Annotated in this window: 60 protein-coding genes (1 of these 60 only partly in view); 25 read left to right on the top strand and 35 right to left on the bottom strand. The window is 58.4% G+C overall.

Annotated features, from left to right (window positions below):
* Window positions 1-48, bottom strand: the start of a protein-coding gene (locus L9059_RS06895) for a c-type cytochrome (protein ID WP_247289557.1). The gene continues 564 nt to the left of window position 1, outside the view; only the first 48 of its 612 coding nucleotides appear in the window; it begins with the start codon at window positions 46-48; its stop codon lies beyond the left edge, outside the window.
* Window positions 49-94: 46 nt separating this feature from the next.
* Complete coding sequence (locus L9059_RS06890; RefSeq protein WP_247289556.1) at window positions 95-385, bottom strand: c-type cytochrome; 291 nt, start codon at window positions 383-385, stop codon at window positions 95-97.
* A 191-nt stretch (window positions 386-576) separates the two neighbouring features.
* Here L9059_RS06890 and yihA point away from each other — a divergent pair, with 191 nt between their 5' ends.
* Complete coding sequence (yihA, locus tag L9059_RS06885; protein WP_247289555.1) at window positions 577-1,221, top strand: ribosome biogenesis GTP-binding protein YihA/YsxC; 645 nt, start codon at window positions 577-579, stop codon at window positions 1,219-1,221.
* A gap of 305 nt (window positions 1,222-1,526) precedes the next feature.
* Here yihA and polA read toward each other — a convergent pair whose 3' ends face one another.
* A complete protein-coding gene (polA, locus tag L9059_RS06880) occupies window positions 1,527-4,295 on the bottom strand; it encodes a DNA polymerase I (RefSeq protein ID WP_247289554.1) in 2,769 nt (922 codons plus the stop codon).
* Window positions 4,296-4,369: 74 nt separating this feature from the next.
* On the opposite strand from polA, the gene L9059_RS06875 reads away from it, so the two are divergent.
* Together L9059_RS06875 and L9059_RS06870 are read left to right on the top strand one after the other, a co-directional pair.
* Window positions 4,370-4,660, top strand: coding sequence for a DUF2782 domain-containing protein (locus tag L9059_RS06875; RefSeq protein ID WP_247289552.1), 291 nt, complete (start codon window positions 4,370-4,372; stop codon window positions 4,658-4,660).
* Window positions 4,661-4,718: 58 nt separating this feature from the next.
* Window positions 4,719-5,669, top strand: coding sequence for a homoserine kinase (locus L9059_RS06870; RefSeq protein ID WP_247289551.1), 951 nt, complete (start codon window positions 4,719-4,721; stop codon window positions 5,667-5,669).
* Window positions 5,670-5,794: 125 nt separating this feature from the next.
* Here L9059_RS06870 and znuA read toward each other — a convergent pair whose 3' ends face one another.
* Window positions 5,795-6,715 (bottom strand): zinc ABC transporter substrate-binding protein ZnuA, encoded by a 921-nt coding sequence (gene znuA / locus L9059_RS06865; RefSeq protein ID WP_247289550.1) that lies wholly within the window; start codon window positions 6,713-6,715, stop codon window positions 5,795-5,797.
* Window positions 6,716-6,781: 66 nt separating this feature from the next.
* Here znuA and zur point away from each other — a divergent pair, with 66 nt between their 5' ends.
* Genes zur through L9059_RS06845 form a run of 4 tightly spaced genes read left to right on the top strand, consistent with a single transcriptional unit; the run spans window position 6,782 to window position 9,584 of the window.
* Window positions 6,782-7,264, top strand: a complete 483-nt coding sequence (zur, locus tag L9059_RS06860; protein ID WP_247289549.1) for a zinc uptake transcriptional repressor Zur — start codon at window positions 6,782-6,784, stop codon at window positions 7,262-7,264.
* A complete protein-coding gene (znuC, locus tag L9059_RS06855; protein WP_247289548.1) occupies window positions 7,264-8,049 on the top strand; it encodes a zinc ABC transporter ATP-binding protein ZnuC in 786 nt (261 codons plus the stop codon). The genes zur and znuC overlap by 1 nt, the downstream gene beginning before the upstream one ends.
* Window positions 8,042-8,830, top strand: a complete 789-nt coding sequence (gene znuB, locus L9059_RS06850) for a zinc ABC transporter permease subunit ZnuB (RefSeq protein ID WP_247289547.1) — start codon at window positions 8,042-8,044, stop codon at window positions 8,828-8,830. The genes znuC and znuB overlap by 8 nt, the downstream gene beginning before the upstream one ends.
* A 37-nt stretch (window positions 8,831-8,867) precedes the next feature.
* Complete coding sequence (locus L9059_RS06845) at window positions 8,868-9,584, top strand: PA5502 family lipoprotein (protein ID WP_247289546.1); 717 nt, start codon at window positions 8,868-8,870, stop codon at window positions 9,582-9,584.
* Between the two features lie 120 nt (window positions 9,585-9,704).
* Here the strand turns inward: L9059_RS06845 and katE are convergent, their stop codons facing one another.
* The gene (katE, locus tag L9059_RS06840; RefSeq protein ID WP_247289545.1) at window positions 9,705-11,843 is read right to left on the bottom strand and encodes a catalase HPII; all 2,139 of its coding nucleotides are present in this window, start codon (window positions 11,841-11,843) and stop codon (window positions 9,705-9,707) included.
* A 262-nt stretch (window positions 11,844-12,105) separates the two neighbouring features.
* On the opposite strand from katE, the gene L9059_RS06835 reads away from it, so the two are divergent.
* The 3 genes from L9059_RS06835 (at window position 12,106) to L9059_RS06825 (ending at window position 14,640) form a co-directional block, all read left to right on the top strand.
* On the top strand, window positions 12,106-13,113 hold the full coding sequence (locus L9059_RS06835; RefSeq protein ID WP_247289544.1) for a methionine ABC transporter ATP-binding protein: 1,008 nt from the start codon (window positions 12,106-12,108) through the stop codon (window positions 13,111-13,113).
* Window positions 13,113-13,787, top strand: a complete 675-nt coding sequence (locus L9059_RS06830; protein WP_247289543.1) for a methionine ABC transporter permease — start codon at window positions 13,113-13,115, stop codon at window positions 13,785-13,787. The genes L9059_RS06835 and L9059_RS06830 overlap by 1 nt, the downstream gene beginning before the upstream one ends.
* Before the next feature lie 79 nt (window positions 13,788-13,866).
* The gene (locus L9059_RS06825; protein ID WP_247289542.1) at window positions 13,867-14,640 is read left to right on the top strand and encodes a MetQ/NlpA family ABC transporter substrate-binding protein; all 774 of its coding nucleotides are present in this window, start codon (window positions 13,867-13,869) and stop codon (window positions 14,638-14,640) included.
* Window positions 14,641-14,816: 176 nt separating this feature from the next.
* Here the strand turns inward: L9059_RS06825 and L9059_RS06820 are convergent, their stop codons facing one another.
* From L9059_RS06820 to L9059_RS06800, 5 genes are read right to left on the bottom strand one after another with little or no spacing between them, the layout of a single operon-like run.
* A complete protein-coding gene (locus L9059_RS06820) occupies window positions 14,817-15,452 on the bottom strand; it encodes an SCO family protein (protein ID WP_247289541.1) in 636 nt (211 codons plus the stop codon).
* Window positions 15,449-16,348 (bottom strand): heme o synthase, encoded by a 900-nt coding sequence (cyoE, locus tag L9059_RS06815; protein WP_247289540.1) that lies wholly within the window; start codon window positions 16,346-16,348, stop codon window positions 15,449-15,451. Before cyoE ends, L9059_RS06820 begins: the two co-directional genes overlap by 4 nt.
* Window positions 16,336-17,415 (bottom strand): COX15/CtaA family protein, encoded by a 1,080-nt coding sequence (locus L9059_RS06810; protein WP_247289539.1) that lies wholly within the window; start codon window positions 17,413-17,415, stop codon window positions 16,336-16,338. Before L9059_RS06810 ends, cyoE begins: the two co-directional genes overlap by 13 nt.
* Before the next feature lie 10 nt (window positions 17,416-17,425).
* On the bottom strand, window positions 17,426-18,019 hold the full coding sequence (locus L9059_RS06805; RefSeq protein ID WP_247289538.1) for a hypothetical protein: 594 nt from the start codon (window positions 18,017-18,019) through the stop codon (window positions 17,426-17,428).
* A complete protein-coding gene (locus L9059_RS06800) occupies window positions 17,985-18,725 on the bottom strand; it encodes an SURF1 family protein (protein ID WP_247289537.1) in 741 nt (246 codons plus the stop codon). The genes L9059_RS06805 and L9059_RS06800 overlap by 35 nt, the downstream gene beginning before the upstream one ends.
* 70 nt (window positions 18,726-18,795) lie before the next feature.
* On the opposite strand from L9059_RS06800, the gene L9059_RS06795 reads away from it, so the two are divergent.
* Window positions 18,796-18,999: a twin transmembrane helix small protein gene (locus tag L9059_RS06795; RefSeq protein WP_247289536.1), complete on the top strand. Its 204-nt coding sequence runs from the start codon at window positions 18,796-18,798 to the stop codon at window positions 18,997-18,999.
* 4 nt (window positions 19,000-19,003) lie between these two features.
* On the opposite strand, the gene L9059_RS06790 is transcribed toward L9059_RS06795, so the two are convergent.
* The 4 genes from L9059_RS06790 to coxB form a co-directional block, all read right to left on the bottom strand.
* The gene (locus L9059_RS06790; RefSeq protein ID WP_247289535.1) at window positions 19,004-19,891 is read right to left on the bottom strand and encodes a cytochrome c oxidase subunit 3; all 888 of its coding nucleotides are present in this window, start codon (window positions 19,889-19,891) and stop codon (window positions 19,004-19,006) included.
* 25 nt (window positions 19,892-19,916) lie between these two features.
* Window positions 19,917-20,468 (bottom strand): cytochrome c oxidase assembly protein, encoded by a 552-nt coding sequence (locus L9059_RS06785; RefSeq protein WP_247289534.1) that lies wholly within the window; start codon window positions 20,466-20,468, stop codon window positions 19,917-19,919.
* Window positions 20,469-20,597: 129 nt separating this feature from the next.
* Window positions 20,598-22,184, bottom strand: coding sequence for a cytochrome c oxidase subunit I (ctaD, locus tag L9059_RS06780; protein ID WP_034149470.1), 1,587 nt, complete (start codon window positions 22,182-22,184; stop codon window positions 20,598-20,600).
* Between the two features lie 82 nt (window positions 22,185-22,266).
* A complete protein-coding gene (coxB, locus tag L9059_RS06775; RefSeq protein WP_247289533.1) occupies window positions 22,267-23,394 on the bottom strand; it encodes a cytochrome c oxidase subunit II in 1,128 nt (375 codons plus the stop codon).
* Between the two features lie 368 nt (window positions 23,395-23,762).
* On the opposite strand from coxB, the gene L9059_RS06770 reads away from it, so the two are divergent.
* Window positions 23,763-24,413 carry a hypothetical protein gene (locus L9059_RS06770; protein ID WP_247289532.1) on the top strand — a complete coding sequence of 217 codons (651 nt, stop codon included), beginning with the start codon at window positions 23,763-23,765 and terminating at the stop codon, window positions 24,411-24,413.
* Between the two features lie 61 nt (window positions 24,414-24,474).
* Here the strand turns inward: L9059_RS06770 and L9059_RS06765 are convergent, their stop codons facing one another.
* The 3 genes from L9059_RS06765 to L9059_RS06755 form a co-directional block, all read right to left on the bottom strand.
* Window positions 24,475-26,001: a SulP family inorganic anion transporter gene (locus L9059_RS06765; protein WP_247289531.1), complete on the bottom strand. Its 1,527-nt coding sequence runs from the start codon at window positions 25,999-26,001 to the stop codon at window positions 24,475-24,477.
* A gap of 90 nt (window positions 26,002-26,091) precedes the next feature.
* Window positions 26,092-26,823: a carbonic anhydrase gene (locus L9059_RS06760; protein ID WP_247289530.1), complete on the bottom strand. Its 732-nt coding sequence runs from the start codon at window positions 26,821-26,823 to the stop codon at window positions 26,092-26,094.
* A gap of 242 nt (window positions 26,824-27,065) precedes the next feature.
* Window positions 27,066-28,124: a PA0069 family radical SAM protein gene (locus L9059_RS06755; protein WP_247289529.1), complete on the bottom strand. Its 1,059-nt coding sequence runs from the start codon at window positions 28,122-28,124 to the stop codon at window positions 27,066-27,068.
* 202 nt (window positions 28,125-28,326) lie between these two features.
* Between L9059_RS06755 and L9059_RS06750 the strand changes: the two genes are divergently transcribed.
* Together L9059_RS06750 and L9059_RS06745 are read left to right on the top strand one after the other, a co-directional pair.
* Window positions 28,327-28,632 carry a hypothetical protein gene (locus L9059_RS06750; RefSeq protein WP_247289527.1) on the top strand — a complete coding sequence of 102 codons (306 nt, stop codon included), beginning with the start codon at window positions 28,327-28,329 and terminating at the stop codon, window positions 28,630-28,632.
* 186 nt (window positions 28,633-28,818) lie between these two features.
* On the top strand, window positions 28,819-29,466 hold the full coding sequence (locus L9059_RS06745) for a phosphatase domain-containing protein (protein WP_247289526.1): 648 nt from the start codon (window positions 28,819-28,821) through the stop codon (window positions 29,464-29,466).
* A 60-nt stretch (window positions 29,467-29,526) separates the two neighbouring features.
* Here the strand turns inward: L9059_RS06745 and L9059_RS06740 are convergent, their stop codons facing one another.
* Together L9059_RS06740 and prlC are read right to left on the bottom strand one after the other, a co-directional pair.
* The gene (locus L9059_RS06740) at window positions 29,527-29,814 is read right to left on the bottom strand and encodes a YheV family putative zinc ribbon protein (protein ID WP_247289524.1); all 288 of its coding nucleotides are present in this window, start codon (window positions 29,812-29,814) and stop codon (window positions 29,527-29,529) included.
* Window positions 29,811-31,889 carry an oligopeptidase A gene (gene prlC / locus L9059_RS06735; protein WP_247289523.1) on the bottom strand — a complete coding sequence of 693 codons (2,079 nt, stop codon included), beginning with the start codon at window positions 31,887-31,889 and terminating at the stop codon, window positions 29,811-29,813. The genes L9059_RS06740 and prlC overlap by 4 nt, the downstream gene beginning before the upstream one ends.
* A gap of 62 nt (window positions 31,890-31,951) precedes the next feature.
* Here prlC and L9059_RS06730 point away from each other — a divergent pair, with 62 nt between their 5' ends.
* Both L9059_RS06730 and L9059_RS06725 read left to right on the top strand, forming a co-directional pair.
* Entirely contained in the window at window positions 31,952-32,497 is a 546-nt protein-coding gene (locus L9059_RS06730) for a gamma carbonic anhydrase family protein (protein ID WP_247289521.1), read from the top strand.
* A 27-nt stretch (window positions 32,498-32,524) separates the two neighbouring features.
* The gene (locus L9059_RS06725; RefSeq protein WP_247289519.1) at window positions 32,525-33,175 is read left to right on the top strand and encodes an HAD family hydrolase; all 651 of its coding nucleotides are present in this window, start codon (window positions 32,525-32,527) and stop codon (window positions 33,173-33,175) included.
* 117 nt (window positions 33,176-33,292) lie between these two features.
* On the opposite strand, the gene L9059_RS06720 is transcribed toward L9059_RS06725, so the two are convergent.
* Window positions 33,293-34,369: an aminopeptidase gene (locus L9059_RS06720; protein ID WP_247289517.1), complete on the bottom strand. Its 1,077-nt coding sequence runs from the start codon at window positions 34,367-34,369 to the stop codon at window positions 33,293-33,295.
* Window positions 34,370-34,429: 60 nt separating this feature from the next.
* Between L9059_RS06720 and L9059_RS06715 the strand changes: the two genes are divergently transcribed.
* A complete protein-coding gene (locus tag L9059_RS06715) occupies window positions 34,430-34,852 on the top strand; it encodes a PA0061/PA0062 family lipoprotein (protein ID WP_247289515.1) in 423 nt (140 codons plus the stop codon).
* A 40-nt stretch (window positions 34,853-34,892) separates the two neighbouring features.
* Window positions 34,893-35,312 (top strand): PA0061/PA0062 family lipoprotein, encoded by a 420-nt coding sequence (locus L9059_RS06710; RefSeq protein ID WP_247289513.1) that lies wholly within the window; start codon window positions 34,893-34,895, stop codon window positions 35,310-35,312.
* Between the two features lie 6 nt (window positions 35,313-35,318).
* On the opposite strand, the gene L9059_RS06705 is transcribed toward L9059_RS06710, so the two are convergent.
* Entirely contained in the window at window positions 35,319-35,558 is a 240-nt protein-coding gene (locus L9059_RS06705; RefSeq protein ID WP_247289512.1) for a DUF1161 domain-containing protein, read from the bottom strand.
* Between the two features lie 175 nt (window positions 35,559-35,733).
* A complete protein-coding gene (locus tag L9059_RS06700; protein WP_247289509.1) occupies window positions 35,734-36,165 on the bottom strand; it encodes an OsmC family protein in 432 nt (143 codons plus the stop codon).
* 244 nt (window positions 36,166-36,409) lie between these two features.
* On the opposite strand from L9059_RS06700, the gene L9059_RS06695 reads away from it, so the two are divergent.
* Complete coding sequence (locus tag L9059_RS06695; RefSeq protein ID WP_247289507.1) at window positions 36,410-37,411, top strand: LLM class flavin-dependent oxidoreductase; 1,002 nt, start codon at window positions 36,410-36,412, stop codon at window positions 37,409-37,411.
* 65 nt (window positions 37,412-37,476) lie between these two features.
* Here L9059_RS06695 and L9059_RS06690 read toward each other — a convergent pair whose 3' ends face one another.
* Together L9059_RS06690 and L9059_RS06685 are read right to left on the bottom strand one after the other, a co-directional pair.
* The gene (locus L9059_RS06690) at window positions 37,477-37,698 is read right to left on the bottom strand and encodes a DUF1161 domain-containing protein (protein ID WP_247289505.1); all 222 of its coding nucleotides are present in this window, start codon (window positions 37,696-37,698) and stop codon (window positions 37,477-37,479) included.
* A 123-nt stretch (window positions 37,699-37,821) separates the two neighbouring features.
* Window positions 37,822-38,037: a dodecin gene (locus L9059_RS06685; RefSeq protein ID WP_247289503.1), complete on the bottom strand. Its 216-nt coding sequence runs from the start codon at window positions 38,035-38,037 to the stop codon at window positions 37,822-37,824.
* A gap of 157 nt (window positions 38,038-38,194) precedes the next feature.
* On the opposite strand from L9059_RS06685, the gene L9059_RS06680 reads away from it, so the two are divergent.
* A complete protein-coding gene (locus L9059_RS06680; RefSeq protein ID WP_247289501.1) occupies window positions 38,195-38,521 on the top strand; it encodes an ElaB/YgaM/YqjD family protein in 327 nt (108 codons plus the stop codon).
* Here L9059_RS06680 and L9059_RS06675 read toward each other — a convergent pair.
* A complete protein-coding gene (locus L9059_RS06675) occupies window positions 38,518-39,411 on the bottom strand; it encodes a LysR family transcriptional regulator (RefSeq protein ID WP_247289499.1) in 894 nt (297 codons plus the stop codon). The two genes, L9059_RS06680 and L9059_RS06675, sit on opposite strands and share 4 nt — an antisense overlap.
* A 112-nt stretch (window positions 39,412-39,523) precedes the next feature.
* On the opposite strand from L9059_RS06675, the gene trpB reads away from it, so the two are divergent.
* The 3 genes from trpB to L9059_RS06660 all read left to right on the top strand — a co-directional run bounded on the left by trpB (window position 39,524) and on the right by L9059_RS06660 (window position 42,148).
* Window positions 39,524-40,759 carry a tryptophan synthase subunit beta gene (gene trpB / locus L9059_RS06670; RefSeq protein ID WP_247289497.1) on the top strand — a complete coding sequence of 412 codons (1,236 nt, stop codon included), beginning with the start codon at window positions 39,524-39,526 and terminating at the stop codon, window positions 40,757-40,759.
* Window positions 40,759-41,571: a tryptophan synthase subunit alpha gene (trpA, locus tag L9059_RS06665; RefSeq protein ID WP_247289495.1), complete on the top strand. Its 813-nt coding sequence runs from the start codon at window positions 40,759-40,761 to the stop codon at window positions 41,569-41,571. Before trpB ends, trpA begins: the two co-directional genes overlap by 1 nt.
* 121 nt (window positions 41,572-41,692) lie before the next feature.
* A complete protein-coding gene (locus tag L9059_RS06660) occupies window positions 41,693-42,148 on the top strand; it encodes an anti-virulence regulator CigR family protein (RefSeq protein WP_247289493.1) in 456 nt (151 codons plus the stop codon).
* A 15-nt stretch (window positions 42,149-42,163) separates the two neighbouring features.
* Here L9059_RS06660 and L9059_RS06655 read toward each other — a convergent pair whose 3' ends face one another.
* From L9059_RS06655 to L9059_RS06610, 10 genes are all read right to left on the bottom strand, one after another.
* Complete coding sequence (locus L9059_RS06655) at window positions 42,164-44,125, bottom strand: DUF7844 domain-containing protein (RefSeq protein WP_247289490.1); 1,962 nt, start codon at window positions 44,123-44,125, stop codon at window positions 42,164-42,166.
* Complete coding sequence (locus L9059_RS06650) at window positions 44,122-44,442, bottom strand: DUF2388 domain-containing protein (RefSeq protein WP_247289488.1); 321 nt, start codon at window positions 44,440-44,442, stop codon at window positions 44,122-44,124. The genes L9059_RS06655 and L9059_RS06650 overlap by 4 nt, the downstream gene beginning before the upstream one ends.
* Before the next feature lie 27 nt (window positions 44,443-44,469).
* Window positions 44,470-44,787 carry a DUF2388 domain-containing protein gene (locus L9059_RS06645; RefSeq protein WP_247289486.1) on the bottom strand — a complete coding sequence of 106 codons (318 nt, stop codon included), beginning with the start codon at window positions 44,785-44,787 and terminating at the stop codon, window positions 44,470-44,472.
* Between the two features lie 108 nt (window positions 44,788-44,895).
* Window positions 44,896-45,213 carry a DUF2388 domain-containing protein gene (locus L9059_RS06640; RefSeq protein ID WP_045059072.1) on the bottom strand — a complete coding sequence of 106 codons (318 nt, stop codon included), beginning with the start codon at window positions 45,211-45,213 and terminating at the stop codon, window positions 44,896-44,898.
* A gap of 292 nt (window positions 45,214-45,505) precedes the next feature.
* Window positions 45,506-45,721: a DUF1127 domain-containing protein gene (locus L9059_RS06635; RefSeq protein ID WP_007902752.1), complete on the bottom strand. Its 216-nt coding sequence runs from the start codon at window positions 45,719-45,721 to the stop codon at window positions 45,506-45,508.
* A gap of 319 nt (window positions 45,722-46,040) precedes the next feature.
* Window positions 46,041-47,534, bottom strand: a complete 1,494-nt coding sequence (gene scpC, locus L9059_RS06630) for a succinyl-CoA:acetate CoA-transferase ScpC (RefSeq protein ID WP_247289483.1) — start codon at window positions 47,532-47,534, stop codon at window positions 46,041-46,043.
* A gap of 189 nt (window positions 47,535-47,723) precedes the next feature.
* Window positions 47,724-49,157, bottom strand: coding sequence for an NAD(P)(+) transhydrogenase (Re/Si-specific) subunit beta (locus L9059_RS06625; protein WP_247289481.1), 1,434 nt, complete (start codon window positions 49,155-49,157; stop codon window positions 47,724-47,726).
* On the bottom strand, window positions 49,157-49,480 hold the full coding sequence (locus L9059_RS06620; protein ID WP_007947884.1) for an NAD(P) transhydrogenase subunit alpha part 2: 324 nt from the start codon (window positions 49,478-49,480) through the stop codon (window positions 49,157-49,159). The genes L9059_RS06625 and L9059_RS06620 overlap by 1 nt, the downstream gene beginning before the upstream one ends.
* 15 nt (window positions 49,481-49,495) lie before the next feature.
* Window positions 49,496-50,617, bottom strand: coding sequence for a Re/Si-specific NAD(P)(+) transhydrogenase subunit alpha (locus L9059_RS06615; protein WP_247289479.1), 1,122 nt, complete (start codon window positions 50,615-50,617; stop codon window positions 49,496-49,498).
* A gap of 436 nt (window positions 50,618-51,053) precedes the next feature.
* The gene (locus tag L9059_RS06610) at window positions 51,054-51,953 is read right to left on the bottom strand and encodes a LysR family transcriptional regulator (protein WP_247289477.1); all 900 of its coding nucleotides are present in this window, start codon (window positions 51,951-51,953) and stop codon (window positions 51,054-51,056) included.
* Between the two features lie 157 nt (window positions 51,954-52,110).
* Here L9059_RS06610 and L9059_RS06605 point away from each other — a divergent pair, with 157 nt between their 5' ends.
* Together L9059_RS06605 and L9059_RS06600 are read left to right on the top strand one after the other, a co-directional pair.
* Window positions 52,111-53,292: an acyl-CoA dehydrogenase gene (locus L9059_RS06605; RefSeq protein WP_247289475.1), complete on the top strand. Its 1,182-nt coding sequence runs from the start codon at window positions 52,111-52,113 to the stop codon at window positions 53,290-53,292.
* Window positions 53,293-53,305: 13 nt separating this feature from the next.
* Entirely contained in the window at window positions 53,306-54,526 is a 1,221-nt protein-coding gene (locus L9059_RS06600; protein WP_247289474.1) for a CaiB/BaiF CoA transferase family protein, read from the top strand.
* Window positions 54,527-54,966: the final 440 nt, after the last annotated feature.

Here is a 54,966-nt window from a genome sequence, read left to right as displayed (position 1 = left end):
GCCGGAGATCCCCACGGTCAACAGCAGACTCACGATCAATTTGTTCATCAGCTAATCCAACTACGGCTAAGGGTTAAAGAGTTATGGACCGGGATCACTCGCTCATCCAGTGGATGATGGCTTGGTAATCCTCGGCACTGCAGTCCATGCACAAACCACGCGGCGGCATCGCCTTGAAACCCTGGGTTACGTGTTGCACCAGCGTCTCCATACCTTTCGCCAACCTCGGCGTCCAAGCTACCTGATCGCCCTTTCTGGGCGCCATGGGCAGTTGGCCGGAATGACAGGCACCACAAACACGGTTGTACACAGCTTCCGGATCCTGTGTAGCCTGAGCGCTGTAAAGCGGCATCAAGACACCGGCAGCTAGCAGCCATTTCGTCATAAAACGACCTTTTCAGGGTTGAGAGCGTGCTGCGTTCTAGTGCGCAATCAAGGTCTATCGCTCTCGTGTACTTCATCCTACGCTGGGACAAAGCGCACACAAAATCTGCGGCATTATATACTGGCGTCACTGAAACGGAAACGACACTGCTCGCCGCGTCCATTCCCGGCGCCGCCCACATCGGAAATCCCATGCAACTCAAGAACCCCATCCTCGGCCTGTGCCAACAGTCCACCTTTATGCTCAGCGCTGCCAAAGTCGATCAATGTCCCGACGACGAAGGCTTTGAAGTGGCTTTTGCCGGCCGTTCCAACGCCGGTAAATCAAGCGCGTTGAACACCCTGACGCATGCCAGCCTGGCGCGGACCTCGAAAACTCCGGGTCGCACGCAACTCTTGAACTTCTTCAAGCTAGACGATGATCGCCGTCTGGTCGACCTGCCGGGCTACGGTTACGCAAAAGTGCCCATCCCGCTGAAGTTGCACTGGCAGCGTCACCTGGAAGCTTATCTGGGCGGTCGCGAGAGTTTGAAAGGTCTGATCCTGATGATGGATATCCGTCATCCAATGACTGATTTCGATCTGTTGATGCTCGACTGGGCTGTCGCCAGCGGCATGCCAATGCATATTCTGCTGACCAAAGCGGACAAACTGACCTACGGTGCGGCGAAAAACGTGCTGCTCAAAGTGCAGTCGGACATCCGTAAAGGTTGGGGCGACGCGATCTCGATCCAATTGTTCTCGGCTCCGAAGCGCCTGGGTCTGGAAGACGCCTACACTGTACTCGCGGGCTGGATGGAACTGGCAGACAAGGGCGCGGAAACGGTCGAGCAATAAATTGCGGGCAAAAAAAACCCCGGACTTCTTATGGGGAGGGGGAAGTTCCGGGGTTCAAGTTCCGGACCGCTAGGGCGGGGTCCAGATATCTGCCAACACTTAACACAACATAGGAGCATCGAAGGGCTTCACCAGCCATTCAGTGTATCTGAGTAGCGATTTGGCAGATTAGTTCAGAATTTTTTCGAATACGTTTGGAATAACCCCAAGAACGTTCCGGCCTAAGCACCTTGCAGCCGCGGCATTATGCCGCGGCGTAATTCTTGTAGGAGCGAGTTCGCTACAGGGTGGCACTGATCTGCGCGTCAGTGAGCCTCATCCCAATTGTTCCCCACACCCACTTCGACCAGCAGCGGCACGTCCAGTTTCGCGGCATCGCTCATGTGCGTGCGAATTTCTTCAAGCACCTGGTCCACCAGGTCCTCACGAACCTCCAGCACCAATTCATCGTGTACTTGCAGGATGACTTTGGCATCCAGGCCGGACGCGGTCAGCCAGTTATCCACCGCCACCATGGCCTTCTTGATGATGTCCGCCGCAGTGCCCTGCATGGGAGCATTGATCGCGGTGCGCTCAGCGCCTTTGCGCAGGGCCGGGTTCTTCGCATTGATGTCTGGCAGGTATAGGCGACGCCCGAAGATGGTCTCGACAAAACCTTGCTCGGCGGCCTGGGCGCGAGTGCGCTCCATGTACTCCAGTACGCCCGGGTAGCGTGCGAAATAACGGTCAATGTACGCCTGGGACTGCTTGCGATCGACACCGATCTGTTTGGCCAGGCCAAACGCGCTCATCCCGTAGATCAGGCCGAAGTTGATCGCCTTGGCGCTGCGGCGCTGATCGGTGGTGACATCGGCCAACTCGACGCCAAACACCTCGGCGGCGGTGGCTCTGTGCACATCCAGATCATTGCGGAAGGCGTGCAGCAGGCCTTCATCCTTGGCCAGGTGCGCCATGATTCGCAGTTCGATTTGCGAATAATCCGCCGCCAGTAGCTTGTAGCCCTTCGGCGCAACGAACGCCTGGCGAATCCGCCGGCCCTCGGCGGTGCGGATCGGGATGTTTTGCAGGTTTGGGTCGATCGACGACAGGCGTCCGGTGGCTGCGACGGCTTGCTGGTAGGACGTGTGGATGCGGCCGGTACGCGCGTTGATCTGCTCTGGCAGTCGGTCGGTGTAGGTACTTTTCAGTTTGCTCAATGAGCGGTACTGCATCAGCACCTTGGGCAGTGGATAGTCCTGTTCGGCCAGCTCGGCAAGTACAGCTTCGGCCGTGGAGGCCTGGCCCTTGGCGGTTTTGCTGAGGACTGGCAGACCCAGTTTTTCATAAAGAATCACCCCCAGTTGTTTGGGCGAACCCAGGTTGAATTCTTCGCCGGCAATGGCAAATGCTTCGCGCTCAAGGGCGACGAGTTTTTCGCCCAGCTCCACGCTCTGGATACCCAACAGATTCGCATCGACCAAAGCACCCTGGCGTTCAATGCGCGCCAGCACCGGCATCAACGGCATCTCGATTTCGTCCAGGACCTTGCCCAAGCTGGGCGTCGCTGCAAGTTTTTCCTGCAATGCCAGGTGGAGGCGGAAGACCACGTCGGCATCTTCGGCTGCGTACGGCCCTGCCAGTTCCAGGGAGATCTGGTCAAAAGTCAGCTGTTTAACGCCTTTGCCCGCAATCTCCTGAATGTCGGTCTTGCTCTGGCCCAGATATTTCAACGCGAGGCTGTCCATGTCATGACGCGTAGCTGTCGAGTCGAGTACGTAGGACTCCAGCATGGTGTCGTAGGCAATGCCCCGCACCTTGATCCCGTTGCTCTGATCGCCACCAATGGCGCAGTTGGCCAGGATGTTGGTTTCGAACTTGGCGTGCTGGCCGACCTTGAGTTTGTGCGGGTTTTCCAGCAGCGGTTTCAACGCCAGCAAAACGTTGTCGCGATCCAGTTGTTCGGGTACGCCCATGTAGGAATGGGTCAGCGGAATGTAGGCTGCTTCGTTGGCGGCCACGGAAAACGACAGGCCGACCAGTTGCGAGTGCTGGGCATCGCCGCCATTGGTTTCAGTGACAAATGCAATCAATGGAGCCTTGTCGAGCTTGTCCAGCCAGGCCTCGAAGCGCGACTGGTCAAGAATGGTTTCGTATTTGGCTTGGACGGCACCCGGTTGTTCCTGGGTAACTTCCACAACCTCCTGGCCGGCGCGCTTGGCCCCACGCTGGTTGTCTTCGAACCAACTCCTGAACTCCAGCAGGGTGTACAGCTCGGCGAGTTTGTCGTGGTCCGGCTGGCCCATTTTCAGGTCATCGAGTTCGACGTCCAGTGGGACGTCGATCTTGATGGTTGCCAGGCGGTAGGAGAGGAATGCCATCTCCTTGTGCTCTTCAAGCTTGGCCGGCAGCGTCTTGGCTCCGCGAATCGGCAAGGTCGGAACGATGTCGAGGTGCGCGTACAGCTCGGTCAGCCCGCCGTTAACGCCGACCAGCAGTCCGGACGCGGTTTTCGGGCCAATACCCGGAACGCCTGGAATGTTGTCGGAAGAGTCGCCCATCAATGCCAGGTAGTCGATGATCTGCTCGGGAGCGACACCGAATTTCTCCTTCACGCCCTCTACGTCCAGCGCGCTACCGGTCATGGTATTGACCAGGGTAATGTGGCCGTCGACCAGTTGCGCCATGTCCTTGTCGCCGGTAGAAATCACCACCGGACGGTCGGCCGCCGCGCTGCTACGGGCCAGGGTGCCAATCACGTCATCGGCCTCGACGCCGTCCACGCACAGCAACGGGAAGCCTAATGCCTTCACGCTCTGGTGCAGTGGCTCGATTTGCACGCGCATGTCGTCGGGCATACTTGGGCGGTTCGCCTTGTATTCAGCGTACATTTCATCGCGGAATGTCCCGCCCTTGGCGTCGAACACCACGGCGAACGGGCTGTCCGGGTACTGCTTGCGCAGACTCTTGAGCATGTTCAACACGCCTTTGACCGCGCCGGTGGGCAGGCCTTTGGAGGTAGTCAGCGGTGGCAGGGCGTGAAAGGCGCGGTACAGGTAAGAAGAACCGTCCACCAGGACGAGGGGGGCTTGGCTCATGAGCAGGATCAACCTTTTCGGCGGGTCCGGCGCTAGAATAGCGGGACCGTTGACGACAAAGGGACAAGGTTATCATGCGCACACTAAATCGCCTGTTGCTGGCTGGCTTGTTTGCAATTACACCGTTGGCCGTCATGGCAGCGGACGATGCGCCATCCTCGGGCCCGGATGTCACCATTCGTACTGAAGGGGACAAGGTCATTCAGGAATACCGTCAAAACGGCTTCCTGTATGCGATCAAGGTCACGCCAAAGGGAGCGCCGCCGTATTTCCTGGTGCGCGCGGACGGGACCGATGCAAACTTCATCCGCTCGGATCAGCCGGATATGCTGATTCCGTCGTGGAAGATCTTCGAGTGGAAGTAGTTTCTTAATTTCAATCGGCGCTGGCTTACCCGGCGGCGCCCGTACTGGCAGTTAAAACATGTCTGTGTTCACCCCCCTGGCTCGGCCCGAGCTGGAAACTTTTCTCGCCCCATACGGGCTCGGCCGCCTGCTTGATTTCCAGGGGATCGCCGCCGGTAGCGAAAATACCAATTTTTTCATCAGCCTGGAGCAGGGCGAGTTCGTCCTGACCCTGGTTGAGCGTGGCCCGGTGCAGGAAATGCCGTTCTTCATCCAGTTGCTGGATGTGCTGCACGATGCCGACCTGCCGGTGCCCTACGCCCTGCGTACCCGCGATGGCGTAGCCTTGCGTGAACTGGCCGGCAAGCCTGCATTGTTGCAGCCGCGCCTGGCGGGCAAGCACATCAAGGAAGCCAACGCGCAGCATTGCGCTCAAGTCGGCGAGCTGCTCGGCCACCTGCACCTGGCCACCCAGGCCAATATGATCAAGCGCAAGACCGATCGCGGCCTGGACTGGATGCTGGAGGAGGGCGCGCGATTTCTTTCGCACCTGGATGCCGAGCAGAACGAGCTGCTGCAGCGCGCGATGGACGAAATCACCCAGCAGAAGACGAAAATCCTGGCGCTGCCAAGGGCCAATATCCACGCTGACCTGTTTCGCGATAACGCGATGTTCGAAGGTACCCACCTGACCGGTTTGATCGACTTCTACAACGCCTGTTCGGGGCCGATGCTGTATGACGTCGCTATTGCCTTGAATGACTGGTGTTCGGACGAAGACGGAATCATTGATGGGCCGCGGGCGAGGGCGCTACTGGGGGCTTATGCGGGGTTGCGTCCATTCACCGCCGCGGAGGCCGAGTTATGGCCGACCATGCTGCGGGTGGCGTGCGTAAGGTTCTGGTTGTCGCGACTGATCGCTGCTGAGTCTTTTGCCGGGCAGAATGTGTTGATTCACGATCCGATGGAGTTTCAGCGTCGGCTGGCGCAGCGGCAGAAGGTCAGTACACCGCTGCCGTTTGCCCTGTAACCCCATTACTTGTAGGAGCGAGCTTGCTCGCGATGGTCGTCAACGATAACGCGAGGTGCCTGGCACCCCGCATTGCTGCAGATTTCTTCGCGAGCAAGCTCGCTCCTACAGGGGCGTAGTGTTGGTTACAACGACTCCAGGCACCCCGCCAGATCATTGCCCAGCTTCTCCAGCACCTGCTCATACCCCTGGGCGGTCGCTGGCGTGTATCCGCCCAGCGCGTCGAGCTCCGCCAGTTTCACCGGCAGGCCAGCCACCAGGGTTTCCGCCAGGCGCGGGCGCAATGGGGGTTCGCTGAATACGCAGGTCTTGCCGACTTCCTGCAGTCGCGTGCGCATCGCTGCGACGTGCTGGGCGCCCGGTTGTACTTCCGCAGCAACGCTGAACACACCCGCGTGCTTGAGGCCGTAGGCGTCTTCGAAATAATCGAACGCCTCGTGGAACACAAAATAAGGCTTGTCGGCGATGCCCGCCAGACGTTCTTTCAAGCGCAGGTCCAGTGCATCCAGGCGCTCATCGAAGGCCTTTAGGTTGCTCTGGTAACGCGCAGCGTTGGCGGGATCCGCAGCACTGAGGTCGACTGCCATTTTCGTGGCGATCACCCGGGCGTTGACCGGAGACAACCATAGGTGCGCATCCAGGCTGCCTGGACGGTGATCATGATCATGCTCGTCGGCTTCTTCATCATGGGAATGACTGTCTTCGGCAAAATGGCGTAGTTTCAGACCCGGCAGATCCTGCACGGCGACGCTGGGCAGCGTACGCCCCTTCAGAACGCGAGGCAGGAAGCTTTCCATGTCGGGACCTATCCAGTAGACGAGATCGACTGCCTGCACCTTCCGTACGTCGGATGGGCGCAGGGCATAATTATGCGGTGAAGTGCCAGGGGGCAGCAGTACTTCCGGAATTGACACTCCGTCCTGAACCGCCGCGGCGATCAGTTGCAGAGGCTTGATGCTGGTCAGCACCCGCACCTCGGCATGGGCAGTAGCCATCATCATGAAACTGGCGATAAATGTAACAAAGAAAGAAAAAAGTCGGGACACAATGACCACTCGAAGAGGCGAGAACGGGTAACATAATAACGTCTCTCACAAAACTCGTCGCCGCTCATGCCCAAAACACCGATAGCCAGCCGTCCTCACGACCACTCCCATTGCGTCCACAGCGCTCTGTCTGAGGCCGACGCCCTGTGCGCACGGCAGGGCCTGCGCCTGACAGCCTTGCGTCGACGGGTGCTGGAACTGGTGTGGCAAAGCCACAAGCCATTGGGGGCATATGACATTCTGGCGGTGCTCAGCGAGCAGGATGGTCGACGAGCCGCGCCGCCTACCGTTTACCGGGCCCTGGATTTCCTCCTGGAAAACGGGCTGGTGCACCGGATCTCGTCACTCAACGCATTTATCGGCTGTAATCACCCCGAGCATGCCCATCAGGGCCAGTTCCTGATCTGCCGTGAGTGCCACGCAGCCATTGAGCTTGAACAGAAATCCATCAGCAACGCGATCATCGACAGCGCCAGGGATGTCGGGTTTGTGGTTGAAGGCCAGACTGTTGAAGTCGTCGGGCTATGTTCGGGTTGCCAGGGGGCTTGATGAGCAACGCGCTGATCCGTCTTAAGCAGGTTACCGTGACGTTTGCCGGGCAAAACGTCCTTGATAACATCGAACTTGGCGTCGAACCGGGGCAGATCGTTACCCTGATCGGTCCCAACGGTGCGGGTAAGACGACCCTGGTGCGTGCCGTGCTCGGCCTGTTGAAACCGAACAGTGGCAGCGTATGGCGCAAGCCGAGGCTGCGGGTTGGCTACATGCCGCAAAAACTTCACGTTGACCCAACGCTCCCGCTCTCTGTCCTGCGTTTTTTGCGTCTGGTACCGGGGGTAGACCGTGCCCGGGCATTGGCCGCTTTGAAAGAAGTCGGTGCCGAACAGGTCATCGACAGCCCGGTGCAAAGTGTTTCCGGCGGTGAGATGCAGCGGGTTCTGCTGGCCCGCGCGCTGTTGCGCGAGCCTGAACTGCTGGTGCTCGATGAACCGGTACAAGGCGTTGACGTGGCCGGTCAGGCCGAGCTCTACAGTCTCATTACCCGCTTGCGCGACCGCCACGGCTGCGGCGTCCTGATGGTGTCCCACGACTTGCACCTGGTGATGAGCACTACCGATCAGGTCGTGTGCCTGAATCGTCATGTGTGCTGTTCCGGGCATCCAGAGCAGGTCAGCGGCGATCCTGCGTTTGTCGAATTGTTTGGCAAGAACGCGCAAAGCCTGGCGATCTACCACCACCACCATGATCATGCCCATGACCTGCATGGTTCGGTGGTCACTACGGCCTCACCGGCCTCTACCCATGTTCATGGAGATAGCTGCAAGCATGGCTGATTTTCTGCTCTACGCCCTGCTTGCGGGCCTGGCCCTGGCGCTGGTGGCGGGCCCGCTGGGTTCGTTTGTGGTCTGGCGGCGAATGGCCTACTTCGGCGATACCCTGTCCCACGCCGCGCTGCTCGGGGTGGCCTTGGGTTTCCTGCTGGATGTCAGTCCTGCCGTCGCGGTGACCGTGGGCTGTCTGTTGCTGGCGGTACTGCTGGTGACTTTACAGCAACGCCAACCTCTGGCGTCCGACACGCTATTGGGAATTCTCGCGCCGAGCACCCTCTCGCTCGGCCTGGTGGTACTAAGCTTCATGCATGAAGTGCGGATAGACCTGATGGCCTATCTGTTTGGCGACCTGCTGGCCATCAGCCCTGGCGATCTGGCCTGGATTCTCGGCGGAAGTGCGGCGGTTCTGGCTGTGTTGGTGGCGATGTGGCGACCTTTGCTTGCCATCACTGTGCACGAGGAACTGGCTAAGGTTGAGGGCTTGCCGGTTGCATCACTGCGACTGACCTTGATGCTGCTGATTGCCGTGGTCATCGCGGTAGCGATGAAAATTGTCGGGGTATTGCTGATCACTTCACTGCTGATCATTCCGGCAGCGGCGGCGCAGCGTCATGCCCGCTCGCCGGAGCAGATGGCACTGGGCGCGAGCCTGCTGGGCATGCTTGCGGTGTGTGGCGGCCTGGCGTTGTCCTGGTTCAAGGACACTCCGGCGGGCCCGTCGATTGTGGTTACGGCGGCCGCGCTGTTTCTGCTGAGTTTTGTCCTGCCCCGTAGAGGGGTGTAGACTTGCTCGCTTTTTGCGCAAATAGAGAGTCGCAGGAATGAAGCTGTTCACCTCCCGTTATCTGCTCCTTGTCGCATTTTCCATGCTGCTGGGCGCTTGCCAGAGTACGCCACCGGCGACCCCCGAGGTCACTGATGCACGGGCTGCGGCTGTCGCGCAGCTGGAACAAAGCCTCGCCAGCAGTGAGCTTGCGACTGCCGAAGGGCAGTTGGCTGCCTTGCAGGCCGAGGCGCCGAATGATCAATCGCTCGAGCAGTACCAGCGTCAGTTGGCCGAAGCTTATCTGCTGCGCAGCCGCATCGTGCTGCAAAAAGGCGATGTGAATGCTGCGGCCACGGCCCTTAGCCGCGCTCGGGCGTTGATGCCCAAGGCTCCTGCGCTGACGGGCGGGGTCAACAACGCCATCGTCAATGCACGCAAGGCCGAACTGGATAAAGCGGAAGCGGCGCTCATGGCGGCCGAAGTCAAGCCTCCGGCCAAAGTCATCGACCCTACGGCCGAAAGCACGACAGTGGCGCTGAACCTGACGGACATGGCAAAGCTGCGCCGCCAATTGGACGCCATCGCTGCCGATGTGGTGAATTATCAGTGCGATGTCAGCATTCAAGCGCCGCGCACCCAGGATTATCCGTGGTTGGCGACTTTGCTGACCAAGCGGGTGAAGAAGCTTGATTCTGAGTTTGATTTGAAGCTGAAGAAGCAGATTTTGCGCAATATTCCAGCGCAGATGGTACTGATGCCGCGTAAACCCTAAGAGCATCGCGAGCAAGCTCGCTCCTGCGAGGCGGCGGGTTGAGCACAAGATTTGTGTTCAATCCTTAACCCGGTAGGAGCGAGCTCGCTTGCGATAGCGTCCAACCTATCAATACAAATATTAAGCCGGTACCGCCTTGGCTTTCGGCTCACGATCCCAAACCCGATGCTGCCCGATGGCTGCAATAAACGGTTTGAACAGTTTCGTATCCTCCCCTACGATCAATCCTGCATCCGCCTCCAGCTTCAGCACATTCAACAACTGCTTGGCTTCGCCGTGCAGCGCGATCGCCTTCAGGTGCTTGTAGGCCTCCAGCACGTAATGCAGCGCCACCCCATCGGAGCTCAAGGCCTTGATCGACGCGGCTCCACCGGGCACGAACACTGCATCGAAGGCTACTGACGGCAAGCCTTCCATTGAGGCATCCACCGGCAGAGCTTTGCCGTCGGCGGTCTTCACAGGTGCCGAAGTCGGCCCCAGCAGCTTGGCGTGCGCACCTTCGGTCGCCAGCGCTTTTTTCAGCGCATCAATAGCCATGCCATCGACACCGTTGGCCGCCAGAATCGCCACCTTGCGAGTTTTAATGTTCCCCGGCAGCAGGTTCGCCTGGCTGAGCGCGGGAGAGCGATCCAGCGAAGTTTTCGGCACCTCGACTGTGCCGGCCTTGGGAGCCTGCAAACCGAGGTTTGTGGCCACGCGTGCGGCCAGCTCAAGATCGATATTGGCCAGGATTTCGTTCACCTGACGGGCACGAATGAATTCGCGCTCGACCTTTCCCAGCTCGAAGCTATAGGCCGCAATGATGTGTTCTTGTTCGTGCTTGCTCATGCTGTGGAAGAACAGGCGCGCCTGGGAGAAGTGGTCGCTGAACGACTCACTGCGTTGGCGGATCTTGTTGGCATCGATGCGCTCAGGGTAGGACTCGAAGCCCCCGTCCTGTGCCGCTGGCGGCGTCTCTTTCGGCCAGCCGCCGTCGATGGAGTTGGGCTCGTAGGCGGCGCGTCCCTTGTCAATGGTGGTGCGGTGCAGCGCATCGCGCTGGCCATTGTGGAACGGCGCCACCGGACGGTTGATCGGGATTTCGTGGAAGTTCGGGCCTCCCAGGCGGCTGATCTGCGTGTCGGTGTAGGAAAACAGCCGGCCTTGCAGCAGTGGGTCATTGGAGAAGTCGATTCCCGGCACGATGTGTCCTGGGCAGAACGCGACCTGTTCGGTTTCGGCGAAGAAGTTGTCCGGGTTGCGGTTCAGCACCATCTTGCCCAGCGGCGTGATGGGTACGATTTCCTCGGGGATGATCTTGGTCGGGTCAAGAATGTCGAAGTCGAAGGAGTGTTCGTTCTCCTCCTCGACAATCTGTACCCCCAGTTCCCATTCCGGGTAGTCGCCCATCTCGATCGCTTCCCACAGATCTCGACGATGGAAGTCGGTGTCCTTGCCTGCGAGCTTCTGTGCTTCATCCCAGACCAGGGAGCAGGTGCCGTTGGAAGGGCGCCAATGAAATTTGACGAAGCGCGATTTGCCTTCGGCGTTGATCAACCGGAAGGTGTGCACACCGAAGCCCTGCATGCTGCGCAGGCTCTTGGGAATCGCGCGATCGGACATGGCCCAGATCACCATGTGTGCCGATTCCGGAACCAGTGAAACGAAGTCCCAGAAGGTGTCGTGAGCAGAGCCGCCGGTAGGAATCTCGTTGTGGGGCTCAGGTTTCACGGCGTGCACGAAGTCGGGGAACTTGATCGCGTCCTGAATGAAAAACACCGGCATGTTGTTGCCCACCAGGTCGAAGTTGCCTTCGTCGGTGAAGAACTTCACGGCAAACCCGCGCACGTCACGCACGGTATCGCCTGAGCCGCGAGGGCCCTGCACCGTGGAGAAGCGGGTGAATACCGGGGTCTTCTTGCCCGGGTCCTGGAGGAAGCCGGCCTTGGTCAATGCCGCGTGGTTTTCGTAGGTCTGGAAGTAACCATGAGCGCCAGTGCCGCGGGCATGGACGATGCGCTCGGGAATGCGTTCATGGTCAAAGTGCGTGATTTTTTCACGCATGATGAAGTCTTCAAGCAGCGAAGGCCCGCGCGCGCCGACCTTCAACGTATTCTGATTGTCCGCTAGCTTCACGCCCTGATTGGTGCGCAGGGCCTGGCCTGTGGCGTCGGAGCGGAATTGTTCCAGGCTGTCGAGCTTGGTACTGGTATTGCCACGGTCCAGGGTATCGGTCCCGGCCAGTTCGCTTTTAGGTGGGGCAGATTTCTTGGTACTCATCAGTCGTAAACTCCTCGTTGCGATCTCGTCCTAGCCGGACTTGTGAGCAATGTTCCAGGCACGGCACCTGGCGATTTTCGAACTGCTTAAGTAGTGACTGGCGGCTGTTTCAGCCGTTCCTTTTTTCTGACCTTTGATCGCGTTATTGCCAAATCGCTGGTCGAATGCGAAATAAATGCTAAGAACCTCTATACGGACAGGCTAAAATGCGCCCCCGGCTAACCGCTGACCCTTTTCTAACGCGCCCCACAAGGTTCGCTACGTGATCGAGTTTCAAAACGTCCACAAAACCTACCGCGTCGCCGGTAAGGAAATTCCCGCCCTGCACCCGACCAGTCTGACGATTGAGAACGGCCAGGTGTTTGGCCTGATCGGCCATTCCGGCGCGGGTAAAAGTACTCTGCTGCGTCTGATCAATCGGCTGGAGAACTCCACGGGTGGCAAGATCTTCGTCGACGGCGAAGAAGTCACTGCGCTCGACGCCAACAGCCTGCGACGCTTCCGCCAACAGGTCGGGATGATCTTCCAGCACTTCAATTTGCTGGCGTCCAAGACTGTGGCCGATAACGTGGCGCTGCCCCTGACGCTGGCCGGCGAACTGTCGCGCAGTGAGATTGACCAGCGCGTGGCCGAATTACTGGCGCGGGTCGGGCTGTCCGACCACGCCAAAAAATACCCGGCGCAATTGTCCGGTGGGCAGAAGCAGCGCGTCGGCATCGCCCGCGCCTTGGCCACCAAGCCGAAAATCCTGCTGTGTGATGAAGCCACCAGCGCCCTGGACCCGCAGACCACCGCGTCGGTCCTGCAGTTGCTGGCCGAGATCAACCGCGAGCTGAAGCTGACCATTGTGCTGATCACTCACGAGATGGACGTGATTCGTCGGGTCTGCGACCAGGTGGCGGTCATGGACGCTGGCGTGATCGTCGAGCAGGGCTCGGTGGCCGAGGTGTTCCTGCATCCCAAACACCAGACCACCAAGCGCTTCGTGCAGGAAGACGAGCAGATTGATGAGAGTGGACAGCGCGACGACTTCGCCCATGTCCCGGGCCGCATCGTGCGCCTGACGTTTCAGGGCGAAGCGACCTACGCACCTTTATTGGGTACCGTCGCTCGCGAAACGGGCGTGGACTACAGCATCCTTGCCGGCCGCATCGACCGCATCAAAGACGTCCCTTATGGGCAACTCACTCTGGCCGTCACCGGTGGCGACATGGAGGCGGCTTTTGCTCGCTTCACCGCGGCCGACGTTCACATGGAGGTGCTGCGCTGATGGAAGCCCTGACAAGTTTCTTCTCCAACATCGACTGGTTCGAAATCTGGTTGGCCACCGGCGACACACTGCTGATGCTCGGTGGTTCGCTGTTGTTCACCGTGCTGTTGGGCCTGCCCCTGGGCGTGCTGCTGTTCCTGTGCAGCCCGCGCCAGCTGCTCGAAGCCAAAGGTCTGTACGCCCTGCTGTCGCTGGTGGTGAACATCCTGCGTTCGCTGCCCTTCATCATTCTGCTGATCGTGATGATTCCGTTCACTGTGCTGATCACCGGCACGTCCCTGGGTGTAGCCGGTGCGATCCCGCCGCTGGTAGTCGGGGCCACGCCGTTCTTCGCGCGCCTGGTGGAAACAGCCTTGCGTGAAGTGGACCGCGGCATCATCGAGGCGACCCAGGCCATGGGTGCCACCACTCGGCAGATCATCACCAATGCCCTGCTGCCGGAAGCCCGTCCGGGCATCTTCGCGGCGATTACGGTGACAGCGATTACACTGGTGTCCTACACGGCGATGGCCGGTGTCGTTGGCGCCGGCGGCCTGGGTGACCTGGCCATCCGTTTTGGCTACCAGCGTTTCCAGACCGATGTGATGGTGGTGACGGTGGTGTTGCTACTGGTACTGGTCCAGGTGCTGCAAACCGTTGGCGACAAATTGGTTGTGCATTTTTCCCGGAAATAATCACTTCTCGTCTTTTACAAATGAGCCGGCCATTCGCTGGCAGGCGCCGCGAACTGGCGCCTCACATGGAGTTAGCTGAATGAAAAAATTACTCGTCGCGTTCGCCGCCGTTGCTGCGTTCTCTGCCCAGGCTGCTGAAACCCTGACCGTCGCCGCCACTCCGGTTCCGCACGCCGAAATCCTCGAATTCATCAAGCCAGCCCTGGCCAAGGACGGCGTGGACCTGAAGGTCAAGGTCTTCACCGACTACGTCCAGCCCAACGTGCAAGTGGCCGAGAAGCGCCTGGACGCCAACTTCTTTCAGCACCAGCCGTACCTGGATGAGTTCAACAAGGCCAAGGGCACCAACCTGGTCGCCGTTGCCGGCGTGCACCTGGAACCACTGGGCGCCTACTCCAGCAAGTACAAAACCCTGGCCGACCTGCCAGGCGGCGCCAACGTGGTGATCCCGAATGACGCCACCAACGGCGGTCGCGCGCTGTTGCTGCTGCAGAAGGCTGGCCTGATCAAGTTGAAGGAGTCGAACAACATCCTGTCGACCGTCAAGGACATCACCGAGAACTCCAAGGACCTGAAATTCCGCGAACTGGAAGCGGCGACCATCCCGCGCGTGCTGACCCAGGTCGACCTGGCGCTGATCAACACCAACTACGCGCTGGAAGCCAAGCTCGATCCGTCCAAGGACGCGCTGGTCATCGAAGGCAACGACTCGCCATACGTCAACATCCTGGTCGCCCGTCCGGACGACAAGGACAGCGAATCGATGAAGAAACTGGTCGCTGCCCTGCACAGCCCGGAAGTGAAAGCGTTCATCCTCGAGAAGTACAAAGGCGCGGTATTGCCGGCGTTCTGATCGGCTGATACAACGAAAAAGGGGCGCATTCAATGCGCCCCTTTTTTTATGCCAATTGAAACACCTACCTGTGGGAGCGAGCCTGCTCGCCATAGCGGCGTGTCAGGCACCGCGTTCGGTAGCTGTGACGGCCAAATTGCGAGCAGGCTCGCTCCCACAGGGCTGGTTTACGGTGGTTATTTGCGTTTGAGCATCACCGGCAACTGGGCCACCAGTTTTACGTTGTTCAACGGCGCCCGGATAAACCCGCGCTGCGTGCCGTCCGGGCCGATCACTGCCAGGTTGCCGCTGTGATCTACCGTGTAGTTCGGCTTGCTGGTGTCCGCCGGGATGAACGGGATGCTGACTGCATTGGCGAATTTTTGCAGGTCTGCGATCGAGGTCGGGGTCAGGCCGATGAACTGTGGGTCGAAGTAGCCCAGGTACTGCTTGAGCTGCTTGGGCGTATCGCGATTGGGATCGACGCTGACCAGGATGACCTGCAACTTGTCCCGGACGTCAGCCGGCAACTCACTCTTGATCTGCCGCAGTTGGGCAAGGGTGGTCGGACAGATATCCGGGCAGAAGGTGTAGCCGAAGAACAGCAGTGACCACTTGTCCTTCAATTCGTCCACCGCCACCGGCTTGCCATCCTGGTCGGTCATGGTCAGATCCGGGAGGTTGCGGCTCTGCGGCAGCAGGATGATTCCGGCGTCGATCAGCGCAGTCGGGTCGCCCTGGCCTTTGCCCGACAGCACTTTATTGATGGTCAGGCCCAGGACCAGCGCGATCAGGGCGACGAGGATGAAGACGGTTTTCTGAGTTCGAGTCATAGGTTCAACAGTAAGTAGTGGTCTACGAGCAGCGCGATAAACAGCAGGAACAAGTAGTAGATAGAGTACTTGAAGGTGTTGATCGCCGCGTGCGGCCTAGTGCCACGGTACAGCACCACGGCCCATTGCAGGAACCTCGCGCCCAGGACCAGGGCGCAGACCAGGTAGAGCAGGCCGCTCATGTGGATCACGTAGGGCATCAGGCTCACGGCCAGCAACGCGAAGGTATAAAGCAGGATGTGGACCTTGGTGTAGTGCTCGCCGTGGGTGACGGGCAGCATGGGGATGTCGGCCTTGGCGTATTCCTCTTTGCGATGGATCGCCAGCGCCCAGAAGTGCGGTGGGGTCCAGGCGAAGATGATCAGCACCAGCAGCAGCGGCTCGGCACTGACATGGCCGGTCGCAGCGGTCCAGCCGAGCAGCGGCGGCGCGGCACCGGCCAGCCCGCCGATAACGATATTTTGTGGAGTCGCGCGCTTGAGGAAGCCGGTGTAGACCACCGCGTAACCCAGCAGGGAGGCCAGGGTCAGCCAGGCGGTCAATGGGTTGGTGAACGTCAGCAGCAGGGCCTGGCCGAGCACTGCCAGCACCAGGGCAAAGGTCAGCGCTGCGGCCGGTGAAACCCGTCCTTCGGCCAGGGGCCGTTTGTGCGTGCGCGCCATGACTGCATCGATGCGCCGGTCCACCACATGGTTGACCGCCGCCGCGCCGCCGGCACACAGCGCAATTCCCAGATTGCCAAAGATCAGCACCGTCCAGGGCACTCCCGCACGGGTAGCGAGGAACATGCCGACCAGCGAGGTGATCAGCATCAGCACCACCACTTTCGGCTTGGTCAGCTCCAGATAGTCACGCCAGATCGCCCGGTGGTGACGTTCGCCGATCAGAGTCGCCATGGCATCTCTCCTTTTATTGTTATGGGCCCGGCTGAATGTTTACGCGGGCTGAACCGCCAGCGTGCAGGGGATTGTTGCTTGACCCGAACCAGGCTGGTTCGCGCGTGATAATTGACCAGCACCATCGTCAGCAAGAGCGCAGCACCACCGGCGTTGTGCGCGACAGCCACCGGCAATGGCAGGTGGAACAACACGTTGCTGATGCCCAGGGTGATCTGTGCGGCGAGCGCCACCAGCACCAGCCCCGCAAGCCGGGTCATGCCGACGACCTTGAGTTGCCAGGCCAGGCCGAGCAGTACAAAGGTCACCAGCAACGCGCCGATTCGGTGGGTCAGGTGAATCGCGGTACGGGCATCGCTGTCCAGTTGGCCGCCAAGGTAGTTTGGGCCGATGTGCTGGGTCAGGTGAAAGCCGTTGGCGAAATCAGCCGGCGGTAGCCATTGTCCATGGCAGGTCGGGAAGTCGATACAGGCCACTGCGGCATAGTTCGAACTGACCCAGCCTCCGAGGGCAATTTGCCCTATCACCAGCAGCAAACCGGCGGTCGCCCAGTGCTGCAGGCGTCGTGGCACGGTCAGTGCCGGCAATACCCCGGACAGGCGCAAGGTCAGGAGAAACAACAGGCTCAGGGTGGCAAAGCCGCCGAGTAGGTGCCCGGTGACCACTTGTGGCCAGAGCTTGAGCGTTACGGTCCACATGCCGAACGCAGCCTGCGCGATGACCACAGCCAATAAAAACAACGGCAACTTTACCGGTTGCCCCGGATGCCGACGATGCACCCATGCCCGGCCGGCCAGTACCGAAATCAACAGACCGAGGGTGCCGGCGAAATAACGATGGATCATTTCGTTCCAGCCTTTATGGGCTTCGACGGGAGTGTCCGGGAAATGCAATTCGGCATGGGCCAATTGGGCTTCGCTTTTGGGCACGCTGATGAAGCCGTAGCACCCCGGCCAGTCCGGACAGCCAAGGCCGGCGTGGGTCAGGCGAGTATAGGCGCCGAGCAACACCACTATCAGTGCCAGCAGGGTGGCAAACAGCGCGAGGCGAAATCCAGGTTTGGCCATGACGATGCCCTTATCCGATGTTCGACAGTTTCAGCAGATGGCGCAGGTCGTTGAGCAGATCCTTGCCCTTGACGGTCGGGTCGTAGCGCAGCACCAGGTTGCCATGGGGGTCGATGATCCACAGTTGCGGTACGGTCTGGTCACCCGTGGTCTTGCTGAACGTGGTCAAGTCCATGGGATAACGTTGCAGCTGCGGGTATTCGCGGTTGAGTTTGGCTTCGTACTCGCTGTTAAGCGGTTGCGCTGCGGCCAATGCGTGGCTGGCCCGTGAGGCATCGCGGGCAAGGCCTATCTGCACCTGGCGCGCCAGGTACACCAGCTGCTGGCAGTCAACCGAGCAGTCTTTGGGCGCAGTTACCAGTATCTGCCAGCGTTGCTCTTGCGCCTGCACGCCAAGGTCGGCGCGGGTCTGGCCATTGCCGATGAGTTGGCCGTGATAGCTGCGACCTTCCGGCACCCAGAACTGCAGTTTGTACATGCCGGTGGCGAGGATCATCGGACCGATCACCCCAAGCAGAATCAGCAGCAGCTGCAAACGACCTTTGCGCCGACTTGCCGGCGACTTCGCTTCAGACATGCTGGGTGGATTCATGGCCGCTCCCATGGTGTTTCTCCTTTGCGTTGTGCCAGCCGAAGTAGACGAACAGGCCGAACAGGGCGATCGACATGGCGAACCACTGCACGGCATAAGCGATATGTTTTTCCGGACCCATGGCGACCACCGGCCAATCGGCCTGGTAGATTCCGGGGCCGGGTTCTGCGCGTAATTCGTAAGGGAAGCCATCACGCTCAAGTGCTGCCCAAAGCTTCGCCGGTTCAACCGCTGTCACCAGCTGCGGCCAGGTGGTGGAGGCCGGGTCGGCGTGGAGCTGGAAAGTAGCGCCCGGAGAAACGTAGACCCAGGCGGTGAGGTTCAAGACTTCGCCAGGCGTGGTGAATTGCGCGGGGATGCGTCGGTCCGGCCAGGGCAGCCAACCGCGATTGACCAGCAGCCACAGGCCGCTGGCTTGATCCTGAAACGGCTGCAGCAGCTCGATTCCGACCTTGCCGTCCCGTTGGCGGTTATCCAGTAGCAGGCTGTGCGCGGCATCGAACTGGCCACGCAGCACTACGCGGCGAAAGGCCGGATCCGCAGTGTGCTGCACCGCAGTGCTGGCCATCGGCTCCGCGACCCGACGCTGGGCATAACTGTCCAGCAGCGCGCTTTTTTCCGCGCCGCGGTCCAGTTGCCAGAAACCGAGCGAGACCAGCAATGGCAGCAACAAGGCCACCACCAAAGTCGGCACGATGCCTGGCCGGAAGCGCTTCATGACGTCGCCAGAATGTCGGTAGTCGCGATAGCTATACTCAAGTGCATCGCATTTCCCCTGGAGTCTCACCATGCTCAAAGCAGCCATCGTCCTGATGCTGATTGCCACGGTTGTCAGCCTGTTCAGCGGCCTGTTTTTTCTGGTCAAGGACGACAGCAGCTCGAACCGCCTCGCCATTGCCTTGAGTGTTCGTGTCGCCCTGGCCACCATTACCGTCGGTTTGATCGCCTGGGGATTCTTCAGCGGCCAGTTGGTGTCTCACGCGCCATGGTGATGCCTCAAAGTACGTAGACGAAGACGAACAGACCGATCCACACCACGTCCACGAAGTGCCAATACCAGCTCGCCGCTTCAAAGCCGAACTGATGCTCGTTGTCGAAGTGCCCGCGCATGATCCGCATCAGCATCACGAACAGGATGATGGTGCCGATGGTCACGTGGGCGCCGTGGAAACCGGTGAGCATGAAGAACGTCGCACCGTAGATGCCTGAACCCAGGGTCAGGCCCAGTTCCTTGTAAGCATGGATGTACTCTTCGGCCTGGAAACCGAGGAATGCGCAACCCAGCAGTACCGTGATCGCGAGCCAGATTTTCAGCGCACCGCGATGGCCCTTCTTCAAGGCGTGGTGGGCAATGGTCACGGTGACACTGGAGCTCACCAGCAATACGGTGTTGAGCAGTGGCAGGCCCCAGGGGCTGATGACATCTTTGGGTGGAGGGAACAGTTTCGAGTCGGGGTTGTTGAGCAGTGGCCAGACGAATTCGAAGTTGGGCCAGAGCATGTGGGCCATGCCTTTGGCGCCTTCACCGCCGAGCGCCGGGCCAGAGACATGGCGGACGTAAAACAGCGCACCGAAGAACGCGATGAAAAACATCACTTCAGAGAAGATGAACCAGCTCATGCCCCAGCGGAACGAGCGATCCATTTGCGCACTGTATAACCCCGCACGGCCTTCCTTGACTACCGTACCGAACCACCCGAACAGCATGTAGGCCAGCAGCAGGCCGCCGACGAAAAAGATCAGCGGGCCGTGGGATTCCGGGCGCGCCGCTTTCAGGTCGTTGAACCAGGTGGCCAGGCCGAACACCGTGACAAACATGCCGACCGTGGCGATGATCGGCCACTTGCTCTGGGCTGGTACGTAATAGTGTTCATGAGTTGCCATTTATTGTTCTCCTTATCGGGCACGCTCAGCCGCCAGTGTTTACAGCTACCGGTGGATGTCGGGCGGTGATATCGAACAGCGTGTAGGACAGCGTCAGGTGCTTCACATCCTTGGGCATGTCACGGTCAACGATGAAACGTACCGGCATCTCGATCCGTTGACCGGGCTGCAGCACTTGCTGGGTAAAGCAGAAACATTCGGTTTTGTGGAAGTACGCTGCTGCTGCGCTGGGCGCGATGCTGGGCACGGCCTGGGCGCTCATCGGGCGATCGGTTGGGTTGTGCGCGATGAAGATCATCTCGTTCACCGCGCCGGGGTTGGCGGTCAGTTCATCGTGCTTGGGATAAAAGTCCCATGACATGTCGGCGGAGTTGGTGGAAAGGAATTGCACCCGTACCTGGCGCGACAGGTCGATTGTCTGTTCCCCTTCATACTGTCCGGACGTCTTGCCATTGATACCGAACGCCTTGCACATCACGTCGTAGATCGGCACCAGGGCAAACCCGAAGACAAACATTGCCACCACCACCATCAGCAGGCGGGTGACCAGTTTTTTCATCGAAATCGAGTCAGCCATGGTTCCAGCTCCATACCGAGACCCCTGTGGGAGCTGGCTTGCCAGCGATGCGGCCGACGCGGTGTGTCAGGCAGGCAGCCATCGCTGGCAAGCAAGCTCCCACAGTAATTCCTGCAAGGCCGAGGGTGTTCATTTCACTTCCGGCGGCGTGGTGAAGGTGTGGTACGGCGCCGGAGACGGGATGCTCCACTCCAGGCCTTCGGCGCCATCCCACGGTTTGGCCGGTGCTGGTGGGCCGCCGCGAATCGTTTTGATCACGATGAACAGGAAGAAGAGCTGCGTGGTGCCGAACATGAACGCGCCGATTGACGACACCATGTTGAAGTCGGCGAACTGCAGGTTGTAGTCCGGAATCCGTCGCGGCATACCCGCCAGCCCCACAAAGTGCATCGGGAAGAACGCCATGTTCATGCCGATGAACGACAGCCAGAAGTGCAGCTTGCCGAGGGTTTCGTCGTACATGTGGCCGGTCCATTTCGGCAGCCAGTAATATGCTGAAGCGAAGATCCCGAAGATCGCCCCTGGCACCAGTACATAGTGGAAGTGCGCGACCACGAAGTAGGTGTCCTGGTACTGGAAGTCCGCTGGAGCGATGGCTAGCATCAAACCGGAGAAGCCGCCAATGGAGAACAGGATCACGAACGCCACGGCGAACAGCATCGGCGTTTCGAAGGTCAGTGAGCCTTGCCACATGGTGCTGGCCCAGTTGAACACCTTGACCCCGGTCGGCACGGCGATCAGCAGCGTGGCGTACATAAAGAACAACTCGCCCACCAGCGGAATGCCGACCACAAACATGTGGTGCGCCCAGACGATGAACGACAGGAACGCGATGCTCGCCGTGGCGTAGACCATTGAGGTATAGCCGAACAGGGGCTTGCGCGAAAAGGTCGGGATGATCGAGCTGACGGCACCGAAGGCCGGCAGAATCATGATGTACACCTCGGGGTGTCCGAAGAACCAGAACACGTGCTGGAACAACACTGGATCACCGCCGCCGGCAGCACTGAAGAAGCTGGTGCCGAAGTGGATGTCCATCAGCATCATCGTCACGCAGCCGGCCAGTACCGGCATCACCGCAATCAGCAGGAAGGCGGTAATCAGCCAGGTCCAGACGAACAGCGGCATCTTCATCAACGTCATGCCAGGGGCGCGAAGGTTGAGGATGGTGGCGATCACGTTGATCGCGCCCATGATCGAACTGATCCCCATCAAGTGGATGGCGAAGATGAAGAAGGTTACGCTTTCCGGTGCATAGGTTGTCGACAGCGGGGCGTAGAACGTCCAGCCGAAGTTAGGTCCGCCACCGGGGGTGAACAGGGTCGATACCAGCAGAATGAACGCCGCCGGCAACAGCCAGAAGCTGAAGTTGTTCATCCGGGGCAGGGCCATATCCGGAGCGCCGATCATCAACGGGATCATCCAGTTGGCCAGCCCGACGAATGCCGGCATCACCGCACCGAAGACCATCACAAGACCGTGCATGGTGGTCATCTGATTGAAGAATTCCGGCTGTACGATCTGCAGGCCCGGTTGGAACAGTTCGGCGCGAATCACCATCGCGAACGAACCACCGAGCAGGAACATGGAAAACGCGAACCACAGGTACAGCGTGCCGATGTCCTTGTGGTTGGTGGTCAACACCCAACGCATCAGGCCTTTCGCGGGGCCGTGGGCGTGGTCGGCATGACCATGGTCATCGATGACGGCGCTCATGGCGTGTCTCCTGCAAACAGATGGGCTAGGCAGGCCGGGGCGCGTTGCCCCGACCGGTTCCTTGGGTACGCAATAGACCGGGTCATTTGCTTTGCGCCTGTTTCAGCTCCAGCACTTCTTTTGGCGTGACCATGTCGCCTTTGTTGTTGCCCCAAGCGTTACGTTCGTAAGTCACGACCGCTGCGATGTCGACTTCCGAGAGCTGCTTGCCGAACGCCGCCATGGCGGTACCGGGTTTGCCGTGGAAGACAATGCCCAAGTGCGCTTCTTTCGGTCCGGTAGCGATTTTTGAGCCCTTGAGTGCCGGGAACATCGGCGGCAGGCCCTGGCCTTCGGCTTGGTGACAGGCGACGCAAGTGGTGTGATAGACCTTGTCGCCGCGCTCCTTGAGTTCGTCGAGAGTCCATTCCTTGCTGGTCAGTTCTTTGAGCTGCGCCGCTTCAGCCTTGCGTTCGCCCAACCATTTTTCGTAGTCGGCCTTTTCCTTGACCTCGACCACGATCGGCATGAAACCGTGATCCTTGCCGCACAACTCTGCGCACTGGCCACGGTAGATACCGGGCTTGTCGATGCGGGTCCAGGCTTCGTTGATGAACCCGGGAATGGCATCGCGCTTGACCGCAAAGGCGGGCACCCACCAGGAGTGGATAACGTCGGCTGAGGTCACCAGGAAACGCACCTTGGCGCCGATCGGCAGCACCAGCGGCTTGTCGACTTCGAGCAAGTAGTGCTCGCCCTTGGTTTCCTTGTTGTGGATCTGCTCGGCAGGTGTGGCCAGGTTGCTGAAGAACTCGACGTCCTGGCCCAGGTATTTGTAGTGCCACTTCCACTGATAGCCGGTGACCTGGATATCGATATCCGGCTCACTGGCGTCGTACATCTTGATCAGGGTCGCAGTCGCGGGAACCGCCATGGCGACCAGAATGAGGAAGGGCACGATGGTCCAGAGGATTTCTACGGTAGTACTTTCATGAAATTTTGCGGCCACCTGCCCGGTCGAGCGGCGGTGGAGAATCATCGACCAGAACATGGCGCCGAAGACGATGATGCCGATTACTACACAGATCCAGAAAATGGTCATGTGCAGGTCAAATACTGCGTGACTGATTTCAGTCGCTCCAGGCGCCATATTCACAGTCCAGGCAGCTTGCGCCTGACTGAAAATCGACCACAACAGGAGGCCCATCCAGACGTGTGGATGTCGCATCATTGCGGGTTCCCCTTATCGTTCTTGTTATCCCGCCGGCTTTCACCTGCGGCAAGGGAGCGGCTTGTCAGACTACGAACTTGATTGCCGGGCCTTGCTGCGTGTGCAGTCGGGCGTCATCAGCTAACTCCATTCCAACCCGAGTATAGACAGCGACTCAGACCTCGCAATGTGAAGGCGTAAAACAACCGAGACAGAGCGCACTTGCGCTCAAGGGCACGAATGGAGAAGGATGCAGACGAGTGGTGGCAAATGGATATAACTTTGATGTCTTAAGGGTGAAATAATTATGACAAATGCGTCTGAGGAATTTTCCTACGCCAGCTAAGTTATGTCTTCCCTATTTCTTTGCCTTGTTTCCTGGAGTTTTCATGAACACCGCCGCATTGCGCGAGCAGATCCAAAAAGCCCAACAGCACGAAGCAGGGACTGGCTTGCTGACTCGTCAGCTGGAAAGCCAACTGCCACATCTGCACCCGTCCATCCAATTGCCGGAGACGGACCCCAAGGGTGTGCTGACACGTTTTGTCGCCGCTTACATCGACGAGGTTCCTGACCTGCTGGATGCAGCCAACGAAGTGGCAAAGGAAGCCGGTATCGAATCGCAGATCACACCTGTGTTGAAAATCGCCGAGCAGTATTTCCTCCAGCCGCCTGCCATCATGGACGGTCACATAGGGCTCGACAGCCTGCTGGATGAAGCCTACCTGGCTCATCGCTTTGTCGAAGAGGTCAACGACCTGTACATCAAGCATCTCGGCCAGCCCTTGATCCCATTGGACATGACTGTTGCCAACCTGATCGCCCACCAGTTGATCGGAGAGGCATTTGCCAACCAGCTGGACGAGGCCGTGCACCACGCGCTCGATGAAATGCTCGACGACCAGAGTTTTGCGCTGGAGTCGGTTGAAGCCTATCGCGAGAAACTGAGCAGCCCAGACACTGGCGCCGCTTGGAAGCGTTGGCCGTGCATGTCGCGCCGGTTAGGCGTGGGCCTGGACCTGGATCAGCCTGCGGCTTGATTCTGTGCCCGATACAATCCAATGTGGGAGTGAGCAGGCTCGCTCCCACATTGTTGATGTTTTACCCCGAAGACCCTACGCCGGTGGTGGTGCGCAAACGCCCTTCCAGCCTGCGCTTTAACCCACGCGCTTCGATCAGCAACTTTGAACCCTTCGCCGCATTGGCCCGACCCCACTCTTCAAGCAACTCCAGGCACGAGTGGTCGATGTAGCTCAGGTTATTGAGCGGCACGTGCACGGTCGCACCCGGGGGAATAGTGCCCAGCACCTGCGTCAGCGCCGGTACCTTGAGAAAGGTCGCTGCACCGGTCAAGCGCAACTCCATCTCTCCATCGGCAGGCAGGTCGATCAGACTGATCTTCAGGCGCGAAGCTTTCCACGCCAGCTTCGCCAGTGTGAGGCCAAAACCGATCAACACCCCAGTCAGCAGGTCAGTGAAGACAATCGCCACTGCGGTCGCCGCATACGTGAACATCGGCATCCTGCCGTAACGCCCCAGACCGCGAAACGCCTTGAGGTCGACCAGTTTGAACCCGGTGTAAACCAGAACACCCGCCAGGCTTGCCACCGGAATGCTCTGCAACACACTTGAGAGCAACAATACGAAAGCCAGCAACCACAGCCCGTGGAAAACCGCCGACAGCCGAGTGGTCGCGCCGGCTTGCACGTTGGCCGAGCTACGCACGATCACCCCGGTCATAGGCAGCGCACCTAGCAGGCCGCAGAGCATGTTGCCCACACCCTGCGCAGACAGCTCCCGATCGAAGTCAGAGCGCTGACCACTGTGCATGCGGTCTACTGCTGCGGCGGAGAGCAAGGTTTCGGCGCTGGCGATAAATGCCACGGCAAACGCAGCGATCAGCAGGTTTGGATCGGCCAGGTTCAGCAAGTCCACCGGCTTCAGCCAGTCGATCGCTTGCGCGAGGTTGGCCGGGACTTCCACCCGTTTGACCTGCAAAGCCAGCATGAGGCTGGCCACAGTTGCCAGCCCCACTCCAAGCAAGGCACCTGGTATGAAGCGCAGGGCGTATGGACGAAACTTTTCCCACAACCACATCACTGCAATCGTCCCCAGACCGAGCAACCCAGCCTGCCAGCCAACCGATGGCAAGGCTTGTGCAACGGCTGTGGGGAGGGCGGCCAGATTGTCCAAGCCGGAGGGTTTGGGCACACCGTCGAGCATCACATGCACCTGGGACAACACGATCAAGACACCGATGCCGGCGAGCATACCGTAAACCACTGCTGGCGCCGTTACCCGAAACCAGCACCCCAGTTTCAACCGACCGGCCACCAGCTGTAGAAACCCCGCCAGCAGCAGGATCGGCCCCAGCATGGCGACGCCGTGCTGGCGCACGAGTTCGAAGACGAGTACCGCGAGCCCGGCGGCAGGACCGCTGACTTGCAAGGGGGAGCCGGCGAGCCAGCCTACTACCAGGCCGCCGATGATCCCGGTGATCAGGCCTTTGGCGGGTGGCAGGCCGGAAGCGATGGCGATGCCCATGCACAAGGGCAGGGCCACCAGAAATACGACCACCGAAGCCAGCAGCTCCCGTGGCAGTGCAGCTTTGAGTTGCGCAGCACGCATGTTGATTCTCCCGACATTTCTTCAGGCATGGCAAAGCCAGGCTGCTTGTTCAGCGGCCTCGACCTTGCCACACAGGGGGTTTAGGAGGAGTTAGAAGCGCGCTTTGGGTGTCGCCACCGGGATCGGATGGCTGCCATCCAATGGCAGGAAACAACCTTTGTCCGCGTCGTAAGCTTTTATTTCGCTGGTTTCGATGTTGTAGACCCAGCCATGAATAAACAGATGGCCGTTGGCCATGCGTGAGGCCACCGAAGGGTGCGTGCGTAGGTGCTGGAGCTGTGCGATCACGTTTTCTTCGGTGAGGACATGCATGCTTTCGTTTTCATTGGCGCAATTGCAGTTCTCATGAACCATGGTCTTCGCCACTTCTGCATGCCGCAACCAGGCTTTGACCGTTGGCATTTTTTCCAGGCTATCGGGGTTCAACACTGCGCGCATGGCGCCGCAATCGGAATGTCCGCAGATGATGATGTGCTGCACGCCGAGCGCCAGCACCGCATATTCGATGGCGGTGGAAACGCCACCGTTCATTTGTCCATAAGGCGGCACGACGTTGCCTACGTTACGGGTCACGAACAGATCGCCTGGTGCGCTTTGGGTGATCAATTCAGGAACAATGCGCGAGTCGGCGCAGGCGATGAACATCGCCCGGGGACTTTGTGCCGTCGCGAGTTTTTTAAAGAGTTCTTCCTGTTGAGGGAAGACGTCGTGATGAAAATGCAAGAAGCCGTCAACGATATGCCGCAGCGCTGCATCGGCGGACTCCGCCTCGGATTGGGTGGAGGCCGACGCAGCCAACGGCTGTTTATCCTTGTCACTCATGAATTCATCCTCTTAAGCGGAGTCAGGGAATTTTCCCGTTTTGTCCGATGTGAAGCCAGTGGCTGTTAAAACCATCCAGGCCAAAAAATCTCGACCCGTCAGTCACTCGATGAACAAGGTAGCCCGCGAAACTTAACTCAAACTGAATCAACCGCTCTAGAACAAGTGTTCCAGGTCACAAAAAACGTGACCGGTGTCATGGCCAGATGCTTTGCCATAGCTCAAACATAGGCCAATTGTCCTCAAATCAGCGACATTTGGCGACCCGGGGGACAGAAGGCACTGCAGTCCAGATCAAAACCTTCCCGACGATTCAGCCCCAGGCGTTTGATGGTTTTGGCGAAGCGTTGCGCAAGCAAGTCGGCAAAAGGGCCTTCGCCGCGCATACGAGCGCCGAATCGACTGTCGTACAGTTCACCCCCACGGCTTTGGCGGATCAGGCTCAATACATGCGCAGCTCGCTGAGGATAATGCGTGGCCAGCCATTCCTCAAATAGTGGTGCCACTTCCAGAGGCAGGCGCAACATCATATAGGCGGCACTCTGGGCGCCGGCTGCCTGCGCTTCGGTGAGCAGACTTTCGAGTTCGCTTTCGTTGATCATGGGAATCATCGGCGAACACAGCACCCCTACCGGAATTCCGGCGTCACGCATCACGCGGATGGCTCTTAACCTGGCCTTCGGTGCTGCGGCGCGTGGTTCGAGTATGCGCTTGAGCTCATCGTCCAGAGTGGTCAGGCTGATCATTACCGCCACCAGCCGCTGCCGGGCGAGTTCGGTCAACAGGTCCAGGTCCCGAAGAATCAGCGAACCCTTGGTGATGATGGTCACCGGATGCCGGTAGCGCAGCAGCACTTCCAGGGTTTTACGGGTGATTCTGTGTTCGCGTTCGATCGGTTGATAGGGGTCCGTGTTGGAACCCAGATTGATCGGCGCGCATTGGTAGCCGCGCCTGGATAGTTGTTCTTCCAGCACGTCGGCGGCATTGGTTTTGGCGATCAGCCGGGTTTCGAAATCGAGTCCGGGCGACATGTCCCAATAGGCATGGCTGGGCCGGGCATAACAGTAGATGCACCCGTGTTCACAGCCGCGATAAGGGTTGATTGAACGATCGAAGGGCAGGTCTGGTGAGTTGTTACGAGTGATGATGGTTTTCGCCGTTTCGAAGCGTACTTCCGTGCCTTGTGTGAGCGGTACTTCCTGATACCAACCGTCGTCCTCGGCTACCGAACGATTCGGCGCGAAACGATTGTGCGGGTTGGTGGCGGTGCCGCGGCCACGCGGCGGAAGTGGAGTAGCCATCGAAAGGGTCTCTTGAACTGTATTTTTATACACTACAGGGCGCCAGGGTGTTCGAACAGTGCCATTCGGCGCCCGCCTGATGGTTGAGTGTTGTTCAGGTCATGTTGAGAAATATATCGAGCCTGGCGTAATCATCACGACTGTCAGTATTCTCTTGGTCCACGGAAGTGTTCATACCTCAATTATTAAAAGGATTTAATAAATGTCTTTCTACAATCAGCGCGGCATCTTTCTTCAATTGCTAAGGCCTTCTGTCGTTAGTCCGAAGGAAGTTCGAGTGTCCATGCAGTTTGCGACGAAAGAGGAGGGGTATCATCCAGTTAACGGCGATAAAATCGACTATCTGGTGAAATCCCTTCACCGCGAAGCCGTATCAAGTGATGGCGGTACTACCTTCACCATGGGCCCCGCCCATCGTGATCTGGATGGCAACGGCGATTTTGATGCACAAGACAAAGCCATTCTTCTGGCGTTGGCTAAAGCCTATTCAAAAATTGTTAATCCCTGATATGCGCACTACTATTTTATAAATATTGAGAGCCAATACATATCGAGCGGTTTCCCTGACTTCGGCGCGAGTCTTTGCGCCGTTTTTTTTGAATTCACGGTTCTTTGACAACCGCCTCACAAAGCGTTGACTCTTCAACAGTGAAACTGGGGTCAATTCTCCACATCTACCCCTGGTCGTTCGAGCATGTTCCCACGAAGTTTTTCAACTGCTGCATTCTTATGCTTGCTGGCCGCAACTTTCAGTTTCTCATACGCTCACGCCGAGGACACTTGGTCGACCCGCCCGGGAGAATGGGCGCAACCGGTCGAAATCCGGTACAACCTCTTTCAGATGTCCCCAACGCTTTACCGCAGCGCATTGCCAGATCGAGCTGCAGTGCCTCTACTGACGGAGCTCAAGGTAGCCACGGTCATTAACTTCCTGCCCGAGCCTGACTCAGGCTGGTTGTCGTCGCCTGGGATCACTCAGATACAACTGCCGTATCGGACTAATCACGTCGATGATGCGGACGTGCTTAAGGTGCTTCGAGCCATTCGCGATGCAGAAAGCAACGGGCCGGTGCTGATGCACTGCAAGCACGGCTCCGATCGCACCGGTTTGATGGCGGCGATGTATCGAGTCGTTATCCAGGGGTGGAGCAAGGAAGAGGCCCTTGATGAAATGACTCAAGGCGGCTTCGGAGACAATACCCATTTCCGGGATGGTGTGCGTTACATCATGCAGGTCGATACCGGAAAACTGCGTACCGCATTGGCCAACGGCGACTGCAGCACCAGTCCTTTTGCTGCTTGCTCGATGAAGAGTTGGTTAAAGTCGGCCAATGTAGAGTGAGTGTGCGCTGGGAGAACAGTGCCACCCCATTCCCATTTACAGGTAAAGGGTGGCGGTAACTCACTGTGGTTCGTCGGGCTTTTTCTTCAATTTTGGGTTCGGAAAAAATTGTACCGCCTGTACTTTCGCGTCCACGGCTTTCAGCGCTGAAGTATTGACCCGAGTGCCCAGCTCCTTGGGCACTGACAAGCCTTGTTCATTGAGGGTGTCGGCATAACCGCAGGCCACACATTCACGATGGGGGACGTCGTTTTCGCTCCACATCATCAACTTGTCCGGCTCGCTGCATGCTGGACAAACGGCCCCGGCAATAAAGCGTCTCTTGGTAATCACAGGCTCCTCGCTCATGCTGCTGCGTCCTCACTCAAGCCGCTGTGGCGCAAGAGTGCGTCAATCGATGGGGCACGGCCGCGGAAGTCGACAAAGAGCACCATGGGCTCCTGTGAGCCGCCTCGTGCCAGGATCGCTTCGCGGAAGGCTCGACCTGTTTGTTCATTGAGTACACCGTCTTCTTCAAATTTCGAGAAGGCGTCGGCTGACAACACTTCAGCCCACTTATAGCTGTAGTAACCCGCCGCGTATCCGCCAGCGAAGATGTGCGCGAAGCTGTTGGGGAAGCGGTTGTAGGCCGGTGGACGCATCACCGAGACCTCGTCGCGTACGCCTTCGAGTACTTGCAGTACGCTGCGGCCATCGCCGTGGGTGGCATGTAGCTCGAAGTCGAACAGCGAAAACTCAAGTTGGCGGACCATCATCAGCCCGGACTGGAAGTTCTTCGCCGCAAGCATTTTTTCCAGCAAATCCTGAGGCAGCGGTTCGCCGGTTTCGTAGTGCCCCGAGATTAATGCCAGCCCTTGCGGTTCCCAGCACCAGTTCTCCATGAACTGGCTCGGCAGTTCGACCGCATCCCAGGCCACGCCATTGATGCCGGATACGCCGGCGTGTTCGACGCGGGTCAGCAGGTGGTGCAGGCCGTGACCGAACTCGTGGAACAGCGTGGTCACTTCATCGTGGGTCAGCAGGGCTGGTTTGCCACTGTCGGCTGGCGTGAAATTGCACACAAGGTTGGCCACGGGGTTTTGTAGCGCACCTTCAGCGGTGCGGCGACGGTCGCGGGCGCCGTCCATCCAGGCTCCGCCGCGCTTGTTGGCGCGAGCATACAGGTCGAAGAAGAATCGGCCCACGTGTTGACCATTTTCCTTGATCTCGAACAGGCGGACATCCGGGTGCCAGGTGTCGAACCCTTTATGCTCGGCGATCTCGATGCCGTATAGACGCTGAACGATGGCGAACAAGCCGCTGAGTACTTTGTCGATCGGGAAATAGGCGCGAAGTGTTTCCTGAGCAACGCTGTAACGTTGTTCGCGCAGTTTTTCCCCGTAGAAGCCGCTGTCCCAGCTTTGCAGGTCCGGGCAGCCTTGTTCGGCGGCGTAGGCCTTGAGCTGTTCCAGGTCCTGGGCAGCGAACGGCTTGCTGCGCTTGGCCAGGTCGCGCAGGAAGCTTATGACCTGGTCGCTGGACTCGGCCATTTTGGTAGCCAGGCTCAGTTCTGAAAAACTGGCGAAGCCCAGCAGTTTGGCGAGCTCCTGGCGCAGGTCGAGAATTTCTTCCATGACCGGGCCGTTATCGTTCTGTCCGGCATTTGGACCCTGGTCCGAAGCACGGGTGCAGTAGGCGGCGTAGACTTCTTCACGCAGGGCGCGGTCATGGGCGTAGGTCATCACCGCGTAGTAACTCGGGAATTCCAAAGTGATCAGCCAGCCATCGAGCTCCTTGGCCTGCGCGGCTGCAGCCATTTGCGCCTTGGCGGAATCGGTCAAGCCGGCAAGGTTGGCTTCATCCGTGACGTGCTTGGTCCACGCCTGGGTGGCGTCGAGCAACTGGTTGGAGAAGCGGCTGCCTAGCTCCGACAGCTTGCTCTGTACGTCGGCGTAACGTTTCTGCTCGGCTTCTGGCAGGTCGATACCCGACAGACGGAAGTCGCGCAGTGAGTGTTCCAGGATAGTTTTCTGCGCGACGTCGAATCCTTCAGCTTCCGGGCTGTTGGCCAAGGCTTCGAAGGCCTGGAACAGCTCGCGGTTCTGGCCCATCTCGGTGGAGTAGGCGCTCAAGGCTGGCAGGCAGGACTCGTAGGCTTCGCGCAATTCAGCGCTGTTGCACACGGCATTCAGGTGGCTGACGGGACTCCAGGCAGCGCCCAGGCGATCGTTCAATTCGTCCATCGCCAATATCAGGCCGGACCAGGTCGGTTGTTTGCCCTGGGTCTTGAGGATCTCGATAATGGCGGCGCGGTTATCGGCCAGTATCTGTTCAATGGCCGGTTGCACGTGCTCGGCACGGATCGCGGAGAACGGCGGCAGGTCGTAGGACTGCAAAAGAGGGTTGTTCACGCTCACGGTTGGCACCTTGGCTGGAAGAAACATTGCCCCATCTTAATTACAATCGACGCCGACCGCAGCTATCAGCAACAGAGAGAGAACCTATCGTGACGCTTCGCAAGTATCAGAACCATACGCCATTGCTGGGCAACGGCGCTTTTGTTGACCGTTCGGCGGTGGTGATCGGTGACGTCGAAATCGGCGAAGACAGTTCCGTCTGGCCGCTGACGGTGATTCGGGGCGACATGCACCGCATCCGGATTGGTGAACGTACCAGCGTCCAGGATGGCTGCGTGCTGCATATCACCCATGCCGGCCCTTTCAATCCGGATGGCTTCCCGTTGCTGATCGGCGACGACGTGACCATCGCGCATAAGGTCATGCTTCACGGGTGCAGGGTGGGCAGCCGGGTATTGATTGGCATGGGCAGTATCGTCATGGACGGCGCGGTCGTCGCCGACGATGTGATCATCGGCGCAGGCAGCCTGGTACCGCCGGGGAAACGCCTGGAAAGCGGCTTTCTCTATGTGGGCAGCCCGGTGAAACAGGTTCGTGAGTTGACTGACAAGGAGCGCGCTTTTTTCACTTACAGCGCGGCCAACTACGTGAAGCTCAAGGATTTGCACCTGGCTGAAGGCTACAACCCGCTCTGACCCGGCAAACTCAACTCAGGATTCCACATGCATTACCAGAACGTCTTGTTTGACCTCGATGGCACTTTGACCGACCCGCGGGAGGGCATTACCCGTTCGATTCAGTTTGCGTTGGGCAAGTTGGGGATCGACGAGCCCGACCTGAGCAAGCTCGAACACTTCATCGGTCCGCCGCTGCTCCAAGCGTTCATGCAGTTCTACGACTTTGATGAGCCCAAAGCCTGGAAGGCGGTCAACTTTTACCGCGAACGTTTCAAGGTCACCGGGTTGTACGAGAACCGGGTCTTTGACGGGGTCGCGCCGATGCTGGAAACCCTCGTAGGGCAGGGCCGCCAACTGTACATTGCGACCTCCAAGCCCTGGGTTTTTGCCCGGGAAATCGCCCGCCACTTCGATTTCGCCAAACACTTCAAGGTGATCTACGGCAGCGAACTGGACGGCACCCGTACCAATAAGGTCGAGCTGATTGCTCACCTGATGGCCGAAGAAGGCCTGGACCCGACCACCACTCTGATGATCGGCGACCGCAAGCACGACCTGATCGGCGCTCGCAGCAACGGGCTGGATGCGGCTGCAGTGGGGTATGGTTTCGGCAGTCGTGAAGAGCTGAGCGCTGAAACCCCGGCTTATCACTTTGAAACGCTGGATGAGTTGCATCAGGTGTTTTTGCTGCGTTAATCGGTAAGCCATCGCGGGCAAGCCTTGCTCACACAGTGGTTTCTCAGATATTTTTTGAAGTACAGCGGATCCTGTGGCAGGGCTTGCCCGCGATGGCGTACTCCCTGCAGAGATGTTTCAGGACCCTGCCAGCGCCTTCAGCGCCGCCTTACGCTCTTCCACCGGCAGTGCTCCAAGCTTCTCGGCGGCCGCGTAAAAAGACGCCCAATGCCCACCGGCCTGCCGAAACAACGCCTCGAACGCCGGCACCCATTGATCATACAAACCGAATGGCAGCAGCCGAGCGTTGTTCATCGGGGCGTTGATCCAGGGGTCATAGCGTTTGTCTCCCGCCCATTGACTGTCGCGGGTCCTGCGGTATTCACCGCGTAACCGTTCGAATTCGGCCGCCTTGCGCTGGCGCATCTGTTCGGGCGGGAGGGGCAAGGTGTACAGCTGTTCGAGTCGCGAGCGGGTAGCCAGGACCAGTTCGATGAATTGGTCACGTTGCTGGGCTTGTGTGTCGTTATCTGCCGGCAGGTGACGGAAGGCGCGCCATTGTTTGGTGCCTTCATGCTCTACGAATGTTGCAAACGACTCGTTGAACTCGGTGTCGTCTTTTACATAAAGACGTTGATGGGCGAGCTCGTGGAAGATTAACGTTGCCAGCCGCTCGTCGCCCCAATTCATCATGGAGCTGATGATCGGGTCGTTGAACCAGCCGAGCGTCGAATACGCCTCGACGCCGCCAATTGAAACGTCCATACCTTGCAGTCGCTGCAAAGCTGCCTCGCCGCGGGCGGCACCCTGGCTGTAGTAACCGCGATAGGCCACGCAGCCGGCAATCGGAAAGCAGTGATTTTGCGGTGCCAGGGAAAATTCCGGGGTGGCGAACACGTTCCAGACCACAAACGGGCGATCGATGTCGGCATACAGCCGGTAACTCTGGTTGTCCGGCAGGTACAGTTGATCGCTGGCAAACGACCGAGCCTTTTGCGATTGGGTCAGATGTGCACGCAGCTGTTGGTCGCGCCGTGGATCGGCGATTACCTCCGACACTGGCTCCCGAGAGCGCAGCAGCTGCAACTGTCCGCTGGCCAATTGGCTGTAATAGCTGACGCTGGCGCAGCCGTTGAGCAACAAAAGCAACCCGCCCGGAAACAAAATGCGGAATACGCGATCAAGTAACCCATGGCTTGGAAAAGGCCTGATCAAAATAAAATATTTCCTGGAAAGTCTGCCCGCAAGACTATCCCGCCGCACTGGAGCTCCGCTATGCGCAAATTGATGCTGACGGGCGGCCTGTTGATGCTGACAGGCTGTGCTGGTTTCGGATTGCCCCATCACGACCCATCACAGGCCTGGATTGACCTCGACTCGCAGCAGGAAGACACCGCGCTGCAAGCTCTGCAAGTCGACGCCAAAGCGTCCACTGACAAGCGTTATTTCGAGGTTCAGCCCGGTAGCCATGAATTGACCGTGCGTTATCAGTTCCCAGTGAACCCTACCAACATTGGTCCTGACGCCGAGCCACTGTGGCGTGATTGCCGACTGAATGTGAAATTCGAGGGTTTCAACGCTGGCGAACGTTATCAGTTGCAAGCGGGGAACATCGGCTTCCGGCCATGGGCCAAACTTTACGACCAGCAGCGCAAAGTGATAGGCCAAGGCACACCGGCAGGCTGTCAGCGCACTTGATCGGCGCTATGCTGAATGTCCAGGCTCAAGGACATTCATTATGCGCAGGTTGCTGCTGTTGCTCGCCGCCAGTTTCGTCGCCGGTTGCCAAAGCCCGATGCCAGCCGTCAACCCGCAGATGGCGTGGATAGACTTTGCAACGCCGAGTCCCGGTGGCAAGTTGCTGATGGCCGAGCGCCTGGATAACCAGCGGTTGCGCGATGGCCGCTATTACCAGGTCGCCCCCGGTAGCCATGAGCTACTGGTGCGTTTTGACTTCGAAGTGTTTGGCGGCGGCGGGAGCCTGATGACCGGGCCGGTGGAGCGTCTGTGTTATCTGACCATCAACTACGACCACTTTGAGGCTGGCCAGCGTTATCTGCTGGAAGCCAGGAATCTGGCATTTACCCCCAGTGCCAGGTTGTATAACGCCAAGCGGGAGATTGTGGCTGAAGACCGGCAGGTCAACTGCCTGATGTGAGTCGGATCAGTTATCGTTTCTTTGGTACACGATGGCTTTAGTACCGTTTTGGCAGGTACCTACGACCATTGCCATGTCATGCTTTTCAGCTTCTTCCTTGGACACGATTTCAAGCGTGTAGGAAGGCACGGCATTGGCCTGAATCTTGATCTCGATCTCTTTCCTGAGTTCTTCGCAATCCTTGGGCGCCGCCATGGCCGAAGTTGCCAGTACACCGAAGATGATCGCCAAGGCAAAACGTTTCATGTGAAGCTCCTTTTCCGGCAGCGCGCACGGTCGTGCGCTGAAGCTGCTGTCATTTATTCGACCACAGTTTGACCTGGCTGGTTTTGTTTCAGGACAAAAAAGATCGCAGCCCATGACCGCTTCTTCCTGGGTAAAAGCGTCTGCGGGCTGCGATCGTTGTCCCAACTGGGCAGATTTAGCTGACCAGGGTCGCATCCAAAGTGATTTTCGCATTCAACACTTTGGAAACCGGGCAGCCTTCTTTGGCTTTGTTGCTCAGTTCTTCGAACTGCTCCTGGGTTGCCCCCGGGATCTTGGCCTTGAGGATCAATTTCACCGCAGTGATCGCGAACCCCCCCTCAACCTGATCCAGAGTCACTTCGGCATTGGTATCGATGCTGTCAGCCTTGAGCCCTGCATCGCCGAGGATCATCGAAAATGCCATGGAGAAACAGCCTGCATGGGCTGCGCCGATCAACTCTTCCGGATTGGTACCTTTACCGCCTTCGAATCGGGCCTTGAAGCCATAAGGGGCTTCGCGCAGTACCCCGGTTTCCGTGGAAATCGAGCCGATACCGGTTTTCAGGTCACCTTCCCAATGAGCCGATGCTTTCTTTGTGATAGCCATGTCTGCCTCCTCAAGATCGGGCGCGAATCGTCGCGCCTTCGTGGTTTTCGGTTGCTAGGGTTCTGAGGATAGACGCAGGTGCAAAGTTCACCCGATCTGCAAAGTCCTACCGTTTCCGTAGGTTTTTTTGTGTTGGCTATTGAAACTCGGGTATATGCCCTCATTGCATGAAACACGCTTATGGATTCAGCAGGTTTTCGTTCGCAAGAAAAAACCTGCTCCCCCCGATTGGAGAAGCAGGTTTATGAAACGAATGACCGATGTAAAATTTTCGACCCTGGATCTGGTACCTGTAAGGGAAAATGGCAGTGCGGCCCAGTCCTTGCGTAATGCCCTCGATTTGGCGCAGCACGTCGAAAAATTCGGCTATAACCGCTTCTGGGTTGCCGAACACCACAACATGGATGGCATCGCCAGCTCGGCAACCTCGGTTTTGCTGGGTTACCTGGCAGGTGGTACCTCGAGCATTCGTGTCGGTTCCGGCGGCGTGATGCTGCCCAACCACGCGCCGCTGGTGATCGCCGAACAATTCGGCACCCTGGAAAGTCTTTATCCTGGCCGTATCGACCTCGGCCTGGGACGTGCGCCCGGCTCCGATCAGATGACCGCCCGCGCCTTGCGCCGAGAGCGCTCCGGCAGCGCCGACGATTTCCCGGCTGATGTGGCGGAGCTGTTGCGTTACCTTGGCCCCCGCACGCCGGATCAACGCATCATTGCCATGCCTGGCACAGGTACAAACGTTCCGGTGTGGTTGCTGGGGTCGAGCCTGTTCAGTGCGCAACTGGCCGGTGAGCGCGGTTTGCCCTATGCCTTCGCTTCACATTTCGCCCCGCGCTTCATGCATGAGGCGATTCGCGTCTATCGCAATCACTTCAAGCCTTCAGCGGTGTTGGACAAGCCTTACGTGATGCTCGGCGTGCCATTGGTGGCTGCGGATACCGACGAGCAAGCCGATTACCTGGCGACCTCGGTCTACCAGCGAATCCTCGCGCTGATGCGTGGTCAGAGCCTTGTGCAGCGTCCGCCGGTAAAAACAATGGACGGTCTGTGGCTGCCGCATGAGAAGGAGGCAGTTGGTGATTTCCTCGGCCTGGCAATGGTAGGCAGTGCGCAGAAAATTCGCGCCAAACTGGAGGTGTTGATCGAGCAGACCCAGGCGGATGAGCTGATCTTCACCTGCGACCTGTACGAACATGCTGATCGCGTGCATTCCTACGAATTGTTGGCGCAGGTCATGAAAGGCTGATACTCACACTCCAGCCGTAAAAAAGCCGACGCCCTTGCGTCGGCTTTCAGTGCACCGCAACCAGCCTACTTTTTGTAGACGATTTCCTTGGCGCCGCCTTCACAGGTGCCAACAACTTTGCCGCCAGCCGAAGCGCCTTTATCGACGATTTCCAGTGAGTAACCAGAAACGCCCTTGGCATCGAGCTTCGCGGCGATTTCGGCTTTCAGCTCTTCGCACGGTTTCCCTGCGGCGAATGCTGTACTGGCGAGGCTCAACAAACCTACCGCCAAAATAAACTTCTTCATCGGATGCATCCTCTGGTCGGATTATTAGGGGCACCCAGGTTTCACAGGGGTGCACGCATGTAGCGCTTTTGCCATTCCCTATGGCATTCGGCCAGCGCGCAAGTTCAGAAGACTAGCTCAAACTCAGCTGCTGGCAATCCGGAAGCCGACCTTAAGTGTTACCTGAAAATGCGCGGCCCGCCCGTTCTCGATATGCCCACGGGTCTCGGTCACTTCAAACCATTCCAGGTGCTTGATGGTCTTGCTGGCTTCGGCCAGTGCGTTGTTGATCGCGTCTTCGATGCTGCTGGTAGATGAGCCGACCAGCTCGACTTTCTTGTACGTATGGTGATCAGTCATGGTGTTCTCCTTGGGGTATTAAATACAGACTAGCAGTGAATTTTCGTATTACTTCTGTCGGTCAACTCAATGCAGAAGTTCAGATTTACTGCACTTTCTCAAACCGCTGTAGTCCCAACCTACACACGCCACTCATCATCAATGCAGGAGAGCCACCATGGCCAATACCTCTTTACGTAAAGCCTCATTGCAAAGCATGGAAGCCGAGATCGAGAGTCTTCTGAAGTCTTTGGAAAGTCTGAAGGACGACGCCTCGGACGAGTCGCGCAAAACCTTGAAAGTTTTGAAAGCCAACGCTGAGAACGCGCTGAAACACTCGCGGCACCTGCTCAGCGACGCCTACGAAGAAGTCAAAGTCAAAACCCGTGAAACCGGGATTGCCACTCGTGACTACGCTCAGGAGCACCCTTGGACCACCGCCGGTGTCGCTGTGGGTGCTCTGGGTTTGCTGGCAGCCTATCTGCTGTGCAAGCGTGGCGACTAATCTGCCTGGCGCAGTTCGTTTTTAAGCCACTGCGCCAACTGCCTGGCGCGTCCATCCGCGGCGCGCTTGGGTAACCACAACGCCAGTTGCGCCGCCGTTTCAGTGAAACCCCATGGCGCAACCAGGCGACCCGCCTTCAAGTCTTCGACCACCAGTGGTTCGGGTGCAATTGCCACACCAAGCCCCGCTACCGCCGCCTCCAGCAAATAATACAGATGCTCGAAACCCTGCCCATAATTCAGCGCCCTGGCGTCGAGGTCGCATTGCTGCGCCCAACTCGGCCATGCTTGCGGGCGCGAAGTGGTATGTAACAACGGCTCGCTGAGCAGTGCGTTGGCCGGGGCATCCTGCAATTTTGCATAACCGGCGAACCGCGGGCTCATCACCGGGCCGATTCGCTCATTTGCCAAGGCATACACCTGCATGTCGGCCGGCCAGGGTGGCTCGGCGAAAACCAGCAAGGCATCCAGCCCGGGACGCCGCGGATCGAGATCACCTTCGCCCGCTGAGAGGTGCAGACGTAGGTCCGGCAGGTCCGCGTTCAGTCGACCCAGGCGCGGAATGAACCAGCGGGCCAACAGGCTTCCCGAACAGCCAAGCACGAAAGGCGCATCGGCGGTGCTCTGCGTCAGCTCTGCGCAAACCGTGCGCAAGCGCTCGAACGCTTCACTGCTGGTATCGCGTAACCGAATTCCTGCATCTGTGAGTTTCAAGCCGCGGCCGTCCTTGATGAACAGACTGACTCCCAGATGCTCCTCAAGCACCTTCAATTGCCGGCTGACGGCTCCATGGGTGACGTGCAACTGTTCGGCAGCCTGGCTCACACTGTTCAGGCGGGCAGTGGCCTCGAAGGCGCGCAGGGCGTTTAGCGGAGGAAGGTCATGGCTCATGGAATATGTGAGTTTTCCTGACAGGTTGTGGCGATCTTATCGGTTTTCAGTTCGGGGCGTCAGGGGTAAAGTTAGCGTCATTGTCATCACACGAATTCAACTGGAGCAACTCATGACCCAGACCAATCTGCGCAGTGGCCCCGATGCCAGCGGCCTGTTCGGCGGCTTCGGCGGCCGTTACGTTGCTGAAACCTTGATGCCGTTGATCCTCGACCTGGCACGTGAATATGAACTGGCCAAGGAAGATCCGGCATTCAAGGAAGAGCTGGCCTACTTCCAGCGTGACTACGTCGGACGTCCGAGCCCGCTGTACTACGCCGAACGTCTCACTGAATTCTGTGGCGGCGCGAAGATTTATCTGAAGCGCGAGGAGCTGAACCACACCGGTGCGCACAAGATCAACAACTGCATCGGCCAGATCCTGCTGGCGCGGCGTATGGGCAAGAAACGCATCATTGCCGAGACCGGTGCCGGCATGCACGGCGTAGCGACTGCCACGGTAGCTGCGCGTTTTGGTCTGGATTGCGTGATCTACATGGGCACCACTGACATCGAGCGTCAGCAAGCCAACGTGTTCCGCATGAAGCTGCTGGGCGCCACAGTCATTCCAGTCGTCGCGGGTACCGGGACTTTGAAAGACGCAATGAACGAAGCGCTGCGTGACTGGGTCACCAACGTCGACAACACTTTTTACCTGATTGGTACGGTTGCTGGCCCGCACCCTTACCCTGCCATGGTCCGTGATTTCCAGGCTGTCATCGGCAAGGAAACCCGAGACCAGCTGCAGGCCCAGGAAGGCCGCCTGCCAGACAGCCTGGTCGCATGCATCGGGGGTGGTTCCAACGCCATGGGCCTGTTCCACCCGTTCCTCGACGACCAGAGTGTAGAAATCATCGGCGTCGAAGCGGCCGGCCACGGTATCGAAACCGGCAAGCACGCGGCGAGCCTGAATGGCGGGGTTCCTGGTGTGTTGCACGGCAACCGTACCTTCCTGCTGCAGGACGATGACGGCCAGATCATCGACGCTCACTCGATTTCCGCCGGCTTGGACTATCCCGGTATCGGTCCGGAACACGCTTGGTTGCATGAGATCGGCCGCGTGCAGTACACCTCCGTGACCGACGACGAAGCCCTCAACGCATTTCATAAATGCTGCCGCCTGGAAGGGATCATTCCTGCACTGGAAAGCGCCCACGCCCTGGCTGAAGTCTTCAAGCGCGCGCCAACGCTGCCAAAAGATCACTTGATGGTGGTCAACCTGTCCGGCCGTGGCGACAAAGACATGCAGACCGTGATGCACCACATGGAACAGTCCGAAAACATGCAATCCCAGCAGGAGAAACACTGATGAGCCGCCTGCAAACCCGTTTTTCCGAACTCAAGGAACAGAATCGCGCTGCCCTGGTGACCTTCGTGACCGCCGGTGACCCGAGCTATGACACGTCACTGGCGATCCTCAAGGGGCTGCCAGGTGCGGGTGCCGACGTCATCGAACTGGGCATGCCGTTCACTGACCCAATGGCCGACGGCCCTGCGATCCAGCTGGCGAACATCCGCGCCTTGGGTGCCAAACAGAACTTGGCGAAAACCCTGCAGATGGTGCGCGAATTTCGTGAAGGCAATACCGATACGCCGCTGGTGTTGATGGGGTACTTCAACCCGATCCACATGTATGGCGTGCCGCAGTTCATTGAAGACGCCAAAGCCGCCGGTGTGGATGGTTTGATTGTGGTTGATCTGCCACCTGAGCATAACGGTGAGTTGTGCTACCCGGCACAGGCCGCGGGCCTGGACTTCATCCGCCTGACTACGCCGACCACCGATGATGTGCGTCTGCCAACGGTGCTGAACGGCAGCTCTGGTTTCGTCTACTACGTGTCAGTGGCTGGTGTGACCGGTGCTGGCGCGGCGACCCTGGAGCATGTGGAGGAAGCCGTTGCTCGTCTGCGCCGCCATACCGACCTGCCGATCAGCATTGGTTTCGGGATCCGTACGCCAGAGCAGGCTGCAGCGATTGCGCGTCTTGCGGACGGTGTCGTGGTGGGTTCGGCATTGATCGATCACATTGCCAATGCCTCGACACCTGACCAGGCGATCGATGGTGTGTTGAGCCTTTGCGCAGCTTTGTCGGAAGGCGTTCGTAAGGCCCGTGTCAGCTGAGAGTAAATTTCCTTTTACAGAGGAATTTGAGCTTCGCGGCACAGACTAATCAGCAAGACCGAGGGCTTCAGGACTGCGTTCTGAAGCCCTTTTTGCTGTTTGTGCAGTGAGGATTGACCAGATGAAAATGCCGAAACGTTTGATTGCCAGCTTAGGCGTGCTGATGCTCAGTGCCACCCCGTTGCTGAGTGCGAACGCAGATCAGCGCGACGATCACGACCGAGGCGGCCCGCAGCAGAGCCATAACGACAATCACGCAAACAATCGCGGTGACGAACACCGAGGTCCGCAGGACAACCGTCGCGGCGGTCCACCGCCACGGGATTTCGGTCCGATTCGTCAGACCATCCGGGATAACCACAGCTATTTCGTGCGGGGTGCGCCACCACCGCATGGCATCCATCTGGAACGTGGTCGGCCGTTACCACGGGGTTACTACGGCGAGCGCCTGGACAAAAGGGCTTTGGGTCGGCTGCCGCATTACCCCGGTTACGAATGGCGCCTTGCCGGTGGTGACATTGTGCTGATCGCCGTGGGGACGGGTATTGTTTATGAAATTCTGGAGGGGGTTTTGTAACTCCCCTCCTGTGCATCAGGGCAGCTCCAGTCCGCCAGCTGCCTTGTGCAATTGGCGCAAATGCTCGCCAACCTGCTTCAGGTTGGCCTCGTTCTCCGCCATCTCGGCGGCCCGAGCCGGGTCCAGCAGGGCTCTGACTTCCTTGTCCAGATCGCCGGTTAGCACCTGAAGCTGTTTCTGGCGAAGGCTGCTTTCCGATTCCAGTCGTTGCCACTCGCTTGGCTGGGGCAATCCGTAGCCGCCTGTACCGAGCAGTTCGGCCGGCCGGCTGAGGAAGCCGCTGTTGGCAAGAATCTGTTGCAGTGTAGCGTTGGCCTTTTCCATGCCGCCGTTCTTCAATTCCCGTGCGCCCAGATAACGTTGCTTGACCTCATCCTGCGCCAGCACCAATTGTTGCCGGAACGCAGCCTGCTCCAGTAGAAGCAGCGCGGCACTGGTGCGAAGGTCCGCCTGCTCGATCCATTGGCGCCGCTCTTGAGCCTTGAGCGCCAGCCAGTCCTCAACGTTCTCCTGCTTGATCGGCAAGTGCTTTTTCAGCACCTCGAACATCGCCTGGTAGCGGTCGCGGAATGAGTCGAAGCGATACCCCAGGCGCAAGGCTTCGCGCGGATCATCAAGGACGCTGGTATCCGCCAGTCCGCGACCCTTCAGCACTTCCAGCAATCCGTTGGGCATGATGCTGTCAAGGCCAACCAGTTGCTTGTTGTTAGTGCCACTGCGTAACAGTTTCAGCCCTTCGACTGCACAGTTGTTGGACAGGAAGAAATAGTTGCCGTCATAACTCCAATGCATCTCGGCCGCGTGCTCGACCACCTCTTCGATCTCGTTGCGTGACAGGGTGAGCGGAATCGAGGCCAGGCTGCGCAGCTCGGTCTTGGTGTATTCGTCGATCACCTGGGCCAGCGGCAGCACGAACAGGCGCGACGGGTATTTCCCGACCAGCCCGTCCCAGCTCGACAGTTGCACGTCACCGACGAAGGCGCGGTACGACAGCACCAGGTGTTGATCAAGATCCAGGCGGCAATCCGGCCCCCGCGGTCGACCCGGCGCACAGATCACCAGGCGCAACATGCTGTGGCCCCAGCGACTGACCCAGTTCTGATTGGCTTCGGCCAGTAGATAGTCGACTGCGTAAACCCGCTCCGGGTCTACCTGACCCAGGGGTTGCTTGGCGAAATCGTTGCCTGCATTGAGGAAGGCAAAGGATTTGGCGCAGGTGTCCCTGGCGGTAGGGGCCCAACCGAAGTGTTTCTGGTAATAACGATAGAGTGCGGGGCGACGGCAGGCGTAGCTCGGGTCGAGGAGGAAATACTCCATGTTGACCGCCACGAATTCCTTCGGGCTGCTGGTCTCGTAGATGTCCGGGCTGCGCGCGATCTGGCGATTGTGCTGCTCGCGCTCCCCACGACGACCGACATATTGTTGCCAGCCAGCTAGGTCGAGCAGGCGTGGATCGTCGCTGATGGTAAAGCGTCGGTCGTTCTGGCCGCGACACTCGTCCGGCATGCCGACCAGTCCGGTACTGCTGTTACGCCGGGTGCAGCGCTGGATCAGCGTGCGTTCGGCTCCCGTCCACAGACGTGAGCGGTCATAGATGTGGGTGAGTTCGTGCAACACCGTCGCGAGTATCTCCCGGCGCACAGTGCCGTGGGGGCGATAGGTCTTTTTGCTCGCGGCGCTGCCGTCCGTGAGGCTGTCGAGCAGATTGCGGTTCAGGTCGAGTTCGGAAACCAGTGACGCCTGGCCGTAGGCGTTGGCGGGCATGTCGTCGGTCCAGCCGACGTCGATGCGGCGGTCAAGTTGCTGGATGAAGCGTGGCGGTAGCGCCTGCATGGCTTCATCAAGGAGCGCCTGGCTGGCCTGTTGTTGCGCGGGGCTCAGGCCTGAGGTCTTGAGCCGTAATTGCAGGTCAGCCTGGGCCGTGTTGCCGAGCAGCAACACGACCCCGGCCAGCAGCCAGGCGCCTACCGACCTCACAGTGCGAGGATGGCTTCGGCGAGAACCTGGTCACTGGCGCCACGCGCTTCGGGCACACGGGTGCGCAAGGTATCGAAAGCCGCTTCAAGGTGTGCACCGCGGATGTTGCCATCGCTGGCAACAAAACTGGCGGCATCGTCATGGGCTTCACGGACAATTTTCGAATCACGGATCGACGTGGTGGTGTCCGAGGTGAAATCAAGCGTGCGCTGGCTGGCACGAATGACGATGTTACTGGTGGCTACCAGGGTTTGCGCCTGGGCCATATCGGCTAACAACAACAGGCCAAGGGTGGCGGCAATCAGCGGGTTACGCATGGAACGACTCCGGAAGTACGAGGATAACTATTGGACGAGAATTGCCTGCGCCAGTTCAAGGTCGCTTGCATGAAGTTTTGGCCGGGTATGGCGCAAATAAACCAGTGCGGACTCCAGTCGCGCTCCTCGCAATGCCCCATCGGTGGCGATAAAGGTGGCAGCGTCATCCTGTGCAGCGAGCAGTAGCTTACGGTCGAAGGGTGCCGAGGTCACCATGCTTGTGGCATAGCCGCTGGCGACGATGCCTTGGGTGGACAGGTTGAAGGCGTCGTAAGCCTGGGCAGATCCCGACCAGCCGATAGCCATTAATACCGGAGTGATCAACAGATTTGAAAGAAAACGCATGAGGCTCGATAGCTGATAAACGAGTCAGAAGGCTAGCGTAATGCCTGTTTTAGAGCCAGCGTTGAAATAATGGGATACGTCTTGCGTACCCCATGTCAGTCAGTCGAGTCAGATGGTCAGGATGGCTTGTGCCAGCTGTGCATCGGTTGCGTTCAGCTGAGGCGCCTGGTGGCGAATGTGGTCCAGCGCGCTTTCCAGCTTCACGCCACGGATCGAACCTTCACTGGCTACGAAGCTGGCAGCGTCATCGCGAGCGGCACGGACAATCTTATCGTCGCGAAAGGAGGAGGTGACGTCGGAAGTCGCATCGGAAGTAGCTTTCAGTGCGCCGACAACGGCATCGGTGGTCACGATGAAGCTAGTGGCGTGGGAATTGGCAGCCACGGCGAGCAGGGCTGCGGCGCTGAGCAGACGAAGACGGGACATGGTGTAACTCCTATAAAAACCGATTGAGAGGTGGCTTATTGAATCGGACGTCTGTTTTGCAGCATTCGCCACGTTCCGTTTGGATATTAGGCCGGGGAAGGCGGATTCGAACAGCCAATATTGGTCACGCGCAGAGTGTACCGGTCTAATTAATTTTATAAAAAACTGTACTGGTTCGTTCTTTTGTCGACCCTGAAACGACAAAACCCGTCGCGGTTTCCGGCGACGGGTCTTGTTTGTGCAATTCGAGTTGCTGGCGGTGGACCCTGAAGGTCAGAGCCAGCGACGCTACTTAGCGCCAGAACGGCTTGCTCAGCTCTTCGTAGCGTTGTGCTTCGCTAATCCCGGCGTCAGCCAGCAGACGCGAATCCAGGCGAGCCAGTTGATGGCGGCTGGAGATGCGGCGCTGCCACAACATCAGGTTGGCGATAACGCGAAGAGGCATCGAAGCCTGGGTTTTTGCAGCGGTATCTTCGAAGAACAGTTCGGAACTGAGTGTACGTTCCATGGTTGACATCCTTCCGCTTGTGGCGGGATTAGGTAGTGGTTTAACTGATGCCAATGATCCTCTCGTTTGGCCAGTCCCTGTAGATACAGTTCAACTGTATTGTGAGGTACCAGTTAACTGTTAATAGGTGGTGTACTGGTCTAAATTGAAGCAACTGTACTTGTCGGCACTAAAGTGGTGCGATTGTGTTGGTCTTGGCAGTCGGGAGGGGGATTTTCTGTAGGAATTGACCAGTACAGTAGTACAGTTTTAAACAGATTAGGTGTTCGCGATAGCTTGCTGGCGAAACTGTGTTTGCGCCAGCGGCCATCTGTACTATTTACACAGCAAGCATGCGCCCGGTTTCTTCCAGGTTCATATGCCAGCTCAGGGCTTCACGGAGGATATGTGGGGTATGCCCGCCGATGGCGCAGGCCGCTATGAAGTAGTCATCCAGCGCCTTGCGGTAGTCGGGGTGCACGCAGTTGTCGATGATGACCCGTGCCCGTTCTCTGGGGGCAAGGCCGCGCAGGTCTGCGAGGCCAACTTCGGTCACGAGGATGTCGACGTCGTGCTCGGTATGGTCAACGTGGCTGACCATGGGCACTACGCTGGAGATCGCGCCGCCCTTGGCAATTGACTTGGTCACAAAGATTGCCAGGTGGGCATTGCGGGCAAAGTCGCCGGAACCGCCGATGCCGTTCATCATCCGCGTGCCGCAGACATGCGTGGAGTTGACGTTGCCGTACAGATCAAACTCGAGGGCCGTGTTGATGCCAATGATCCCCAGTCGGCGTACCACTTCCGGGTGGTTGGATATTTCCTGAGGGCGCAGGACCAGTTTGTCCTTGTAGCGCTCCAGGTTGCCGAACACATCACTGTTGCGACGGGCTGACAATGTGATTGAGCTGCCCGAAGCAAAGCTCAGCTTGCCGGCGTCGATCAGGTCGAAGGTTGAATCCTGCAGGACTTCCGAATACATCGTCAGGTCTTCGAACGGCGAATCGATCAAGCCGCACATCACCGAGTTGGCAATTGTGCCAATGCCAGCCTGCAGGGGGCCAAGCTTGTTGGTCATGCGCCCGGCAGCGACTTCCTGCTTGAAGAAGTCGATCAAGTGATCGGCGATGGCCTGGGTGTCCACGTCCGGTGGCAAGACGGTGGATGGCGAGTCGGATTGATTGGTGATGACGATCGCGACGATCTTTTCCGGCGGGATCGGGATGGCAGTGCTGCCGATGCGGTCATCGACCTTTACCAGCGGGATGGGCGTGCGGGTCGGCCTATAGGTCGGGATATAGATGTCGTGCAGACCTTCCAGGTTTGGATTGTGTGCAAGGTTGATCTCGACGATAACCTGTTTGGCGAAAATCGCGAAGCTGGCCGAGTTACCTACCGAGGTGGTCGGAACGATATGGCCTTGTTCGGTAATCGCTACGGCTTCGATGACGGCAATATCCGGCAGCTTGAGCTGTTGGTTGCGCAGTTGCTCGACGGTTTCCGAAAGATGCTGGTCGATGAACATCACCTCGCCGGCGTTGATCGCCTTGCGCAGGGTGCTGTCCACCTGGAACGGCATGCGCCGCGACAGTACACCGGCCTCGGTGAGCTGCTTATCGAGGTCGTTGCCCAGGCTGGCGCCGGTCATCAAGGTGATTTTCAACGGAGAGATTTTGGCGCGTTCGGCGAGTGCGTGGGGCACGGCCTTGGCTTCGCCGGCGCGGGTGAAGCCGCTCATGCCGACGGTCATGCCGTCCTCAATCAAAGCGGCAGCTTCAGCTGCGCTCATCACCTTATCCAACAACGAAGGCAAACGAATACGATCACGGTACATGGATTGTTATCTCGGGCAACGGAAGCAAGGTGTGCAGTTTAGTGATTTCCAAAAAAATCCTCCCGCTACCATGGTCGAATGCAGACCGCTGAATTAGGGCCTTTGGTCGGGCTGACGGGCGTCTTCACAGACAATAAAAAACCCCAGCCTACTAAAGGCTGAGGTTTGGGGTATTGCGCTGAAGCAGGTTTACTCGACCGCTTTAACCATGTCTTCGATAACTTTCTTGGCGTCGCCGAACACCATCATGGTTTTGTCGAGGTAGAACAATTCGTTGTCGAGGCCGGCATAACCACTGGCCATCGAGCGTTTGTTGACGATGATGGTCTTGGCCTTGAACGCCTCGAGGATCGGCATGCCGGCAATTGGCGATTTTGGGTCGTTCTTCGCCGCCGGGTTGACCACATCGTTCGCCCCGAGCACCAGCACCACGTCGGCCTGGCCGAACTCGGAGTTGATGTCTTCCATCTCGAACACCTGGTCGTAAGGCACTTCGGCCTCGGCCAGCAATACGTTCATGTGCCCAGGCATCCGGCCCGCCACTGGGTGAATGGCGTATTTCACCGTCACGCCGCGATGGGTGAGCTTCTCGGTCAGTTCTTTCAGCGCATGCTGCGCGCGAGCTACCGCCAGGCCGTAGCCAGGCACGATGATCACGGTATCGGCGTTGGTCAGCAGGAAGGTTGCGTCGTCAGCCGAACCGGATTTGACCGGACGAGCTTCCTTGGCGCCTGCTGGGCCTGCGTCTACCGTGTTGCCAAAACCACCGAGCAATACGTTGAAGAACGAACGGTTCATCGCCTTGCACATGATGTACGAGAGGATTGCACCGGACGAACCCACCAGCGAGCCAGCGATGATCAGCATCGAGTTGTTCAGCGAGAAACCGATACCTGCAGCAGCCCAGCCCGAATAGCTGTTGAGCATCGATACCACCACCGGCATGTCCGCGCCGCCAATCGGGATGATGATCAACACGCCCAGGACGAAAGCCAGTGCCAGCATCAGCGCGAAGGCGCCGAGGTTGCCGGTTAGCATGAAGGTGATGCCCAGGGCCAGCGTTGCCAGCCCCAGCACCAGGTTCAGCTTGTGCTGGCCAGCAAACTGTACAGGTGCACCCTGGAACAGGCGGAACTTGTACTTGCCGGAAAGCTTGCCGAATGCGATGACCGAACCGGAGAAGGTGATTGCACCGATAGCTGCGCCCAGGAACAGTTCAAGACGGTTGCCCGCAGGAATCGAGTCCCCCAGTTGCTTGACGATGCCCAGGGACTGCGGCTCGACCACCGCTGCGATGGCGATGAATACCGCTGCCAGGCCGATCATGCTGTGCATGAAGGCGACCAGTTCCGGCATCTTGGTCATTTCAACGCGCTTGGCCATGATTGAGCCGGCGGTGCCGCCGACCAACAGGCCGACAATCACGTAGCCGATGCCGGCGGTGGCGAGCTCAGCCCCCAGCTTATAGATCAGGCCAACTGTGGTGAGAATAGCCAGGCCCATGCCGAGCATGCCGAATAGGTTGCCGCGTCGGGAGGTTGTCGGATGGGACAAGCCTTTGAGGGCCTGGATGAAGCAGATGGACGCGATCAAGTAGAGCGTCGTTACAAGGTTCATGCTCATTACTTGGGCGCCTCTTCTTTTACGACTTTCGGGGCTTTTTTCTTGAACATCTCAAGCATCCTGCGGGTGACCAGAAAGCCACCGAACACATTGACTGCCGCCAGGGCCACGGCCAGGGTGCCCATGGTCTTGCCCAGTGGGGTCACGGTGAGCGCCGCAGCCAGCATGGCACCAACGATCACGATCGCCGAGATGGCGTTAGTCACTGCCATCAGGGGTGTGTGCAGTGCAGGAGTAACGTTCCAGACCACGTGGTAACCGACATAAATCGCCAGCACGAAGATGATCAGGTTGTAGATACCGGGGGAGATAAGCTCTTCCATCGTCTGAATCCCTGCTTAGGCGTTTTTGCGGATGACTTGGCCGTCGCGGCACATCAGGCACGCGGCGACGATGTCGTCTTCGAGGTTGATCTCGAACTGGCCTTCCTTGTTGAAGACCAGCTTCAGGAAGTCCAGCAGATTGCGTGCGTAAAGTGCTGAAGCATCCGCCGCGACCGCGCCGGCCAGATTGGTCGGGCCGCAAATGGTCACGCCATTCTCGACGACCACCTGGTCCGCCACGGTGAGCGGGCAGTTGCCGCCTTGGGCGGCTGCAAGGTCGATGACCACCGAGCCTGGCTTCATCTGCGCCACGGTTTCCGCGCTCAGCAGCGTCGGTGCCTTGCGGCCCGGAATCAGTGCGGTGGTGATGACAATGTCTGCTTGCTTGGCGCGTTCGTGAACGGCCAGGGCCTGACGCTGCATCCAGCTTGCAGGCATAGGCCGGGCGTAACCGCCGACACCGACGGCGCATTCGCGCTCTTCATCGGTTTCGTATGGCACTTCAACGAACTTGGCACCGAGGGATTCGATCTGCTCTTTAACCGCAGGACGCACATCAGACGCTTCGATCACTGCACCCAAACGTTTCGCTGTGGCAATCGCCTGCAAGCCTGCCACGCCAGCGCCGAGAATCAGCACCCGCGCCGCTTTTACGGTGCCGGCTGCAGTCATCAGCATTGGCATGAAGCGCGGATAGTGGTGAGCGGCCAGCAACACGGCTTTATAGCCGGCGATGTTTGCCTGGGAGGACAGCACGTCCAGGCTCTGGGCCCGAGAGGTGCGTGGCGCCGCTTCCAGCGCAAACGCGGTAATGCCGCACTCGGCCAGCTTGGCAATGGTTTCATTGCTGAACGGGTTGAGCATGCCCACCACAACGGTTCCGCTTTTCATCAAAGCGAGTTCGCTGTCGCTGGGAGCGACCACCTTGAGAATCAGTTCGGCACCAAACGCATCATTGGCACTGCCAATAATCGCGCCTGCCGCTTCATAGGCACTGTCGACAACACTGGCATTGATGCCGGCGCCGCTTTGCACAGTGACCTTATGACCCTGGCCGATCAGCTTCTTGATGGTTTCCGGGGTTGCAGCAACCCGTGTTTCACCCGTCTGGGTTTCGAGAGGAACACCAATGTGCACGTCAAATCTCCTGCGTGATCTTATTGAGTAAACCCAGGCACTTCGGATGGTGCGAGCTGGGGCGGCCGATCAGCACGATCCCGCCAAATCAGGGCGGGGCGCGGCATTTTGCAGGCGAACTTTACACCCTTCAAGGGATTATGATGCGTGACGGAAAATTAACTACAAGTCACCCCGTGACCGAATGTCGCAAGCATTCGGGCTCAAGCCTTGATAACCGGGGCGTGCAGAGTATTTTATGGAAAAACTGGATTTTGCGCATGAGTCAGGTGAATGAGCGGTTATTGCGTGGAAATATCGCCTCAAGGCCACGACTTCAGGTGCTTGTGGCACGATTGTGCATCCTTTAAGTACAGTCTGCGTAAATGCGACAATTACTTATATCTGTAGGGCTTTTAATTATCTGACTACGAGGTCAGCTAATCGCTGTAAGCCTCTAGGACTGGAGGCTATAGCCCTGCGCTTGATTGACCAGCCAATCGCGAAAAGCCCTTAAAGAGGCCGATTCAACCTTTCGCTCTGGAATCATCAGGTAATAAGCCTTGATGCTCGACAGCGCATTCGGGTTCGCAATCACCAGGCGTTTCTCCGTCAATTCACGCTGAATCAGGAACGGCGGAATCAGCGCAACCCCCATCTCGTGCATCGCCGCTTGGGCGAGCATGGAGAATAGCTCGTAGCGCGGTCCTGTCATGTCCCTTGGGATATTAAGGCTCTGCGAATTGAACCAATGGCGCCAGGCATAAGGGCGGGTGGTCTGTTGCAGTAGCGGTAGCTCCGCGATCTCTGTGGGCGTCAGCGAGTCCTTATTTCCAAGCAGGTGCGGGCTGCACACGGGCATTGGGTTTTCACCCATAAGCCTGTGGGACTCAGTACCTGACCAATCGGCGTCGCCAAAGTAGATTGCCGCATCGAAATCCGTGTCGGCGAACAGGAAGGGCCGGGTCCGGTTAGTCAGGTTGACGGTCACTTCCGGATGTTTGTGTTGGAAGTCCTTCAGGCGAGGCAGCAGCCACTGCGTGCCGAATGTCGGAACCACGGCGAGCTCGATGACGTTGGCGCCTTGCTGGCCCATCACCGACAAGGTATCGCGCTCAACCGCGTCCAGTTGGGTGGCCACTCGCCGGCTATAGGAAAGACCGGCCTCGGTAAGTTTCACTCCGCGTCGAGAGCGTCGGAACAGTTCGACACTGAGGAACTCTTCAAGACTGGCAATCTGTCGGCAAATGGCGCCCTGAGTCAGGGAAAGTTCCTGGGCGGCCTTGGTAAAGCTCTCATGGCGCGCTGCCGCTTCAAAGCTGATCAGGGCGGTTGTACTGGGGATCTTCCTGCGCATGTACCTCAACCTCACTAATCCAGATCATGGATCGACATTGGCGATGTTACGGAGTGAGAAATTAGCACAACAGTATGCAAAATCCTCGTTTGCCGTGAAGCCTGAGCAGGCCTAGGATCAGTCCACGTTATTTGACTCTTTTCGAGAGGACTTGCTCATGGCCGGTAAAGCTAGCTTCAACTGGATCGATCCGCTGCTGCTGGATCAACAGCTCACTGAAGAAGAACGCATGATTCGTGACACTGCCGAGCAATTTGCTCAGCAGAAGCTGGCGCCGCGTGTTCTGGAAGCTTTCCGCCATGAGAAGACTGACCCGGCGATTTTCCGCGAGATGGGTGAAGTGGGTCTGTTGGGCGCGACCATCCCTGAGCAATATGGCGGCAGCGGCCTGAACTACGTCAGCTACGGCCTGATCGCTCGTGAAGTCGAGCGCGTCGACTCCGGTTATCGTTCGATGATGAGTGTGCAGTCCTCGCTGGTCATGGTACCGATCAACGAATTCGGCACCGAGGCACAGAAACAGAAGTATCTGCCGAAATTGGCATCGGGTGAGTGGATCGGTTGCTTCGGCCTGACCGAGCCTAATCATGGTTCCGACCCGGGTGCCATGATCACTCGGGCTCGCAAGGTCGAAGGTGGCTACAGCCTGACCGGTAGCAAGATGTGGATCACCAACAGCCCGATCGCTGATGTTTTCGTGGTTTGGGGCAAGGACGATGCCGGCGATATCCGCGGTTTCGTGCTCGAGAAGGGCTGGAAAGGCCTGAGCGCTCCGGCGATCCACGGCAAGGTTGGCCTGCGGGCATCGATCACCGGTGAAATCGTCATGGACAACGTATTCGTTCCAGAAGAGAACATCTTCCCGGACGTGCGCGGCTTGAAAGGCCCATTCACCTGCCTCAACTCCGCCCGCTATGGCATTTCCTGGGGCGCACTGGGTGCGGCTGAGTTCTGCTGGCACACCGCTCGTCAATACACCCTGGACCGTCAGCAGTTCGGGCGTCCTTTGGCGGCGACTCAGTTGATCCAGAAAAAACTGGCCGACATGCAGACCGAAATTACTCTGGCATTGCAAGGCTGCCTGCGTCTGGGTCGCATGAAGGACGAAGGCACTGCAGCCGTCGAGATCACCTCGATGATGAAGCGCAACTCCTGCGGCAAGTCCCTGGATATCGCGCGCATGGCTCGTGACATGCTGGGCGGAAACGGTATCTCCGACGAATTCGGCGTTGCACGGCACCTGGTCAACCTGGAAGTGGTGAACACCTACGAAGGCACGCATGACGTCCATGCGCTGATTCTCGGTCGCGCGCAGACTGGCATTCAGGCGTTCTATTAATAGGAGAACGGCCATGGGCGCGCTTTCGCATTTGCGGGTACTGGATTTGTCACGAGTGTTGGCCGGACCTTGGTCCGGGCAGATCCTCGCCGACCTTGGCGCTGAAGTGATCAAGGTTGAGCGTCCGGGCAATGGTGATGATACGCGCGCCTGGGGGCCTCCTTTCCTTAAAGACGCCTATGGCGAGAACACTAGCGAGGCGGCTTATTACTTGTCCGCCAATCGCAACAAGCAATCGGTGACGATCGACTTCACTCGCCCTGAAGGGCAGCAGCTGGTGCGCGACCTGGCGGCCAAGTCGGACATCCTAATCGAGAACTTCAAAGTCGGGGGGCTGGCTGCTTATGGCCTGGACTATGAGTCACTCAAGGCGATCAATCCCAACCTGATCTATTGCTCGATCACCGGTTTTGGCCAGACCGGCCCATATGCCAAGCGCGCTGGTTACGATTTCATGATCCAGGGTCTTGGCGGATTGATGAGCCTGACCGGGCGACCCGAGGGCGACGAGGGTGCGGGACCGGTGAAGGTTGGCGTCGCGTTGACCGACATATTGACCGGGCTCTACTCGACCGTCGCCATTTTGGCGGCGCTGGCGCATAGGGATCATAGTGGTGGCGGCCAGCACATTGATATGGCATTGCTGGATGTGCAGGTGGCCTGCCTGGCTAACCAGGCGATGAACTACCTGACTACCGGTAACGCACCCAAGCGCTTGGGCAATGCCCATCCGAACATCGTGCCTTATCAGGATTTTCCTACAGCGGATGGAGATTTCATCCTGACCGTGGGTAACGATGGGCAGTTCCGCAAGTTCGCCGAGGTGGCGGGTCAGTCTCAGTGGGCAGATGATCCGCGCTTCGCTACTAATAAACTGCGTGTTGCAAATCGTGCCGTGCTGATTCCTCTCATTCGGCAGGCGACGGTATTCAAGACCACGTCCGAGTGGGTGTTGCAGTTGGAGCAGGCCGGCGTGCCGTGCGGGCCGATCAATGACTTGGCGCAGATGTTTGCCGATCCCCAGGTGAAGGCGCGTGGGCTGGCCATAGAGTTGCCCCATGTGCTCGCTGGCATGGTGCCGCAAGTGGCGAGCCCGATTCGTCTGTCCAAGACGCCGGTAGAATACCGTACTGCGCCGCCTTTGCTGGGTGAGCACACGCTGGAGGTGCTGCAGCGGTTGTTGGGGCTGGATGCCGGTGCCGTGGCCGCCCTCAAGGAGGCTGGGGTGCTCTGAGCCATTCCTTCTATATAGACGCATGCTTTATATAGAAGAAAAGGTGCATTTAAGGCCTTTACGTAAGTAATTGATCGAAAAGCAGAAACAGTGCTTGACGGCAGATTTCAGATGTCTATAATTCGCCCCACTTCCGGCGCAGTCGAAACGGAAAACTCCTTGGTAAACAATGAGTTATGAAGTTTTCGACAGCGAGTTGCTTCAGGTCATCGAAGCGCAAAAGAAGTTGAAAAAGAGGTGTTGACAGCAGCGTGTAACGCTGTAGAATTCGCCTCCCGCTAACGAGAGATCGAAAGCGCAAGTGGTTGAAGTTACTAAGGAAACTTGGAAAACTTCTGAAAATAATCACTTGACAGCAAATGAGGCTGCTGTAGAATGCGCGCCTCGGTTGAGACGAAAGATCTTAACCAACCGCTCTTTAACAACTGAATCAAGCAATT

Origin of the sequence: Pseudomonas violetae (genome assembly GCF_023072615.1) — a bacterium.
Taxonomy (GTDB): Bacteria; Pseudomonadota; Gammaproteobacteria; order Pseudomonadales; family Pseudomonadaceae; genus Aquipseudomonas; species Aquipseudomonas violetae.
This window is presented reverse-complemented; position numbering and strand designations above follow the sequence as displayed.

Coding starts and splice junctions, on each gene's coding strand:
- L9059_RS06625 (WP_247289481.1), bottom strand. CDS start 49,157: ATGAGCATGAACCTTGTAACGACGCTCTACTTGATCGCGTCCATCTGC.
- L9059_RS06805 (WP_247289538.1), bottom strand. CDS start 18,019: ATGGGAGCGGCCATGAATCCACCCAGCATGTCTGAAGCGAAGTCGCCG.
- trpB (WP_247289497.1), top strand. CDS start 39,524: ATGACCCAGACCAATCTGCGCAGTGGCCCCGATGCCAGCGGCCTGTTC.
- L9059_RS06770 (WP_247289532.1), top strand. CDS start 23,763: ATGAACACCGCCGCATTGCGCGAGCAGATCCAAAAAGCCCAACAGCAC.
- L9059_RS06645 (WP_247289486.1), bottom strand. CDS start 44,787: ATGCGTTTTCTTTCAAATCTGTTGATCACTCCGGTATTAATGGCTATC.
- polA (WP_247289554.1), bottom strand. CDS start 4,295: ATGAGCCAAGCCCCCCTCGTCCTGGTGGACGGTTCTTCTTACCTGTAC.
- L9059_RS06650 (WP_247289488.1), bottom strand. CDS start 44,442: ATGCGTAACCCGCTGATTGCCGCCACCCTTGGCCTGTTGTTGTTAGCC.
- L9059_RS06755 (WP_247289529.1), bottom strand. CDS start 28,124: ATGGCTACTCCACTTCCGCCGCGTGGCCGCGGCACCGCCACCAACCCG.
- L9059_RS06870 (WP_247289551.1), top strand. CDS start 4,719: ATGTCTGTGTTCACCCCCCTGGCTCGGCCCGAGCTGGAAACTTTTCTC.
- L9059_RS06750 (WP_247289527.1), top strand. CDS start 28,327: ATGTCTTTCTACAATCAGCGCGGCATCTTTCTTCAATTGCTAAGGCCT.
- L9059_RS06685 (WP_247289503.1), bottom strand. CDS start 38,037: ATGACTGATCACCATACGTACAAGAAAGTCGAGCTGGTCGGCTCATCT.
- trpA (WP_247289495.1), top strand. CDS start 40,759: ATGAGCCGCCTGCAAACCCGTTTTTCCGAACTCAAGGAACAGAATCGC.
- ctaD (WP_034149470.1), bottom strand. CDS start 22,184: ATGAGCGCCGTCATCGATGACCATGGTCATGCCGACCACGCCCACGGC.
- L9059_RS06825 (WP_247289542.1), top strand. CDS start 13,867: ATGAAAAAATTACTCGTCGCGTTCGCCGCCGTTGCTGCGTTCTCTGCC.
- L9059_RS06705 (WP_247289512.1), bottom strand. CDS start 35,558: ATGAAACGTTTTGCCTTGGCGATCATCTTCGGTGTACTGGCAACTTCG.
- L9059_RS06610 (WP_247289477.1), bottom strand. CDS start 51,953: ATGCGCAGGAAGATCCCCAGTACAACCGCCCTGATCAGCTTTGAAGCG.
- prlC (WP_247289523.1), bottom strand. CDS start 31,889: ATGTTTCTTCCAGCCAAGGTGCCAACCGTGAGCGTGAACAACCCTCTT.
- L9059_RS06795 (WP_247289536.1), top strand. CDS start 18,796: ATGCTCAAAGCAGCCATCGTCCTGATGCTGATTGCCACGGTTGTCAGC.
- L9059_RS06830 (WP_247289543.1), top strand. CDS start 13,113: ATGGAAGCCCTGACAAGTTTCTTCTCCAACATCGACTGGTTCGAAATC.
- L9059_RS06725 (WP_247289519.1), top strand. CDS start 32,525: ATGCATTACCAGAACGTCTTGTTTGACCTCGATGGCACTTTGACCGAC.
- L9059_RS06820 (WP_247289541.1), bottom strand. CDS start 15,452: ATGACTCGAACTCAGAAAACCGTCTTCATCCTCGTCGCCCTGATCGCG.
- L9059_RS06600 (WP_247289474.1), top strand. CDS start 53,306: ATGGGCGCGCTTTCGCATTTGCGGGTACTGGATTTGTCACGAGTGTTG.
- znuB (WP_247289547.1), top strand. CDS start 8,042: ATGGCTGATTTTCTGCTCTACGCCCTGCTTGCGGGCCTGGCCCTGGCG.
- L9059_RS06690 (WP_247289505.1), bottom strand. CDS start 37,698: ATGAAGAAGTTTATTTTGGCGGTAGGTTTGTTGAGCCTCGCCAGTACA.
- L9059_RS06765 (WP_247289531.1), bottom strand. CDS start 26,001: ATGCGTGCTGCGCAACTCAAAGCTGCACTGCCACGGGAGCTGCTGGCT.
- L9059_RS06620 (WP_007947884.1), bottom strand. CDS start 49,480: ATGGAAGAGCTTATCTCCCCCGGTATCTACAACCTGATCATCTTCGTG.
- L9059_RS06695 (WP_247289507.1), top strand. CDS start 36,410: ATGAAACGAATGACCGATGTAAAATTTTCGACCCTGGATCTGGTACCT.
- L9059_RS06605 (WP_247289475.1), top strand. CDS start 52,111: ATGGCCGGTAAAGCTAGCTTCAACTGGATCGATCCGCTGCTGCTGGAT.
- L9059_RS06760 (WP_247289530.1), bottom strand. CDS start 26,823: ATGAGTGACAAGGATAAACAGCCGTTGGCTGCGTCGGCCTCCACCCAA.
- L9059_RS06800 (WP_247289537.1), bottom strand. CDS start 18,725: ATGAAGCGCTTCCGGCCAGGCATCGTGCCGACTTTGGTGGTGGCCTTG.
- znuC (WP_247289548.1), top strand. CDS start 7,264: ATGAGCAACGCGCTGATCCGTCTTAAGCAGGTTACCGTGACGTTTGCC.
- L9059_RS06810 (WP_247289539.1), bottom strand. CDS start 17,415: ATGGCCAAACCTGGATTTCGCCTCGCGCTGTTTGCCACCCTGCTGGCA.
- L9059_RS06640 (WP_045059072.1), bottom strand. CDS start 45,213: ATGTCCCGTCTTCGTCTGCTCAGCGCCGCAGCCCTGCTCGCCGTGGCT.
- L9059_RS06715 (WP_247289515.1), top strand. CDS start 34,430: ATGCGCAAATTGATGCTGACGGGCGGCCTGTTGATGCTGACAGGCTGT.
- scpC (WP_247289483.1), bottom strand. CDS start 47,534: ATGTACCGTGATCGTATTCGTTTGCCTTCGTTGTTGGATAAGGTGATG.
- L9059_RS06845 (WP_247289546.1), top strand. CDS start 8,868: ATGAAGCTGTTCACCTCCCGTTATCTGCTCCTTGTCGCATTTTCCATG.
- L9059_RS06660 (WP_247289493.1), top strand. CDS start 41,693: ATGAAAATGCCGAAACGTTTGATTGCCAGCTTAGGCGTGCTGATGCTC.
- L9059_RS06675 (WP_247289499.1), bottom strand. CDS start 39,411: ATGAGCCATGACCTTCCTCCGCTAAACGCCCTGCGCGCCTTCGAGGCC.
- L9059_RS06700 (WP_247289509.1), bottom strand. CDS start 36,165: ATGGCTATCACAAAGAAAGCATCGGCTCATTGGGAAGGTGACCTGAAA.
- cyoE (WP_247289540.1), bottom strand. CDS start 16,348: ATGGCGACTCTGATCGGCGAACGTCACCACCGGGCGATCTGGCGTGAC.
- L9059_RS06710 (WP_247289513.1), top strand. CDS start 34,893: ATGCGCAGGTTGCTGCTGTTGCTCGCCGCCAGTTTCGTCGCCGGTTGC.
- yihA (WP_247289555.1), top strand. CDS start 577: ATGCAACTCAAGAACCCCATCCTCGGCCTGTGCCAACAGTCCACCTTT.
- katE (WP_247289545.1), bottom strand. CDS start 11,843: ATGAGTACCAAGAAATCTGCCCCACCTAAAAGCGAACTGGCCGGGACC.
- coxB (WP_247289533.1), bottom strand. CDS start 23,394: ATGATGCGACATCCACACGTCTGGATGGGCCTCCTGTTGTGGTCGATT.
- L9059_RS06785 (WP_247289534.1), bottom strand. CDS start 20,468: ATGGCTGACTCGATTTCGATGAAAAAACTGGTCACCCGCCTGCTGATG.
- L9059_RS06875 (WP_247289552.1), top strand. CDS start 4,370: ATGCGCACACTAAATCGCCTGTTGCTGGCTGGCTTGTTTGCAATTACA.
- L9059_RS06635 (WP_007902752.1), bottom strand. CDS start 45,721: ATGGAACGTACACTCAGTTCCGAACTGTTCTTCGAAGATACCGCTGCA.
- L9059_RS06790 (WP_247289535.1), bottom strand. CDS start 19,891: ATGGCAACTCATGAACACTATTACGTACCAGCCCAGAGCAAGTGGCCG.
- L9059_RS06680 (WP_247289501.1), top strand. CDS start 38,195: ATGGCCAATACCTCTTTACGTAAAGCCTCATTGCAAAGCATGGAAGCC.
- zur (WP_247289549.1), top strand. CDS start 6,782: ATGCCCAAAACACCGATAGCCAGCCGTCCTCACGACCACTCCCATTGC.
- L9059_RS06890 (WP_247289556.1), bottom strand. CDS start 385: ATGACGAAATGGCTGCTAGCTGCCGGTGTCTTGATGCCGCTTTACAGC.
- L9059_RS06740 (WP_247289524.1), bottom strand. CDS start 29,814: ATGAGCGAGGAGCCTGTGATTACCAAGAGACGCTTTATTGCCGGGGCC.
- L9059_RS06745 (WP_247289526.1), top strand. CDS start 28,819: ATGTTCCCACGAAGTTTTTCAACTGCTGCATTCTTATGCTTGCTGGCC.